Annotated in this window: 63 protein-coding genes (2 of these 63 cut by a window edge); 27 read left to right on the forward strand and 36 right to left on the reverse strand. The window is 36.6% G+C overall.

Translation table 11 applies throughout. The features are described from left to right. From LGQ90_RS02485 to LGQ90_RS02505, 5 genes are all read right to left on the reverse strand, one after another. On the reverse strand, positions 1–900 hold the 5' end (the start) of the coding sequence (locus tag LGQ90_RS02485) for a T9SS type A sorting domain-containing protein (protein ID WP_229337781.1). It extends 1,905 nt beyond the left edge of the window; the window shows 900 of its 2,805 coding nt (coding positions 1–900); it begins with the start codon at positions 898–900; the stop codon falls past the left edge of the window. Between the two features lies 1 nt (position 901). Then, a complete protein-coding gene (locus LGQ90_RS02490; protein WP_229337783.1) occupies positions 902–1,723 on the reverse strand; it encodes a fimbrial biogenesis chaperone in 822 nt (273 codons plus the stop codon). A gap of 81 nt (positions 1,724–1,804) precedes the next feature. Continuing rightward, positions 1,805–2,299 carry a DUF4402 domain-containing protein gene (locus LGQ90_RS02495; RefSeq protein ID WP_229337785.1) on the reverse strand — a complete coding sequence of 165 codons (495 nt, stop codon included), beginning with the start codon at positions 2,297–2,299 and terminating at the stop codon, positions 1,805–1,807. An 85-nt stretch (positions 2,300–2,384) separates the two neighbouring features. Further along, on the reverse strand, positions 2,385–2,876 hold the full coding sequence (locus LGQ90_RS02500) for a DUF4402 domain-containing protein (RefSeq protein ID WP_229337787.1): 492 nt from the start codon (positions 2,874–2,876) through the stop codon (positions 2,385–2,387). A 214-nt stretch (positions 2,877–3,090) separates the two neighbouring features. Further along, positions 3,091–3,594, reverse strand: a complete 504-nt coding sequence (locus LGQ90_RS02505) for a DUF4402 domain-containing protein (RefSeq protein WP_229337790.1) — start codon at positions 3,592–3,594, stop codon at positions 3,091–3,093. 210 nt (positions 3,595–3,804) lie between these two features. On the opposite strand from LGQ90_RS02505, the gene LGQ90_RS02510 reads away from it, so the two are divergent. From LGQ90_RS02510 to LGQ90_RS02520, 3 genes are read left to right on the forward strand one after another with little or no spacing between them, the layout of a single operon-like run. Continuing rightward, positions 3,805–4,221: a DoxX family protein gene (locus LGQ90_RS02510; protein WP_229337792.1), complete on the forward strand. Its 417-nt coding sequence runs from the start codon at positions 3,805–3,807 to the stop codon at positions 4,219–4,221. A gap of 3 nt (positions 4,222–4,224) precedes the next feature. Beyond that, positions 4,225–6,117: a decarboxylating NADP(+)-dependent phosphogluconate dehydrogenase gene (gnd, locus tag LGQ90_RS02515; protein WP_229337794.1), complete on the forward strand. Its 1,893-nt coding sequence runs from the start codon at positions 4,225–4,227 to the stop codon at positions 6,115–6,117. Between the two features lie 2 nt (positions 6,118–6,119). Next, on the forward strand, positions 6,120–7,466 hold the full coding sequence (locus tag LGQ90_RS02520; RefSeq protein ID WP_229337796.1) for a GntP family permease: 1,347 nt from the start codon (positions 6,120–6,122) through the stop codon (positions 7,464–7,466). A 31-nt stretch (positions 7,467–7,497) separates the two neighbouring features. On the opposite strand, the gene LGQ90_RS02525 is transcribed toward LGQ90_RS02520, so the two are convergent. Both LGQ90_RS02525 and LGQ90_RS02530 read right to left on the reverse strand, forming a co-directional pair. Then, positions 7,498–7,824, reverse strand: coding sequence for a hypothetical protein (locus LGQ90_RS02525; protein ID WP_229337798.1), 327 nt, complete (start codon positions 7,822–7,824; stop codon positions 7,498–7,500). A gap of 143 nt (positions 7,825–7,967) precedes the next feature. Next, positions 7,968–8,813 carry an OmpA/MotB family protein gene (locus LGQ90_RS02530; RefSeq protein WP_229337801.1) on the reverse strand — a complete coding sequence of 282 codons (846 nt, stop codon included), beginning with the start codon at positions 8,811–8,813 and terminating at the stop codon, positions 7,968–7,970. 417 nt (positions 8,814–9,230) lie between these two features. On the opposite strand from LGQ90_RS02530, the gene LGQ90_RS02535 reads away from it, so the two are divergent. Beyond that, positions 9,231–14,264 (forward strand): translocation/assembly module TamB domain-containing protein, encoded by a 5,034-nt coding sequence (locus LGQ90_RS02535; RefSeq protein WP_229337803.1) that lies wholly within the window; start codon positions 9,231–9,233, stop codon positions 14,262–14,264. Continuing rightward, the gene (gene tamL / locus LGQ90_RS02540; protein WP_229337805.1) at positions 14,254–16,566 is read left to right on the forward strand and encodes a translocation and assembly module lipoprotein TamL; all 2,313 of its coding nucleotides are present in this window, start codon (positions 14,254–14,256) and stop codon (positions 16,564–16,566) included. Before LGQ90_RS02535 ends, tamL begins: the two co-directional genes overlap by 11 nt. On the opposite strand, the gene upp is transcribed toward tamL, so the two are convergent. Beyond that, positions 16,563–17,222: a uracil phosphoribosyltransferase gene (gene upp, locus LGQ90_RS02545; protein WP_229338532.1), complete on the reverse strand. Its 660-nt coding sequence runs from the start codon at positions 17,220–17,222 to the stop codon at positions 16,563–16,565. The two genes, tamL and upp, sit on opposite strands and share 4 nt — an antisense overlap. A 195-nt stretch (positions 17,223–17,417) precedes the next feature. Here upp and LGQ90_RS02550 point away from each other — a divergent pair, with 195 nt between their 5' ends. The 5 genes from LGQ90_RS02550 (at position 17,418) to LGQ90_RS02570 (ending at position 21,104) form a co-directional block, all read left to right on the forward strand. Continuing rightward, positions 17,418–17,798, forward strand: coding sequence for a VOC family protein (locus LGQ90_RS02550; RefSeq protein WP_229337807.1), 381 nt, complete (start codon positions 17,418–17,420; stop codon positions 17,796–17,798). 6 nt (positions 17,799–17,804) lie between these two features. After that, positions 17,805–18,170: a nuclear transport factor 2 family protein gene (locus LGQ90_RS02555; protein ID WP_229337809.1), complete on the forward strand. Its 366-nt coding sequence runs from the start codon at positions 17,805–17,807 to the stop codon at positions 18,168–18,170. Between the two features lie 57 nt (positions 18,171–18,227). Next, on the forward strand, positions 18,228–18,863 hold the full coding sequence (locus LGQ90_RS02560; protein WP_229337811.1) for a DinB family protein: 636 nt from the start codon (positions 18,228–18,230) through the stop codon (positions 18,861–18,863). 146 nt (positions 18,864–19,009) lie between these two features. Next, positions 19,010–20,413, forward strand: coding sequence for an MATE family efflux transporter (locus tag LGQ90_RS02565; protein WP_229337813.1), 1,404 nt, complete (start codon positions 19,010–19,012; stop codon positions 20,411–20,413). A gap of 70 nt (positions 20,414–20,483) precedes the next feature. Then, complete coding sequence (locus tag LGQ90_RS02570; protein ID WP_229337815.1) at positions 20,484–21,104, forward strand: hypothetical protein; 621 nt, start codon at positions 20,484–20,486, stop codon at positions 21,102–21,104. 58 nt (positions 21,105–21,162) lie between these two features. Here LGQ90_RS02570 and LGQ90_RS02575 read toward each other — a convergent pair whose 3' ends face one another. Continuing rightward, positions 21,163–21,645: a ferritin-like domain-containing protein gene (locus LGQ90_RS02575; protein ID WP_229337817.1), complete on the reverse strand. Its 483-nt coding sequence runs from the start codon at positions 21,643–21,645 to the stop codon at positions 21,163–21,165. Between the two features lie 251 nt (positions 21,646–21,896). On the opposite strand from LGQ90_RS02575, the gene LGQ90_RS02580 reads away from it, so the two are divergent. The 12 genes from LGQ90_RS02580 to LGQ90_RS02635 all read left to right on the forward strand — a co-directional run bounded on the left by LGQ90_RS02580 (position 21,897) and on the right by LGQ90_RS02635 (position 31,354). Next, positions 21,897–22,370, forward strand: coding sequence for a cupin domain-containing protein (locus tag LGQ90_RS02580; RefSeq protein ID WP_229337819.1), 474 nt, complete (start codon positions 21,897–21,899; stop codon positions 22,368–22,370). Between the two features lie 54 nt (positions 22,371–22,424). Next, positions 22,425–22,892: a universal stress protein gene (locus tag LGQ90_RS02585; protein WP_229337821.1), complete on the forward strand. Its 468-nt coding sequence runs from the start codon at positions 22,425–22,427 to the stop codon at positions 22,890–22,892. 106 nt (positions 22,893–22,998) lie between these two features. Further along, the gene (locus LGQ90_RS02590; RefSeq protein WP_229337823.1) at positions 22,999–23,202 is read left to right on the forward strand and encodes a dodecin family protein; all 204 of its coding nucleotides are present in this window, start codon (positions 22,999–23,001) and stop codon (positions 23,200–23,202) included. Positions 23,203–23,311: 109 nt separating this feature from the next. Continuing rightward, complete coding sequence (locus LGQ90_RS02595; protein WP_229337825.1) at positions 23,312–24,292, forward strand: chemotaxis protein CheB; 981 nt, start codon at positions 23,312–23,314, stop codon at positions 24,290–24,292. A 415-nt stretch (positions 24,293–24,707) separates the two neighbouring features. Beyond that, on the forward strand, positions 24,708–25,166 hold the full coding sequence (locus LGQ90_RS02600; RefSeq protein ID WP_229337828.1) for a cold-shock protein: 459 nt from the start codon (positions 24,708–24,710) through the stop codon (positions 25,164–25,166). A gap of 354 nt (positions 25,167–25,520) precedes the next feature. Beyond that, complete coding sequence (locus LGQ90_RS02605) at positions 25,521–26,483, forward strand: fatty acid desaturase family protein (protein WP_229337830.1); 963 nt, start codon at positions 25,521–25,523, stop codon at positions 26,481–26,483. A 73-nt stretch (positions 26,484–26,556) separates the two neighbouring features. After that, complete coding sequence (locus LGQ90_RS02610) at positions 26,557–26,751, forward strand: cold-shock protein (RefSeq protein WP_011709462.1); 195 nt, start codon at positions 26,557–26,559, stop codon at positions 26,749–26,751. Between the two features lie 98 nt (positions 26,752–26,849). Then, positions 26,850–27,044 (forward strand): cold-shock protein, encoded by a 195-nt coding sequence (locus LGQ90_RS02615; RefSeq protein WP_011709462.1) that lies wholly within the window; start codon positions 26,850–26,852, stop codon positions 27,042–27,044. A 100-nt stretch (positions 27,045–27,144) separates the two neighbouring features. After that, positions 27,145–27,339, forward strand: coding sequence for a cold-shock protein (locus tag LGQ90_RS02620; RefSeq protein ID WP_229337832.1), 195 nt, complete (start codon positions 27,145–27,147; stop codon positions 27,337–27,339). 358 nt (positions 27,340–27,697) lie between these two features. After that, positions 27,698–28,753: an AI-2E family transporter gene (locus LGQ90_RS02625; protein ID WP_229337834.1), complete on the forward strand. Its 1,056-nt coding sequence runs from the start codon at positions 27,698–27,700 to the stop codon at positions 28,751–28,753. 359 nt (positions 28,754–29,112) lie between these two features. Continuing rightward, positions 29,113–29,481, forward strand: a complete 369-nt coding sequence (locus LGQ90_RS02630; protein ID WP_229337836.1) for a hypothetical protein — start codon at positions 29,113–29,115, stop codon at positions 29,479–29,481. Between the two features lie 4 nt (positions 29,482–29,485). Beyond that, a complete protein-coding gene (locus LGQ90_RS02635) occupies positions 29,486–31,354 on the forward strand; it encodes an adenylate/guanylate cyclase domain-containing protein (protein WP_229337837.1) in 1,869 nt (622 codons plus the stop codon). A gap of 3 nt (positions 31,355–31,357) precedes the next feature. Here the strand turns inward: LGQ90_RS02635 and LGQ90_RS02640 are convergent, their stop codons facing one another. Further along, the gene (locus LGQ90_RS02640) at positions 31,358–31,816 is read right to left on the reverse strand and encodes a GNAT family N-acetyltransferase (protein ID WP_229337839.1); all 459 of its coding nucleotides are present in this window, start codon (positions 31,814–31,816) and stop codon (positions 31,358–31,360) included. A 136-nt stretch (positions 31,817–31,952) separates the two neighbouring features. Here LGQ90_RS02640 and LGQ90_RS02645 point away from each other — a divergent pair, with 136 nt between their 5' ends. From LGQ90_RS02645 to LGQ90_RS02655, 3 genes are read left to right on the forward strand one after another with little or no spacing between them, the layout of a single operon-like run. After that, on the forward strand, positions 31,953–32,399 hold the full coding sequence (locus LGQ90_RS02645) for a PepSY-like domain-containing protein (RefSeq protein ID WP_229337841.1): 447 nt from the start codon (positions 31,953–31,955) through the stop codon (positions 32,397–32,399). Between the two features lie 27 nt (positions 32,400–32,426). After that, positions 32,427–32,894, forward strand: a complete 468-nt coding sequence (locus LGQ90_RS02650; protein ID WP_341481951.1) for a peptide-methionine (S)-S-oxide reductase — start codon at positions 32,427–32,429, stop codon at positions 32,892–32,894. Positions 32,895–32,954: 60 nt separating this feature from the next. Next, positions 32,955–34,166 carry an acyl-CoA dehydrogenase family protein gene (locus LGQ90_RS02655; protein ID WP_262904323.1) on the forward strand — a complete coding sequence of 404 codons (1,212 nt, stop codon included), beginning with the start codon at positions 32,955–32,957 and terminating at the stop codon, positions 34,164–34,166. 148 nt (positions 34,167–34,314) lie between these two features. Here the strand turns inward: LGQ90_RS02655 and LGQ90_RS02660 are convergent, their stop codons facing one another. The 18 genes from LGQ90_RS02660 to LGQ90_RS02745 all read right to left on the reverse strand — a co-directional run bounded on the left by LGQ90_RS02660 (position 34,315) and on the right by LGQ90_RS02745 (position 49,460). Then, on the reverse strand, positions 34,315–35,070 hold the full coding sequence (locus LGQ90_RS02660; protein ID WP_229337845.1) for a sulfite exporter TauE/SafE family protein: 756 nt from the start codon (positions 35,068–35,070) through the stop codon (positions 34,315–34,317). A gap of 1 nt (position 35,071) precedes the next feature. Next, positions 35,072–36,238: a molybdopterin molybdotransferase MoeA gene (locus LGQ90_RS02665; RefSeq protein ID WP_229337847.1), complete on the reverse strand. Its 1,167-nt coding sequence runs from the start codon at positions 36,236–36,238 to the stop codon at positions 35,072–35,074. Next, positions 36,238–37,230 (reverse strand): GTP 3',8-cyclase MoaA, encoded by a 993-nt coding sequence (moaA, locus tag LGQ90_RS02670; protein WP_229337849.1) that lies wholly within the window; start codon positions 37,228–37,230, stop codon positions 36,238–36,240. Before moaA ends, LGQ90_RS02665 begins: the two co-directional genes overlap by 1 nt. Next, positions 37,223–38,119 (reverse strand): bifunctional molybdenum cofactor biosynthesis protein MoaC/MoaB, encoded by an 897-nt coding sequence (gene moaCB, locus LGQ90_RS02675; protein WP_229337851.1) that lies wholly within the window; start codon positions 38,117–38,119, stop codon positions 37,223–37,225. Before moaCB ends, moaA begins: the two co-directional genes overlap by 8 nt. Then, the gene (locus tag LGQ90_RS02680; RefSeq protein ID WP_229337853.1) at positions 38,120–38,563 is read right to left on the reverse strand and encodes a molybdenum cofactor biosynthesis protein MoaE; all 444 of its coding nucleotides are present in this window, start codon (positions 38,561–38,563) and stop codon (positions 38,120–38,122) included. It abuts the gene before it with no gap. A 226-nt stretch (positions 38,564–38,789) separates the two neighbouring features. After that, complete coding sequence (locus LGQ90_RS02685; protein WP_229337855.1) at positions 38,790–39,806, reverse strand: HesA/MoeB/ThiF family protein; 1,017 nt, start codon at positions 39,804–39,806, stop codon at positions 38,790–38,792. Further along, complete coding sequence (locus tag LGQ90_RS02690; protein WP_229337857.1) at positions 39,803–40,039, reverse strand: MoaD/ThiS family protein; 237 nt, start codon at positions 40,037–40,039, stop codon at positions 39,803–39,805. Before LGQ90_RS02690 ends, LGQ90_RS02685 begins: the two co-directional genes overlap by 4 nt. Then, the gene (locus LGQ90_RS02695) at positions 40,036–40,641 is read right to left on the reverse strand and encodes a nucleotidyltransferase family protein (protein ID WP_229337859.1); all 606 of its coding nucleotides are present in this window, start codon (positions 40,639–40,641) and stop codon (positions 40,036–40,038) included. The genes LGQ90_RS02690 and LGQ90_RS02695 overlap by 4 nt, the downstream gene beginning before the upstream one ends. Next, positions 40,638–41,792 (reverse strand): XdhC family protein, encoded by a 1,155-nt coding sequence (locus tag LGQ90_RS02700; RefSeq protein ID WP_229337861.1) that lies wholly within the window; start codon positions 41,790–41,792, stop codon positions 40,638–40,640. The genes LGQ90_RS02695 and LGQ90_RS02700 overlap by 4 nt, the downstream gene beginning before the upstream one ends. Then, positions 41,789–42,943, reverse strand: a complete 1,155-nt coding sequence (locus tag LGQ90_RS02705) for a cysteine desulfurase family protein (protein ID WP_229337863.1) — start codon at positions 42,941–42,943, stop codon at positions 41,789–41,791. The genes LGQ90_RS02700 and LGQ90_RS02705 overlap by 4 nt, the downstream gene beginning before the upstream one ends. 77 nt (positions 42,944–43,020) lie before the next feature. Continuing rightward, a complete protein-coding gene (locus tag LGQ90_RS02710; protein WP_229337865.1) occupies positions 43,021–43,356 on the reverse strand; it encodes a winged helix-turn-helix domain-containing protein in 336 nt (111 codons plus the stop codon). A gap of 8 nt (positions 43,357–43,364) precedes the next feature. Beyond that, entirely contained in the window at positions 43,365–45,641 is a 2,277-nt protein-coding gene (locus tag LGQ90_RS02715; RefSeq protein ID WP_229337867.1) for a xanthine dehydrogenase family protein molybdopterin-binding subunit, read from the reverse strand. 28 nt (positions 45,642–45,669) lie between these two features. Next, positions 45,670–46,134, reverse strand: a complete 465-nt coding sequence (locus LGQ90_RS02720) for a (2Fe-2S)-binding protein (RefSeq protein ID WP_229337869.1) — start codon at positions 46,132–46,134, stop codon at positions 45,670–45,672. 371 nt (positions 46,135–46,505) lie between these two features. Further along, positions 46,506–47,063: a DUF4251 domain-containing protein gene (locus LGQ90_RS02725; RefSeq protein WP_229337871.1), complete on the reverse strand. Its 558-nt coding sequence runs from the start codon at positions 47,061–47,063 to the stop codon at positions 46,506–46,508. Between the two features lie 67 nt (positions 47,064–47,130). Then, positions 47,131–47,661 carry a CIA30 family protein gene (locus tag LGQ90_RS02730; RefSeq protein ID WP_229337873.1) on the reverse strand — a complete coding sequence of 177 codons (531 nt, stop codon included), beginning with the start codon at positions 47,659–47,661 and terminating at the stop codon, positions 47,131–47,133. 94 nt (positions 47,662–47,755) lie between these two features. Next, positions 47,756–47,962 carry a hypothetical protein gene (locus LGQ90_RS02735; RefSeq protein WP_229337875.1) on the reverse strand — a complete coding sequence of 69 codons (207 nt, stop codon included), beginning with the start codon at positions 47,960–47,962 and terminating at the stop codon, positions 47,756–47,758. A gap of 85 nt (positions 47,963–48,047) precedes the next feature. Continuing rightward, positions 48,048–48,908 (reverse strand): formate/nitrite transporter family protein, encoded by an 861-nt coding sequence (locus LGQ90_RS02740; RefSeq protein ID WP_229337877.1) that lies wholly within the window; start codon positions 48,906–48,908, stop codon positions 48,048–48,050. Positions 48,909–48,983: 75 nt separating this feature from the next. Then, entirely contained in the window at positions 48,984–49,460 is a 477-nt protein-coding gene (locus LGQ90_RS02745; protein ID WP_229337879.1) for a nucleoside deaminase, read from the reverse strand. A gap of 186 nt (positions 49,461–49,646) precedes the next feature. On the opposite strand from LGQ90_RS02745, the gene LGQ90_RS02750 reads away from it, so the two are divergent. Then, positions 49,647–49,946: an HPF/RaiA family ribosome-associated protein gene (locus LGQ90_RS02750; protein ID WP_229337881.1), complete on the forward strand. Its 300-nt coding sequence runs from the start codon at positions 49,647–49,649 to the stop codon at positions 49,944–49,946. 76 nt (positions 49,947–50,022) lie between these two features. On the opposite strand, the gene LGQ90_RS02755 is transcribed toward LGQ90_RS02750, so the two are convergent. After that, positions 50,023–52,008, reverse strand: coding sequence for an aconitate hydratase (locus tag LGQ90_RS02755; protein ID WP_229337882.1), 1,986 nt, complete (start codon positions 52,006–52,008; stop codon positions 50,023–50,025). 156 nt (positions 52,009–52,164) lie between these two features. Here LGQ90_RS02755 and LGQ90_RS02760 point away from each other — a divergent pair, with 156 nt between their 5' ends. Then, on the forward strand, positions 52,165–52,740 hold the full coding sequence (locus LGQ90_RS02760; RefSeq protein WP_229337884.1) for a hypothetical protein: 576 nt from the start codon (positions 52,165–52,167) through the stop codon (positions 52,738–52,740). A gap of 114 nt (positions 52,741–52,854) precedes the next feature. On the opposite strand, the gene LGQ90_RS02765 is transcribed toward LGQ90_RS02760, so the two are convergent. The 7 genes from LGQ90_RS02765 to LGQ90_RS02795 all read right to left on the reverse strand — a co-directional run. Continuing rightward, positions 52,855–53,571 (reverse strand): hypothetical protein, encoded by a 717-nt coding sequence (locus LGQ90_RS02765; RefSeq protein WP_229337886.1) that lies wholly within the window; start codon positions 53,569–53,571, stop codon positions 52,855–52,857. Positions 53,572–53,653: 82 nt separating this feature from the next. After that, positions 53,654–54,214 carry a 4'-phosphopantetheinyl transferase superfamily protein gene (locus tag LGQ90_RS02770; protein ID WP_229337888.1) on the reverse strand — a complete coding sequence of 187 codons (561 nt, stop codon included), beginning with the start codon at positions 54,212–54,214 and terminating at the stop codon, positions 53,654–53,656. Beyond that, a complete protein-coding gene (locus LGQ90_RS02775) occupies positions 54,211–54,462 on the reverse strand; it encodes an acyl carrier protein (protein ID WP_229337890.1) in 252 nt (83 codons plus the stop codon). The genes LGQ90_RS02770 and LGQ90_RS02775 overlap by 4 nt, the downstream gene beginning before the upstream one ends. A 10-nt stretch (positions 54,463–54,472) precedes the next feature. Beyond that, entirely contained in the window at positions 54,473–55,747 is a 1,275-nt protein-coding gene (locus tag LGQ90_RS02780) for a beta-ketoacyl-[acyl-carrier-protein] synthase family protein (protein ID WP_229337892.1), read from the reverse strand. After that, on the reverse strand, positions 55,744–56,196 hold the full coding sequence (locus LGQ90_RS02785; protein WP_229337894.1) for a 3-hydroxyacyl-ACP dehydratase FabZ family protein: 453 nt from the start codon (positions 56,194–56,196) through the stop codon (positions 55,744–55,746). Before LGQ90_RS02785 ends, LGQ90_RS02780 begins: the two co-directional genes overlap by 4 nt. 12 nt (positions 56,197–56,208) lie before the next feature. Next, on the reverse strand, positions 56,209–57,003 hold the full coding sequence (locus tag LGQ90_RS02790) for an enoyl-ACP reductase FabI (RefSeq protein WP_229337896.1): 795 nt from the start codon (positions 57,001–57,003) through the stop codon (positions 56,209–56,211). Next, on the reverse strand, positions 56,997–57,063 hold the final stretch of the coding sequence (locus tag LGQ90_RS02795; RefSeq protein WP_229337898.1) for a type III polyketide synthase. Its footprint extends 986 nt past the window's final position; the window shows 67 of its 1,053 coding nt (coding positions 987–1,053); its start codon lies off the right edge, out of view — the gene reads right to left on this strand; the stop codon is at positions 56,997–56,999. The genes LGQ90_RS02790 and LGQ90_RS02795 overlap by 7 nt, the downstream gene beginning before the upstream one ends.

The following is a 57,063-nucleotide window of genomic DNA, read 5'->3' on the forward strand; positions in this document are numbered from 1 at the left end:
CAGGCTTACTTTACGAGAAATAGATATTTTACAATTGGTATTATCTGGATTAACTGGTTTTACAATAACCCGGTAAATATTTCCAGTATCACTTAATGTAGTATTATTTATAGTGAAAGTGTTTGAGTCAGTTCCAACCGGTGTCCAGTCATTATTTTGAAATTTCAGTTGCCATTGATAATTTACCCCATTAATCTCAGGAATACTGAAAGTAGCAGAGGCTCCTTCGCAAACAATCTGATTTGAAATATTACTTAGATCGTAGCAATTATTCAATTCTAATAATTCATCTGGGATATCAGGGTTATTTGCCAAATCATCTTCAGAACCATAGTCACAAGTACCGCTTTCCTCCGGGGTTCCAGAGTAACTTTCCTCCTCATCGCAATCTCCAAAATTAGGCCAACCATCTACATCACCATAAATGTAAATATTCCCATTCTCTACATCCAGACTACCCTGTCCTTCACTACCGCTTTTATTAAAACTTCCATGAATAATCAAATAACTGGAAATAGAAACATCAACTTTGTTGGAAGCAATAAAATCTCCGAAAATAATAACCCTCGCCGAATCTCCCATCCCGAAATATGAACCATTATTATCCATATTGATATTTCCATTTACCACTAAAGTACCAAGAACAATGATTTCACCGGTTTGACCAATGTTCAAATTGTTTATCTGAACAACGGAATCTCTCTCTATTGTTATGGAATGAGATAATTGAACATCATCGGTTGCTTCCGGTAACCCGGCTGGGTTCCATACTACTTCGTGCCAGTTACCATCTTCGGTTGAAACTATATCCTGAGCGAATGAAAATTGGAAAAAACACAACCCCACGACCAACAAGGCAAGTTTTAAAAATTTAAAAAACCGGGGGAAGTTTTTCTTCATATTATTTTAAGGAAATTTCCTTTGTAGCTAAAGTTTCTCCTTTCTCTTCTGAATAAGTCACTTTTATAATCCCTGTTTTCACATCAACGTCTCCTGCATTTCTAAGTTCAAAACTGAAACTTCTTTTCGAGTTAGGGGTATAGACTGAAATACCTTTGACCATACCTACTTCAGTTTCAGATCCATTGGGAGCGATGTGAGTGGCGGTTAAATTTCCATATGCTGACATATTTCCAGATCTATTTATCATTAGGGAAAGCTTTGGCGTTTCCTCCTGGGTGTTTAATGAAAGATCTGTTAATTCGATTTCTGTAGTTGATTTTCCCTGGCGAATAATAATTGGAATACTTATACCGAAAACGGTTTTGATATTGATGGAAATACCTTCGCTTGCTTCGGCTTCCTCAGCACCAAGAGCAGTTTGCTCTTCTACAGCTCTAAAATACATATGGGATCGGTATTCGCCCTGTTCAAGATCTCCGGTTCTGGTTAATTGTACGCGAATGGTTTGAGCTTCATTTGGAGCAAGACTAACCCGGCGAGGAAAATATCTTAAAAAATTTGTGGCAAAACGCTGAGCCTCTTCAGGTTCTTCTATCTGTTCAAAATTTCCATCCTGAGTCATTTTATAGTTCACAAAAGAAATTGCGTAGACTGCTGTATCACTTCCTGTATTTGCTAGATTTATTTCCTGTGAGCGTTCTGAACCGTCAAACACTAGGCGTTTAGGCATGATCATAAGATCTCCCTGTGCGAATACTGGAAGTCCTGAAAAAATTAAAATGAAAAATAGAAGTAGGGGGCTAAGTAGTTTTCTTACCATATAAGGGGGCTGGTTTTGTATAATATTTACTTAATTTCAAAGGTATAAATAAGAATTTACCTGTTAAGGAAAACTAAAAATTTAATTATAGGATACCGTTACATTAAAACCAGAGGAGTTGGTATAAAAGCCTGAAGTTTGATTAGCTTCAAGGTTTAATGTCGCACCAATTTTAATAATATCTATTAGATTACCTTCCTGAGGTTGTACCGTAAACCGATCAATTATTAAAATCTGATTTGGATTTTCCTGGTTATATAAAGTAAATTGCTCGGGAAGAGTTATCGAATAATTGTTATTTCCGTGGGTAACAATTGCCTCTGCAGGATTTACAGTCCCCGGAATGGAATTGGAAATCTGTACCCCATAAGCTACACGGGAACCATCTGGCGAAAGAATAACCTGTCCGGGGTTATAGGCGCTAATTATATTTCCAAAATCCAGGTCTACCGTTTTATCAATTTTAATAGGATCTATTACCGTGGCCCTGCTATTTACTGTCGCTGAAGCGGAAGCCTGGGCCGAACAGAACTGCTGGACAGATAGTGCAATAAAAAGAAAAAGTAGTTTTTTCATTTTTATTTTTTGGTTGATTAGTGGTTGATATAAAAAACGCCGCCACAGCGGGCGGCGTTTTTTATATTTTTATAAGGTATAATTATTATTCGTAAGCTACAGTTACAGTTACCACACCATCGTAAGTTCCCGCCACTTGACCTGAAGCAACTGTAAGAAGACCTCCAACTTTTAAAGTTTGCACCGCACCATTACCTGTTGCTGTACCATCAGTTTCTCCATCTACATCATGAGTAAAAGATACCGCCATATCATCACCAGCTCCAGTCAAAACAATAGAAGGAATAGATATACTATACGAATACAGATTAGCTGCAGTTACTTCAAAAGAAGCAGCCGTGATAGGATCGACTGAAGTCACTTCCATATTATTATTAGAAAATGATCGCGTACCTGCTGTATTCACTCTAACATTACCACCTTCTGCGGCAACAATGCTTCCAAAATTTAATGCAGTTCCATTTTCAACATTAATAGGAGTTACAATTTCAGCGAAAACGTCAGCTGTACCACTGTCATCTTGGGCAAAAACGCTTCCTGATATAAGCGCAAATAAAATAAAAGTAATCTTCTTCATAGTTTGTAGGTATATTAGTTTGATTTAGCGCTGTAAATATGGGTCCTTATATCAGGATTGACCAAAATTATTCGTTAAGCGGTAGATTATACTCGTTAAAAGGCTAAAAACAATGAATATTTATGATTTAATTTCGAAAAACGGGAAGCAAGGATAGAAATTACATTAACTATTTGTTAAGAAGAAAAGACTTACATAAAATACTTAGGGAAAATTAATTATAACTTACCGTTATTTCAATTGGATAGGGGGTGGTGTAAAGTCCTGGCTTTTGCGCTGCTGCAACTTCCAGAGTTGCGCCCAGACTTATAGTTTGAGAATCTGAAGTTAAAACTGAAATAGTACCAGTATTGAAATTTTTTAAAACCAATTCATCAGTTCCATTTAACATTCTAAAAGATTCTGTGGGTATATTAATGGTGTAAGCATATCCATTTTGTCCATTCACTTCAAAGGTTGCAGCGGAGACATTTGCTGTATTATCCAGCCGAACATCGCCAGTAGTACTTCTGGTATGATCTGGCTTTAGGATCACTGATCCACCATTGCCAGCATCTATATTCGCAAAATTCATATTAGAAGTGGTTCTTATAGAAACAGGTTCTATTATATTAGCAGAAGCCGTAAAGTTTGCAGATGCACTATATTGCCCAAATCCCTGACCCGAAATCATGCAGAGGATAGAAAAGATCAAAAGAATTTTCAGCTTTATAATCATATTTTAAATATATAAAAATAGATTTAAATATGTCGATGAAATACGTAAAAAATCGATAAAAAGTAATTCTTCTTTTTAATATGAGATTTTATCCCTTCCTACTATGTGAAAAATATTAATAAGAATATGTATCTAAAATTTAGATTTTCGAATTAATTCAAACAGGGATTGCTTTCTTTTCTATATTTTAGAAGTAAATCTCTTGATATTATGACAAACACTTACCGCACTAATTTAAATTTAAAGAATTTAGATCTGGGATTGTTGATCTTTAGGGTAGCTATTGCTGCTTTAATGTTAACTCATGGATTTCCTAAACTTCTTGATTTTTTTGGACCCGATGAAATTAAATTTGGAGACCCCATTGGTTTGGGGGAAAATTTGTCTTTTACTCTGGTGGTTTTTGCCGAGTTTATTTGTGCTGTCTTTATTTTATTAGGATTTCTCACCCGGTTTGCAGCAATTCCTATTATTATCACCATGGCGGTGGCTGCTTTAATTGTTCATATGCCCGATGGTTTTGGGAAGCAGGAACTACCTTTGTTATTTATGTTTGGGTTTATTCTACTCGCTTTTACGGGAGCAGGGAAATATTCAGTAGACTTTTTTCTTCAGAATAAAAAATAACCTTTGAACACTATCTATATCTTAATGGGCGTATCTGGAGTTGGTAAAACTACTTTAGGTAAAATGCTCGCGGAAGAATTGTGTTTAAGTTTTTATGATGCAGATGAATATCATTCAGATGCTAATAAGAAAAAGATGAATGCCGGTTTGCCTCTGAATGATTATGATAGGGAATCCTGGTTGCAATCACTTTCTGTTGCCATTCGAAATTGGTCGAATTCCAATGGAGCTGTTCTTGCCTGTTCAGCATTAAAAGAAAAATATAGAAGAAAATTAATCAGCAGTCCTTCAGTGAATGTTGAGTGGATCTATTTATATGAGAATTTTGAGACCATTGCCAAAAGAATAAAACTTCGAAAGTCTCATTTTTTTGATCCCACCTTATTAAAATCACAGTTTGAAACTCTGGAGGTACCTGGTTACGGGATACATATTAAAGTCGAGGATACTCCGGAAAATTCATTAAAAAAAATCATGAAGAAGATCAATAAACCCAGGATAGGATTGATAGGCCTGGGGGTTATGGGAAAAAGCCTTGCCTTGAATATAGCTGGAAAGGGATATCCAGTTTCAGTTTATAACCGGCAGGAAGGAGATAAAGAGAAAGATATTGCTAAATCATTCGCGAGTTCTCACGACAAAGATTTTCGCATTCCGGCATATGATGATCTTAAAAAATTCATTCTGGAACTGGAATCTCCCCGCAATATTCTGATCATGGTTAAGGCGGGTTCAGCAGTAGATGCAGTTATAAAGAACATACTTCCCTATCTTGAAGAAGGGGATGTTATTCTGGATGGTGGAAATTCACATTTTAAGGATACAGAAAGAAGGATAGCAGAATTACAAAAAAAAGGTCTGGAATATATAGGAATTGGTATTTCGGGTGGAGAGGAAGGTGCACTAAAAGGTCCTTCTATTATGCCAGGCGGCTCTGAGAAGGCGTATAAAAGAATTAAACCTGTATTAGAAGCTATCGCAGCGAAAGATAAAAATGGCAATGCCTGCTGTTCATATATTGGTACTGGAAGCTCCGGACATTATATTAAAATGGTTCATAATGGGATAGAATATGGGGAAATGCAACTTATTGCTGAATTCTATTATTTTATGAGGTTCTATCAGAAAAGATCTCCGGAAGAAATTTCTGATATATTTTCTGAATGGAATGTATCAGAAGAAAGCTATCTCCTGGAAATAACTTCTCATATTCTAAAAAGAAAAGAAAATGAAGAATATTTTATAGATAAAATTTTGGATGTGGCAGGCCAGAAAGGAACTGGGGGGTGGACCACTAATTCTGCTCTTGAATTAGGAGTAGCTCTGGATACGATCACAGCTTCAGTTATGGCCAGAAATATCTCCGGACTCAAGCTTCAGAAAGAAAAAGCAAGTGAACTGTATGGAGAATGGAATACAGGCCTAGTAGATATGTCTGAAAAAGACCTTTTTGCAGCCTATAAATCTGCTTCAATAATAAATCATTCGATCGGTTTTGAATTGTTACGAATGGCTTCTAAAGAGTATCAATGGAAATTGGAGCTTTCAGAAATTGCACGCATCTGGACTAATGGCTGTATTATAAGATCTTCTTTTATGGAAGAATTGGTTGAAATATTAGGATCTAAAAATGAAGGTCATTTGCTATTATCTTCAGATGTAATTGATCACCTTAATAAACGGAAAAAACAATTTACTACTACCATTTCAAAATCTCTGGAAGCAGGTTGTCCTATGCCGGTAAGTTCTGCCGCTTTAAATTATTTTCTGAATTTTATCAGAGGAAATTCATCGGCAAATATCATACAGGCGCAAAGAGATTATTTTGGCGCGCATACTTATGAAAGAACAGATAAACCAAGGGGAGAATTTTTTCATACAAACTGGGATAATTAAAGATGGACTTACAAATCTTATTTGCTGTTCTGGGCGGTATCGTCATACTTCTGTTCTTAATATTAAGATTGAAGATCCAGGCTTTTCTGGCATTACTTATTGTTTGCATTCTGGTAGGAATATTTGCGGGTTTACCCGCCACCGATATTATGTCTACAATGCAGCAGGGCATGGGCAGTACCCTTGGATTCGTGGCCACGGTTGTAGGACTGGGAGCATTATTTGGGGGAATCCTGGAACAATCTGGAGGCGCAAAAAATCTTGCAAAATACCTTCTTGCGAAAACCGGAGAAAAACGTTCACCCTGGGCAATGATGTTTACAGGTTTTATAGTGGCTATACCGGTATTCTTTGATGTGGCTTTTATCATACTGGTACCTATAACTTATGCTTTAAGTAAAAAGACCGGGAAATCTTTGCTGTTATACGCATTACCGTTGCTGGCAGGTTTAACTATAACACACGCATTTATCCCACCTACACCTGGGCCCATTGCTGTAGCCGATATTCTAGGAGCAGACCTGGGGTGGGTGATATTATTCGGAATTCTAACCGGTATCCCTGTAGCTATAATCAGCGGGCCAATTTTTGCAAAATATATTTCTAAAAGGATTTTTATTAAGCCTCTGGAAATAACTGATTCTGATGATTTTGATGAAAATAATTTACCATCGCCGGCCTTGATCTGTGCTATAATATTTGTTCCTATTTTTTTGATCGTAGCCAATACGGTTCTAAACAGTCCTTTTATTACTGAAAACTCAATTCACCCAAAATTACTATATGCGATTAATCTTTTAGGGCATCCCTTTACAGCCTTGATAATTGCAAACCTGCTTGCCTGGTATTTTATTGGGATTAGAAGAGGAATGGGAAAACAATTTTTAAATAAAACAGCCTTAAAATCTTTTGAAGCTGCGGGAATCATTATTTTATTGACGGGTGCTGGTGGTGCATTTAAACAGATCCTGATTAGGACCGGGGCAGGGGAGATGATAGCTCAACTGCTCAATGGAACATATTTTAGTCCATTGGTTTTTGGGTTTCTGGTTGCTTTGATTATAAGGCTTCTACAGGGTTCTGCCACGGTAGCCATGATCACTGCAGCTGGAATTACCGCTCCGGTACTAGCAAATTCCACATTGTCTCCCGCGGAAACTTCCCTGATTGTAATAGCAATTGCAGCCGGGGCTTCCGGTTTTTCACATGTAAATGACAGCGGATTCTGGCTCGTAGGTAAATATTTAGGATTAACCGAAAAAGAAACTTTCAGCACCTGGACGGTGATGACAGGAATGATAGCTATCCTTGGTTTGCTCGTAAGTTCAATTATTTATTATTTGATATAAAAAAACCGCTGGAAAACAGCGGTTCGTTATTTTATAATTTTTCATCCGATCCTGGATGATCTTTTGATTTTTCCTGATCAGGTCTTGCGCCCTTTTTATTGTATTGCCAGTTCTGCTCATCTGGTATTCTACCTTCCTTGTCAGGGAGATTTGCATTACTTGCGGGAACATCTAATTCATCTGCCGTAAAGTCGACATCACGCTTTCTATCCAACGCTTTATCCTGGCCTTTGTTCATACTACGTCCTTTCGCATTAAGAGCTTGTTTATCCTCTTTGGTTACTTCGGGATTATAAGGCATATCCGCAGGTTTAGACTTTTTTTCTTTTTCTTCGGGTCTATTTACTTTCTTCTCCATAACTCATCAATTTTAATTCTCTTTAATTTAAAAAATAAGACTTAGAATAGCTTGAGGGACGGGTTAAATTCAAGTTAAACCTATATATAAAAAAGGAAAGCCGATAGACTTTCCTTTTTAAGTTACTATAACGAAATAAAAATTTATTGCTTAGCTACGGCTGCATCACCTTCAAGCATTGCAAAGAATTTATCCAGATTTGGAATAATTACAATTCTTGTTCTACGGTTTTTAGCCATATTCTCTTTATTGGTGTTCTCAACAAGTGGTTGATAACTACTTCTACCAGCAGCGATCAATTTAGATGGTTCTACATCATATTTATCCTGCAGTAATCTTACAATTGAAGTAGCTCTTCTTACACTCAGGTCCCAGTTATCTTTTAAATAAGATTCTTTTACCATGGTTCTGTCATCTGTATGTCCTTCAATCATTACTTCCATAGCTGGCTCACTATTGATCACTTCAGCAAGTTTTTTTAGTAATGGCTGAGCTTCCTTAGTTACTCTATAACTACCACTTCCGAATAAAAGTTTATCTGAAACATTGATCATTACCACCGTTTCATCTACACTAATATCAATATCATCTTCATCTGCACCTTCAGAAATATTCTTCTTTAAATTATAAGATACTACCAGGTTGATTGAATCTTCCAGAGTTTCTGCTCCTGCAACTTTTTCCGGATCCATCTTGGCGATGGTGCTACGCATTTTGTCTTTTGTATTCTTAGACATCACCGTTAGGTCATTCATTTCCATCATTCCCTCGTTTTCAGTTCTAAGAGAATTTATTTTGGCATTATAATCAGCCACTCTTTCCTCAATACGGGCATATTTTTCTTCAATCTCTTCTTTTTCAACACGTGTTTTCTGTAAGGTACTTCTGGTATCATTAAGTTCGCCTTCCAGTGCTACATATTTCTTTTTAGAAACACATGAGGTAAGCATGGTAGCTGCTAATACGGTTACAGTTATTACTTTTTTCATAAAATCGGATTTTTAATTTTTTTTGTGATTATTTAGTTTGACTAATCCCTGTTAATTGGACTATAATAGTGCCATTCCCTTAAGAGTAACACCTGTTGGGTGCTGCTTTGTACCTATGAGAATCAATCAAAAGTCTTCCTGTACACTGTTTCCCAATAGTTTACTCATATTATTTATTGACGTTAAATTCTTTTAGACGAATTGAAGTTTAGATCTTCAGAAATCATTAAAAACTGTGGAATTAGACCGAAACTGTAGAAAATTTCTTCACTTATTTACGAAATTACACTAACATTCATCCCCTGTTTTAATGCCGCCTTACCAGCTTTTTAACACAAGTTTACCAGAAATTGGGATGTAATGGTTTCGCGGAATAAGAGCTAAACGATAACTTTGAAATTCTTTAAATTCTAATAATTGAACAAAGCCGGGAGAAAAACTTTAAAAATTCTAAAAATACTGGGGAAAATATTCCTTGGCTTACTTATTTTTCTTCTTTTAGTACTTCTATTTATCCGTAGTCCCTGGGGACAGAATATTATCAAGGATAAATTCATTTCTTCTATCGAGAAGAAAACTGGAGCTACGATAGAGCTTGACAGGATATTCATCCAATTTAACGGGGATATTCAGGCAGACGATCTATATATCGCCGATCCTCAAGGTGATACTATTATTTATTCAGAAAGTCTTTCTGCCAATATTTCTATTTGGCCATTGATCAAAGGAAATGGTTTCAGCTTGAATTCCCTGGAAGCAAATGATGTTCGCGCCAATATTATTAGAAAAGACTCCCTTAAAGGTTTTAATTATGAAGTTTTAATGGAAGCTTTTGCTTCTGATACCACTCAAACTTCAACACCAGCCGACACTTCTGCAGCCCCGATGAGTATTTCTCTTGGCGATTTCGACCTTAATAATTTTAATATTAAATACATAGACCAGGTTTCCGGCATCGATACCAGGGCAAAATTTGAAGAATTACAGCTATCCTTTGCAGAAACAGATCTCCAGAATATGGTTTTCCAGGTTCAGGAAGCCGTTCTTAATAATGCTGATATAAGCTATGATCAAACCAAGCCATTTCCATCATCGGAAGGAGAGGAGCCGCCTGCTCCCATATTTGGAATAAATGAATTGAAATTTAATAATGTAAAGGCTTCTTATACCTCTATTCCAGATTCTTTATCTTCAAAAATAGACCTGGATAATTTTGAACTGGCAGAAGCAAATTTTAATTTAAAAGACAGTATTATTTCGGGAAATCAAATCCTGCTGCATAATTCAGAGATTTCTTTAAGCATGAATCAAGCTTCTGCTGCGAGTGTGGAAACTTCAGAATCTTCCGAAGGTTTTGCATGGCCGGGCTGGAAGATCAATATAGAAACTATAGATCTTGAAAATAGCAGGCTTGCCTACACTTTAAATAATGCTGAAGTCACTAAAGGAGTTTTTAATCCTAATGCCATAATTTTAGACAGCCTCGACCTTCAGGCATCCAATATTCTCTATAAAAATAAGGAGGCCAGGCTTCTAATTTCAAAACTTCAATTTAAGGAAAGCTCCGGCATAAATGTGAATCAATTCAATATTCAGGCATTAGTAAATAACCAGCGTATGGAGTTTACGGAGCTAGATCTTAACGTGAATAAAAATTCGCTTAATGGTAAGGTGATCCTTACTTATGACGATCTTAATAATTTCATTGAAGATCCCGGAAACGCCAGGTTAGATGCCGATTTGAAAGATGTTTATCTGCGTATAAGTGATCTTTACAGGTTTCAGCCAGCTCTAAAAAATAACCAGTATGTAAAAGCTTTAGCTGGTTCACCAATAACAGGAAATGTTAGTGTGGAGGGAAAAATTGATAATTTAGATCTCAAATCCCTCAATCTAAGATGGAATAATACAAGTATATCTGGACGTGGTAGTATTGTAAACGCTCAGGATCCTGAAAACTTAAGTTTTAATCTTCCTAACGTTCAGTTGAATTCTACCAGAAGGGATCTTACCAAATTTGTGAGTGAAGCCGACCTGGGAATAAAACTACCTGAAAAACTGAATCTGAAAGGAAGTTTCTCCGGAAATACTATCAATATTAAAACAGATGCAAAACTGATAACTTCTGATGGTGACCTAAGCGTAGATGGGAATTTTGAAATGGGAGATCAGATCGTTTTTGATGCACAGGTGCAGGGTGATAGTATTTCTTTAGGGAATCTATTACAAAATGAAGCATTGGGAGATATTCAACTTGATATTGATTTATCAGGAAGTGGGAGTTCAGTTTCAGATCTTAATGCCAGCCTGGATACTAAGATTTCTTCATTTACCTATAATGGATACGAATTCAGAGATATCGATATCAAGGGAGAATTGGAAAATGGGAAAGGCCCTGTGAATTTGATCTATCGGGATAATAATCTGGATATGGAAGCTCAGATGATGGTAGCACTTGATACTGTGTCCCCAAGATTTGAATTTGAGGTATTTTTGGATGGCGCCAATCTTGAAGCTTTGGGAATCACCCAAAGAAGTATTAAAACAGGTTTTACGCTGGAAGGATGGTATGAAGGGAATTCTACAGCATATGAACTGGAAGCCGAAATTATAGACGGGGTCGCAGTATATAATAACAAGACTTATTTGTTAGGCAATTTTGAAGCTTCAGCTTTTGTAAGGGAAGACACCACTGCTGTAAACATAAATAACAGGATGATAGACCTAAATTTACAGTCTAACGCCAGCCCTGCTGCATTCAGTTCCTCTATTAACAGACATTTTAAACGATACATTACTGAAAATTACAAGGAAGATTCTATCACCGATCCCGTGAATTTAAAAGTTGATGCTAAAATAAGCCAGGCTCCCATTCTTAACGAGGTATTTCTTGTGAACCTTGAAGAGATGGATACGATAGATATAAACCTTGACTTTAGGGAATCTGAAAGGCGTTTAGATGCCGATATCACGGTGCCATTCATCAATTATTACAGCAGTGAAATTGATAGTCTGAATGTTCAAATGCGTTCAGACCCTACTGATCTTAATTTTGAATTTGCTTTTAATGAATTGAACACAGGACCATTAGCGATCAAGAAGACAATTATTTCAGGAGAGGTGATCAACCGAAAGTTAAATCTTGATTTTGAATCCATTTACGGGGAAGAGCGACTGGTTCATGTGGAATCTGAATTAAATTTCCAGGGAGATACTTTACAATTTCATGTGGAACCACAAGACCTTATTCTAAACCGAAATCCCTGGCAGATAGATGAAGGTAATATGGTGAGTTTTGATACCGGATATCTCAATTTTCAGGATTTCAGATTATTTAGAAATGATCAGGAAATGAAACTGAGCAATGACGAGCCCGGAATTGAAAAAGAACATTTAAGTCTCGACTTTAAAAACTTCAAATTAGCAGCATTCCTTAATTACCTGAATCCTGAGGAACAGTTAGCTCAGGGCCAAATTAACGGAAATATCGTTTATGAAGAGCCATTTGGAGAAACCGGATTACTTGCTGATATGCAAATAAATCAATTTAGGGTCATGGGTGTAAATTTAAATACCCTTAGCCTGGAGGGAAATTCTTCAGGATTCAGTCAGTATGATTTTGAAATGGCAATAAAAGGCGGGCAGGTAGATCTGGATCTTACCGGATCTTATATTGCTGATGAGACCTCGGCAAAGTTAGATATGGAGCTAGATCTCAATGAAATTCAAATGAGTGCCCTGGAAGGTTTTTCTCAGGGAGCGATAAAGGATGGAAGCGGAATCTTCTCAGGAAACTTAAGTTTAAATGGAACTTTAGCTGAACCAAAATATGAGGGGACACTTCAGTTCTCTAACGCGCAATTTAATATTGCTATGCTAAACGCCGATTTTGAATTTCCTAATGAAACCTTGAAATTAGATAATAACGGAGTTTATTTTGATAATTTCAATATTCAGGATGCCAGTGATAATGCCATAGTTGTAAATGGAAAAGTAATTACTGAAGATCTTTTAAATCCTGGCTTTGATTTGGATATTCAGGCTAATGATTTTAAACTTCTTAATTCTACTGAAGAAGATAATGATCTTTTTTATGGGACCGCTGTTATAGATGCTGATGCTCAAATTACCGGGAATCTAACCCTTCCTGTTGTGGACATGGATGTAGATATAAAAGAAAGCACAGATTTTACTTATGTAGTTCCATCAACCGAATTGCAGATGAAGGAAAGGGATGGGATCGTGATCTTTGTAAATAAAGAGAATCCTGATGATATCCTTTCTCAGAATGAAGAAGAATCTTATGTGGTCTCAGGTTATGATATTTTTACCAGGTTATCAGTAAATGAAGGTGCCACCTTCAATATCATTATCAATGAGGAGACCGGGGATAAATTCCAGGTTCAGGGTGAAGGAGATCTGATCTTTAATATGTATCCAAATGGCCGTATGGCTCTTACTGGGATCTATAATATAAATGACGGATTTTATGAAATGAGTCTGTATAACCTGGTAAAAAGACGTTTTGATATTGCTGATGGTAGCCGTGTATCCTGGTCCGGAGATCCTTTTGAAGCTCAGCTGGATGTAAGAGCCATTTACCGTGTAGAAACTTCTGCTTCTTCACTTATGGCTTCTCAGACTTCAGCAACAGATCCTAATCTTAGCCAGAGATTCCGGCAGGAATTGCCATTTCTGGTTTATCTGAATGTGGATGGAGAATTGATGCAACCAAAAATATCTTTTGGATTGGATATGCCGGAAGAGGAGCAAGGTGCAATTGGTGGACAGATTTACGGTAGAATACAGTCTTTAAATAGCCAGGAACAGGAACTGAATAAACAGGTGTTTTCTTTATTGGTATTGAACCGTTTCTTCCCTGAAGGAAGTAATAGCGGTGCCGGTGGTGGAACAATGGCGGTAGCCAGGGATAACCTCAATAGTGCTCTTTCAGATCAGTTGAACATGCTTTCCAGCCGAATTACCGGGGAAAGTGGTCTTAAATTGAATTTTAATGTAGACAGTTTTACCGATTATCAGGGTGAAGGAGGCCCACAGGATAGAACTCAGCTTGATATAAGTGCTCAAAAGGCATTTTTGGATAACAGGCTGGTAGTAGAAGTGGGAAGCGCTGTAGATATTCAAGGTGGAAACCAGGCAGGGCAGGAGTCAACTCCGATGATCGGGAATGTAAGTATTTCCTATCTTTTAGATCAGGATGGTGTTTGGAGAATTAAAGGCTTCAGTAAAAGTCAATATGAGAACGTAATTGACGGTCAGCTTGTAGTAAGCGGAATTGCACTAATTTTCACGAAAGAGTTCAACAAATTCAAGAATATGTTTGAAAAGGCGGTGATGGAAAGTGTTCAGCAAGACGAAAAAGCAAAGCAGGATGCTGAAGAAAAGGAGAAGGAAACCGTAAAATCAGAAAAGACAACCGATGAAAATTAGAATTTCAGTTTTATTTGTAGCAATCGGTTTTTTTCAGGCATGTAGTGTGAAGAAATTCATTCCTGAAGATGAGCTCTTATATACAGGGGCCAGTATTACCATAGAATCTGATACTACAATTAAAAATCAACCTCAGTTAAAGAATGAACTGGTAAATGTACTTCGGCCAGAACCAAACACCAAGATCCTGGGAATGCGACCCGGTTTGTATTATCATTATAAGGCGCAACGAGAAAAACCAGGCTTCATCAATAAATTCCTCAATAAAAAAATTGGAGAAGAACCCGTATATGTTTCTGATGTAGACCTTACAAATACAGAGGACTTACTTTTGAACCGATTGGAAAACAGGGGATTTTTTTATTCCCGGGTAAGTTCAGATACTGAAAAAAACGAGGATACAAAAACAGCTTCTGTTTCTTATGATTTAATGGTTCCAGAACCTTACACCATGGCTACTTATCAATTGGACACAGATACTTTGCTGGTATACAAGGAAATTCAGAAGAATCTTGATAATACATTGCTGGAAGATGGGATGAGATTTGATCTTCCGGAACTAAAACTGGAACGGGAAAGAATAGATCTCAATTTAAAATCTCAGGGATATTATAATTTTAATCCCGGGTTCTTGATTTTTGAAGCTGATACTAACCAATACGATAAAAAGAAGTTCGATCTTTTTCTAAGACTCAAAAAAGACGTTCCTCCAAAATCTGTGATCCCATATCGTATTTCTAATGTGAACGTGTATGCTAATTACAACGTAGACGAAGATAGTATTACCAAAAATTATAAACGTTTTGAGGATAAGAACTATTTTCAGGATGAGTTATTCTTTAAGCCAAAATACCTCGATCCCTACATTCAAATTGAAACCGGTGAAAATTATAGTCCGGATGATTCCAGAAGCACGAGCAGGAGACTGGGAACTATTGGAGCCTATAAATTCGTGAATATAAGATATGATGAAATTGATACTTCAGCAACCGATAGTATAGGGCTTCTTGAAGCTAACATCTTTCTGTCTCCATTAAAAAAGCGTGCCATTAAAGCAGAATTACAGGCCGTTACAAAATCTAATAATTTTGCCGGACCGCATTTGGGAGTGACTTTCTCTAATCGAAACTTATTCAAAGGAGGGGAGCGACTGGATATTTCAGCCAATATGGGATATGAAGTACAACTAGGTTCCGGAGGAATTCCAGGTAGAAATTCAATTCAACTGGCGCTTAAAAATGATCTGATCATCCCACGGCTATTATTCCCCATTGAAATAAATAATAATTTTTTTAAATATGACATTCCGAAGACCAGGATAAGTCTGGGTGGAGATTATTTAAGACGGGCACAATTATTCACACTAACTTCTTTAAATGCTTCTTTCGGGTATTTCTGGAATGCTAATAGGTATGTTACCCATGAATTGACTCCTATAAACCTTAATTATATTCGATTGAGTAATACCAGCCAGGAGTTTGAAGATATCCTTACAGAAAGTCCTTTTTTGAGAAGTAGTTTCGATCAGGAATTCATCGCTGGTTTAATTTATTCCTTTACTTATAACGGAATGATAGATGCTCAAAAGAAGCATGTATTCTTTATGAATACCAATTTTGATATTGCAGGAAATAGCATGAGCCTTATTGGTTCTGAAAATGAGGAAGGTAAAGATGAAGTGTTGGGACTTAACTATGCACAATATGCAAAACTGGATATAGATTTTAGATATCACTTTAGGTTTGGAAAACAGAATGTAATTGCTACGAGGCTTTTCACCGGCTATGGCATTCCCTATGGTAATTCAGATGTAATGCCTTTTAGTAAGCAGTATTTTTCCGGCGGACCGTATAGTGTAAGAGCTTTTAGAACCAGATCCCTGGGACCGGGAACTTTCAATCCTAATGAACCCAATTTGTTAGAAGGAGATGTTGATGTGGAAAATTTGGGCTATCGCGATCAAACAGGGAATATTAGATTTGAAGCAAATGCGGAATATAGATTTCCCATCATCACTTACTTGAATGGAGCTTTCTTTGTAGATGCCGGGAATGTATGGACTTCTGATGCTCAAGACGAGACAACCAATGCAAATGGGAATGGTACCGGTAAGTTTGGATCAGACTTTATAAATGAGCTGGGAATTGGCACGGGAGCAGGTTTAAGAATAGATATACAGAGTTTTGTAATACGATTTGATCTTGCATTTCCACTTCATGACCCGAGTAAACCCCTGGGAGATCGATGGGTAAATGACTTTGGAAGCCCTGTATTTAACTTTGCCATAGGTTATCCGTTTTAATGCTGGAGTTTACCACCAAAGCATAGATCCCCGGCGTCACCAAGACCCGGAACTATATATCCATTCCCGTCTAACTTTTGATCTATAGTGGCTATCCAAAGTTTAGAGTTTTCAGGAAACTCAGATTTTAAATATTCTATACCTTCTGTAGACCCAATGACCGAAACCAAATGTATCTTCTCAGGTTTCCCCATGGGTTCCAGGGCTTTGAGCACATTGCTAAAAGATCTTCCCGTGGCAAGCATGGGATCGGCAAGAATAAGAGTTTTGCCTTCCAGAGATGGAGAGGCAAGATATTCTACCAGGATCTCGAATTTCTCATTATTCTCAGGATGATGCCTGTAAGCTGAAATAAATGAATTTTCAGCATCATCAAAATAGTTTAAGATGCCCTGGTGAAGAGGTAGCCCGGCCCGGAGAATTGAGCAGATAACCAGTTCATTTTTTGGTATTGAAATCTTTGATTTTCCCAATGGGGTGGATACTTCCTTAATTTTATATTCCAGTTCCTTACTCAGTTCATAAGACATGATCTCTCCAAGCCTTTCGATGTTTCTCCGGAAACGCATTCTATCTGTTTGTATATTAACATCCCTTAATTGAGTAATAAATCTATTAGCTATTGAATTGGTCTTGAGTATCTCCTGAACCTCCATCATATTATTTTATAGTTTTCAGATCAAATTTAAGCTTTTCCTTATAGAACTTAAATACATTTTCTGCTGCTTATTTTCTGGCTTTACATTCAAATACTTAAGCTTTACAGCAGTATTTGGAAGCTCAAATCATTATCCAAATTAATTGAAAAAAATAATGTAAATTTATTAGTTAAGAATCTAAAAATCAGTGGTATGCTTAAGAATTCAAAAGCATTTACAACTTTTTCAACTAAAGATATTAAAATCACAGAGAAATTTTATAAGGACACTCTTGGCCTTAACGTTAGTGAAAACAAGATGGGTCTTCTAGAACTAGAACTTACCAATTGTTCGGTTCTAATCTATCCAAAACAGGACCATAAACCGGCTAATTTCACCGTACTCAATTTTTATGTTCAGGACATTCAGAAAGAAGTGAGTTCGCTTACAAAAAAAGGAGTTCAATTTGAAAAATATGACGGCGAAATTAAAACTGATTCTTTTGGGATCCATAAAGGAGAATTGGGTCCCGCTATAGCATGGTTTAAAGATCCTTCGGGTAATATATTGTCTCTTATACAAGAAGAAAAATAATAACATATGGAGGGAAGAGAAAATCTTTTAAAAGAGTTAAATAATGCTTTTGCAAGCTGTGATATAAATTTTCTAGCTAATAGTGTAACCAATGATATTCAATGGATCATAGTTGGGGAAAAAACCATCTCGGGGAAGAAGGATTTTGAAAAGTCGCTTGTAAAGATGAGTCAGGGTGGTCCTCTGAATATTACTGTGCTTGAGATAATTACCCAAAAGGAGAAGTCTGTGGTTGAAGGCATAGTTGAATTTATGGTTGAACCCGGTAAAAAAAGAAAATATGCCTTTTGTGATGTCTATATTTTTTCTGACACAGATAAGAACAAAGTAAAAGAACTCAGAACATATGTCACACAGATTAAAAAAGCATAATCCTGAAAACATTTACTGATACATAAACTTTAAATAACAACCTTTAATTAATTAAATATGAAAACTTTAGTAGCATTTTTTAGTTTCCTTTTTTTCAGTGCACTTTATATTGGAAACAATCTTTGTACCGGTTCAGAAAGCACCTGTGAGGAAAAGATAGTTCTTCAGAATGAAATAGATATTTTTGAATATTTAGAAGAAACTCAAGAAGCGCTTGTAGAAAGCAGCCAGGATTTAACTGATGAACAAATGCAGTATAAACCTGATGAAAACAGCTGGTCTGTTGCACAGATCATTGAGCATATTATTATGGTGGAAGGATCATTAAAATCAATGCTTGAAAATAAAATAAAAGAAGGAACTTCTGAGATGAATTCCGAAGTAAAATTTACTGATGATCAGATTGTGGAGATGATCACTAACCGTTCTCAGAAGATGCCGACCCAGGATCAATTTCAACCATCTGGTAAATTTGAAAGTTCTGATGAAGCCCTGGAAGCTTTTAAGGATCAGCGAGAAGAGATGGTAGACTGGTTAAAAGATTCAGATGTAGATATGAGAAGTTTTGTAAACGAATTTCCATTTGGTACAATAGACGGATATCAATCAGTACTTTTTATGGCAGGTCATACTTCACGACATACCGCTCAGATAGAAGAAGTGAAAAATGATCCCGACTTTCCCGAGGATTAATCTTTGAAATTTTAATTAGTAGATCAGGAATCAATTATATAAAATTGGTTCCTGATTTTTTATAAATACTTTCTAAGGATCCGCCTTTTAAAAAGAAATTTCTAAGCTAGATTTTACAAAATTCAGATATAAAATTGACCAAAAATTTGAACTGGATAAATAAATTAAAGGAGTTTGCCAGGCTTCTGAAACTCGCTATATCAGGAAAGGAACAGGATTACACCAAGATCAATATTCGCCGTGCAATAGTGTTGCTTTCTGTTCCCATGATCCTGGAAATGATCATGGAATCTTTATTTGCCGTGGTCGATATCTTTTTTGTTGGCAAACTAGGGGAAGATGCAGTGGCTACTGTGGGATTGACCGAAGCCGTGGTTATTATAATTTATTCGATAGGAGTAGGGATTAGCATGGCTGCAACAGCTATGATCTCAAGGCGCTTTGGAGAGAAAGATTATAGAACTGCAGGAAGCACAGCTTTTCAGCTATTGATCTTTGGGAGTATTATCTCTATAATTTTAGGAATTATCGGTTGGATTTATGCCAAAGACATCTTGAGATTAATGGGGGCTTCGCCAACTGTTCTCAAGTCCGGTACTAACTATACCAGGATCATTTTTGCTGGTAATACCGCTATAATGTTGCTTTTTCTAATAAATGGAGCATTCAGGGGAGCAGGATTACCACATTTGGCAATGAGAACTTTGTGGTTAGCTAACGGGCTAAATATAATTCTCGATCCGCTTCTCATATTTGGTATTGGAAATTTTACCGGGCTCGGATTGGAAGGTGCTGCTATTGCCACAACAACAGGTAGGAGTATAGGAGTTATATATCAATTATATCATTTGTTTAATTCCAGGCATAGTCTGGTGATCCTTAGGGAGAATATGATCTTTCAAATAAAGACTATTAAAAAGATCATTTCAATTTCTGCCGGGGGAATGGGACAGTTCCTTATAGATTCTGTGGCCTGGATCTTTCTAACCAGAATAGTTGCCGAGTTTGGAAGTAGCGCTGTGGCAGGGTTTACAATTTCTTTTAGGATCTTAATGTTTAGTTTAATGCCCGCCTGGGGATTATCTGCTGCTGCGGCTACTTTGGTAGGGCAGAATATGGGAGCCTTTAAGATAAAACGAGCCAAAATATCGGTTTGGCTTACCGCAAAGTATAATGCCTGGTTCCTGGGCTTGGTAACTTTACTTTACCTTTTATTTGGAAATGTTTTTGCATCATGGTTCACCCCAAACGAACAAGTGCAGGAAATAGCTGCCTTGGGACTAAAGATAATTGCTCTGGGATATATCTTCTTCGGAATTGGAATGGTAATGATACAGGCCTTTAACGGGGCTGGAGATACTAAAACTCCAACTTATATTAACATTGGCGTGTTTTGGTTCCTGGAGATCCCGATGGCATATTTTCTTGCAGAATATTTTGACCTTGGAATGCTGGGTATATTTATATCTATAGCCTTTTGTCATTCCCTGCACGCGTTGGTCAGCCTTTGGTTCTTTAGAAAAGGAAAATGGATAGAAACAAAAGTTTAAAATTTAAGACAGCGCTCTTAAAATTTTGGCTGTATTTTTGATATATTATAAGTGATCTAAGATTTAACAAATGCGTTCAAAATTACTTTTTATTCTTTTCTTCAGTTTAGGTATGACAGGATTTGCACAAATTGAAATTCCTCGTACCACTAATACAGGCCCTATCTTTAAGGCTGAAGAATCTAAAACTACGGGTTTTCCTATTCTTAAAAAAGAAGAATCAGAAACTGAAAGTAGATTTTTAAGGGAGAAACCTAAAGCTATAGACCTTCGGGAGAATCCCAATAATCTGATGACGGAAGCCGATGCAATGAAAAAAAGATGGGCTGAAGACAATGAAGTTAAAGAAGAATATAGAAAGGATCAAAGCCTGGGAAGTGTTGTAACCCAGGGAAGATTTGTTGAAGTTTACTGCAGGGATCATCAATTTATAGATGGTGATAAAGTTCAGATATTCGTAAATGGAGAACTTGTAGCTGCAAGTGTAAGTTTAAATGCAGGATTCACGCCCATTTTGGTAACATTACAGGATGGATTTAATAGTATAGAGTTTGTAGCCCTTAATCAGGGCAGTTCTGGTCCTAATACTGCTGAACTTAGAGTTCTCAGTGAAAAAGGAGAACACTTAGCTAAAAAAGAGTGGAATTTATTAACCGGGGCAAAAGCAGAACTTATTGTAGTGAAGAACTAGAGACATTGGAAGATAAGAAAACAGCACAGCCGGAAAGTAGTTTCCGGCTGTGCTGTTTTTAATCCTCGAGATCTTCAAGCAGACTTATTTGCTTCAAGGTTTTTTCAATACTATCCCGGTGATTTTCGAGCATTGTTTTTATTTCAGGATTCAGGTTTTTCTCTTTAAGCTTTTCCTTGTATTCCTTTAAACTTGCTTTTTCACCTCTTAAGCATTCTTCTAAAATAGAATGGTCATCTTTCTTTCCCCATGAACTTTTAAAATCCATCCAGAACCGATGTATATTTCCTAAAGCACTTCCATTATTATTGTCTTTTGGATGTTCATTTAACTGGTGTAATTTCCTGTCGATTTCAGTAGCAAAATGATTTCTCTGAACTGCCTGGTTCTTTAAAAATTTTTTAAGGTCAGGATTATGGGTGTGCTCTATGGCTTTTTTGTATCCTTTTTCTGCATCATAATTCTTTTCTAAAAGATCTGAAAGAATATGAACCAGTCTTTTATGACTTGCCTCTCTGGCTGATTCTCTTGTAGTTTTCATAGGCTTGAAAATTTAATATGATTAACTGATTAAAGATAATCTAAAACACATTTATTATTAAATTTTCAAAAGTCTGATTATATGATAATTGTCATGAAATAGAACATTTTTAAGAACCTGTATTTATACGCATTATCACCTATTTCTGATCTGCTTCATATCCCTTAACTTTTAAGCTTGTTCAAGTTTATTTTTCAAAAAAAAAGTAAACGAATTAATAAATAATTTGAAATCATTTAATACCTAGACCAATGAAAACATATTTAAAGTACATCAGATCAAATGAATTAATAACATTACTATTATTATCATTTTCCCTAAGCTTTCAGGCACAGGAAAAAATAGAACATAAAAATTCTGTAGCAATAAATATAAATGATAGCAACCTGGAGTGGGGGAGCTGTCCCGACTTTATGCCTGAAGGATGTAATATTTCCGTTTTACATGGTGATCCTGCCAAGGGGAACGCCGATATTTTATTTAAAGTTCCTGCAAATTCAGATATCCCATTGCATTGGCACACTTCCGCCGAAAGAATGGTTTTGCTGTCTGGAGAGATGGAAGTAACTTATGAGGGCGAAGAAACTCAGACCTTAAAATCGGGCACATATGCATACGGGCCTGCCGGGAAACCTCATACTGCCAAATGCAAAGATTCTGGACCCTGTGTATTATTTATAGGATTTAATGAGCCTGTTGATGCATATTCAGGGAAGCCCGATTAATTTTTTATTCGAATTTTCCCTAATTTAGAAGAACTAACCATAATTTTTAAATTCATGAAAAAGGTTCTTATAGGGATCGATTATAATCCAAATTCAGAAGGTGTGGTGCGCAAGGGTTACGAATTAGCAAAAAAGCTTGGTGCTGAAGTTTGCTTGATTCATGTACTGGCCGATGTTAGCTATTACGGAGTAAATTACCCCAGTTTTATGGGGTATGAAGGTTATAATGAAATGGCGGTAGACTTGAATGTTATTTCAGAGCTCAGGGAAGTAGCTAGAGATTATGTAGAGACAGCTGCAAAACATTTAAATGATCCCGGAGTAACAACGCATATGGCTGAGGGGCCTACGTCTGCAGCAATACTTAATTATGCTGAAGAATGGAATGCAGATATGATCGTTTTGGGCACTCACAGTCACTCCGTCTTGGAAAAGGTATTAATGGGAACCACAGCCAGTCATATTCTGGAAAAGACCAAGATTCCGGTTTATTTAATTCCTATTAAAAAAGAGGATTTTTAAGTACTTCAGCCTTTCTGAATAATAATCTTGTGTTAATCATTTGAAGTTGAGCCTTCTAATAGGTAAATTGATTGAAAGTAAATATTCAACTAAAAAATTTAATATTATGGGAATTGTAAAGGTTATTGAAGTTATAGCAACTTCTGAAAAGAGTTTTGACGATGCTACAAGAAATGCGGTAAAAGAAGCAGCGAAGTCCATAAATAACATAAAGTCTGTATATATAAAAGAGATGAAAGCTAATGTTAAGGGGGATTCTATTACCACTTATGCAGTTAATGCAAATATTTCTTTTGAAAAGAATGCCTGATAAGATAAACTTTTAAAATATTGGTCGGGATCATATTCCGGCCATTTTTATTGTTTTAGAAATTAGTACATACTATAATAATTGTCTTAATCTAATTAGTAATACTGTTTTGGATAATCACAGAATAATATTAATAGGCGCATCTGCCGGGGGAAGATTAGCCGTTGAAAAGGTTCTACAAAATGTTTCAGCTGATATTAATGCAGCCTTTCTTGTTGTGGTTCATTCTTCATTTGACATGATCTCCAGTTTCTCTAAATACTTAAATCAAAAAATAGAGATGGAAGTTATGGAGGCACAGGAAAATATGGCAATTGAAAAAGGAAAGGTTTATTTGGGAATTCCCAATCAGCATATGGTGGTAGTTAATGGGAAAATATCAAATTCAAATGGTCCCCGGGAAAACCTTTTCAGACCTTCTATAGATGTTTTATTTAGGTCTGCTGCTGTAGCTTTCGGGAATCGTAGTATAGGAATTCTTCTTTCAGGCAGGTTGAATGACGGCACTGTAGGTCTTGAAGCTATTAAGAAATGTGGGGGTGTTGCCATGATTCAGGAACCTGAAACCGCAGAATATTCCGGAATGCCTCTCACTGCACAAAAATTTGTTGAAATAGATTATTCAGCCAATCTGGAAGAAATTGGAGACATTATAAAAGAATTGACTGACAAGCCATTACCGGAAAAAAAGGAAATACCATATACTTTAGTTCGGGAATCAGAAATTGCCACAAAAATACGCAGTCAGGTAAAAACTGAAGATCTACTTGGAGAAAAGGTTTCTTTAAGCTGCGCAAGTTGTGGAGGTCCATTATGGAAAATTAAGGATACAGAAATTGAACGGTATCGTTGTCATGTTGGTCATTCGTTTTCCCAGGAATCCTTGCTTTTAGCTCAAAATGAGAACCTGGAACAAACGCTTTGGGTTTGCCTTCGAACTTTGGAAGAAAAAAAAGTATTAATGCTTAAGATTGCTGAAAATTTTAAAAGCAAGGGATCAGAGCAATTAGCTCGTTCTTATTCAGACAGAATTCAGGAAGTTGATGAACATATAGACCGTCTCCGGCAGCTCATGGATATACGGGATTAATGAAAGTTTATAAAATTTAAATTGTTGATCATCTAATAGTTCCCGGAAGCCTGACTTTTATAAACCTTATAACTAGCCTCAAAAATATTTCTTCATTAGTTTTTATTTTTTTAACTAATATTTCCGAAATAAACTTTTGCAATTAAAATAAAATCAGCTGAAAAAGCCTGGTTTCACTATTAGTTACAAATAATCCCCTCATAAGCCATAATTTTAATAAGTCTCAGCGTTAAATCTTTTATTATCGAATTCCTATCACTATCTTTACCAAAATTTTGATGCAGGCTGAAATCAGCCATTGCTCTCTCTGAATTAAACCTTCAAAAGATAATCTTACACATTAAATTTTTCTGGTATTCGTTTAGTAGGTTCAAAGCATTGAAGTTTGAAACGAATATTAATTAAATTATAGTGAATGGCAAGATCCGGACAAACCCAAAACAAAAGAGAAAAAGAAAAGAAGAAGCTTAAAAAGCGTAAGGAGAAAGAAGCTAAAAAATTGGAAAGAAAAGAGAATTCCAATAAAGGAGCATCTTTTGAAGATATGATCGCTTATGTAGATGCAGATGGAAATCTAACCGATACTCCACCAGATCCAACTCAGAAAGTAGAAGTAGAAGCTGAAGATATAGAGATCGCTATTCCAAAGAAAGAGGATAGAGAGTATGACGAACCTGAGACAGATACAGAAGGAAAAGTTTCATTTTTTGATCATTCTAAAGGTTTCGGGTTTATTATAGGAAAAACTACCGGTGAAAAATATTTTGTTCACGTGAGTGGACTTATAGATGAAATCGACGAGAATGATAAGGTGAGTTTTGAGCTTGAGCAGGGAATGAAAGGGCTCAATGCAGTTAGAGTTAAGAAAATCTAATTCACTTCTTCACAGTATTTTACTGATCCTTATTTGCAAAACTTATCCTGAAAGGTAATTTATTGAAAATTAAAAGTTTATTGTAGTGTGTGCTAAATATTAAAGTGTACATTTGTAAAGTAAAAATAATTTAGTTTTCTTCACTTAAGTAAATCCGTTCAGGATATTCAAAGTTTTGTTCACTTCAGTATTTAGACAATAAAATTAAATAGTACCAGTATCAATAATCCAAAATTTGCTCAAAAAAGAGCCTCAGAATTCTCCAAGACCTTAAGAAGTCGGGTTAATTCCTATTTCAAAACCAATAATATTAGTAAACATGCTAATGCCAGCATGATTGTTAAAACGGTTTTGATGTTACTTGTATTTATCGCTCCGTTGGTTATTATCAACACAGGGATCGTTACAAGTGTGTGGCTATTATTTGCGTTATATGTTACCAGTGGTTTTGGAATGGCCGGGATTGGAATGGGCATCATGCATGATGCTATTCATAATTCTTATTCCAAGAATCAAAAGGTAAATCAATACCTGGGTTATACGTTAAATCTTATTGGTGCAAATGCGAGTATTTGGAGAATTCAGCATAATGTTCTTCACCATACGTTTACAAATATTGAAGAGGCAGATGATGATATAAATCCTCCGTTCTTTTTAAGGTTTACACCGCATTCAAAAAGACAGGCAATTCATAAATTCCAACATATATATTCATGGTTTTTCTACGGACTTTCAACAGTTTCGTGGGTGACGGCGAAAGATTTTGTTAGAATGGCTCGTTTTAAAAAAATGGGATTCTTTAAGGAAGGAAAAACTTTTAATAAAGAGTTGATGAAGGTAATAGGTTGGAAAGCTATTTCTTTCAGCTTTGTACTTGTACTTCCTATGATTATGTCTCCACAGGCATGGTGGATTATTTTGCTTGCTTTTATTAGCATGCATTTTGTAACCGGACTAATGATTACCACGGTATTTCAACTGGCTCATATTGTCCCAACAACAGAATATCCATTACCTAATGAAGAAGGCATAGTAGAAGGAGATTGGGCAAGTCACCAGCTTTTTACCACGAGTAATTTTTCACCTAAGAGTAGATTTTTCTCCTGGTTGATAGGAGGTTTAAACTACCAGATAGAACATCATTTATTACCAAATATTTGTCATGTTCATTATAGAAAAATATCACATATAGTTGCTCAAACCGCTAAAGAATACGGTTTGCCATATCATAATAAACATAATTTTGTCTCGGCAGTTGGTGAGCATTTTAAAATGCTGCGTCAATTAGGAAGGATGGATAATCTTAGAGCAGGATAAAAAAAACAGATTGGATGTCGTACGATCTTAAAACAAAGACGGCAATTTTATAACAATTAATAAGTATAGTATAATGCAAGAAGGTAAAGTAAAGTTTTTCAATAACACCAAAGGATTTGGTTTTATTAAAGCTGACGATTCAAACGAAGACATCTTTGTACACTCAAGTGGTCTAATTGACGAAATTCGTGAAGACGATAGAGTTCAGTTCGAAGTTGAACAAGGTAAAAAAGGCCTTAACGCCGTAAACGTTGAAGTTATTGACTAATTATTTTCAAACTTTTTAGAATTGAAAATAATATAGATTGGATGTCGTACGATCTTAAAACAAAAACGGCAATTTTATAACAATTAATAAGTATAGTAATGCAAGAAGGTAAAGTAAAGTTTTTCAATAATACCAAAGGATTTGGTTTTATTAAAGCTGACGATTCAAACGAAGATATCTTCGTTCACTCAAGTGGTCTTATCGATGAAATTCGTGAAGATGATAGAGTACAGTTCGAAGTTGAGCAAGGCAAAAAAGGCCTTAACGCTGTGAACGTAGAAGTAATCGACTAATTTTAAAGGCTATCTAATAGTTTTTTAAATCAGTAAAGATCGCCCGCCGTGTGATCATTAAATAAAAACGGTAATTTATAACAATATAATAAGTATAGTAATGCAAGAAGGTAAAGTAAAGTTTTTCAATACAACCAAAGGATTTGGTTTTATTCAAGCTGAAGGATCAAACGAAGACATATTTGTACACTCAAGTGGACTTATCGATGATATTCGTGAAGATGATAGAGTTCAGTTCGAAACTGAACAGGGAAAAAAAGGATTAAACGCTGTAAACGTTGAGCTAATTGACTAATTAGTTTTCCTTTTTTTTACAAAACTAGCCATCCTTTTAGGGTGGCTTTTTTTATACCTAATTTTAAAGCTAATTTGTATTCGATAATGGCGATATAATTATAGTAAGTATAAACCAACGAGTAGATTTCATCAAGCAGTGCAGAACTGCCGGTAAAAAAGGAGCAATGAATTTACCCACTGCTATTAAAAATTTGTGCAATTAGCGACATAGGTTGTAATACTGGATCCTTCTTTAGGCATTTGTTGATTTTATCGTCAAACTACTAATCTCTAAAAAATGGAAAGTAGGTTTTAGATTTCTTTAGCAGAAAATGGCGAAAACATTTACGATATTGAATAAAACTTTCTAAACAATTATGACTAAAAACAAGAAGCTTCTGCTTTATATAGCTGCGACTACTCTTTCAGTTTATTTTCTATTTCTAGGTTTAGCTAAGGCAAAAGGATTTTTCGCTCCATTAATTACGGCTGTCATACTAAGTCTGGTAGTCCTGCCACTTTCAAACAGGTTGGAAAATTTTATGAAAAGACCGTTGGCAGCTTTGATCAACAGTATCTTGTTATTTGCTGTTTCTATAGGACTCCTGGCACTTATATCAGCTCAAATTAGAAGTTTTAGCAACGACTGGCCTCAGATTAAAGATACAATGGCACCTAAAATTGAGCAACTTAAAAATTTTGCTTTGGAACATACTCCTCTCAGTCAGCAGGATTTAAAAGAGGCAAAGGGAGGGAGCTCATCTTTAAGTGGCGGGGTTCAGAAAAAGATAACTTCTTTTATAAGTGGATTGACCAGTTTTGTAGCAAATTACCTCCTGGTTTTTGTATATGTTTTCTTTCTATTGAATTACCGTAATATTTTTAAGGATTTCTTACTTAGGGTCTTTCCTAATGAAAAACGAGATGCTGTGAAAACTGTTATAAATAAATCGATTAAAGTGGCCCCGCAGTATTTGCTTGGTAAGTTAGTGCTAATGGGATTACTTGCTGTTATTTATTCTATAGGGCTTGGAATCTCCGGAGTTAATAATTTTATACTGGTGAGCGTTATTGCTGCGTTACTTACTTTAATTCCTTACGTAGGAAACATACTTGGTTTTACCATGGCGGTCGCATTTGGCTTTCTTACGAGTGGTGATACCACGGTGCTTATAGGAATTGCCTTAACTTTTACTCTTACTCAGTTTGTGGAAAGTTATGTACTTCAGCCTTATATCGTAGGAGAAAGAGTAGACGTGCATCCCTTTTTTGTTATTATATCAGTAATTGTTGGTAATATGGTTTGGGGTATCATAGGTATGATCCTGGCCATCCCTATTATGGGAATCATTACAGTAATTCTTTTAAATATTAAACAATTAAAAGCATTTGGTATTCTCTTTAGTAAAAAAGAGTTTTCAGAACAGAACTGAGCCCAAAAAATCCAGCTGAAATAATGTTTCAATATCCCTCTAATTGGGAGACCTGACTAGAATCAGCAATTAAAATTTCAAAAAACTACAAACACAAATGATCTTCTTTTTTAGAAGATCTTCTTGTTTAGTCTAACCTGTATGCAAAACTTCTATCTTCTAAAAGGTTTATGTTCTAATGCATAACATTCTGACATTTAATTATTTAACATCAAAATTATAAGTTTAATATAAATATTATAGTTAAATTTATAAGTGACTGATTTTCAGTTATTAATGGTTCAGTATTCCTTCCCCTCGAAATTTTACGATGCATAGTTGAGCTATGAAACATTTTTTAATCATTAAATAGAATTTAAATGGGTACAGTTAAAATTTATGTAGGTAAAAAAGAGAATTCCAATAAATTGAGATTAAGAGATAGCGAAAATAACAATCCAGGAAACGATAAGATAACAACCGGCGTAAATCCCGGTGATACTGTAGAATGGATCATAGATACTGAGCATCCTGGAATATCTTCAATACTAAAAGTTGAAAGGAAAAAAGAAAGTGATTCACACCATCTACTAACTGCTGAACCTGATAATCCTAATGGTGTTTGGCAGGGTACGGTAAAGAAACCCTCTGTGGGTAAAGATAAAATTGAGAAATACAGGATAAAATACACTGTTGAAGATAGTAGTGATTCACATTGGGATGATCCAAAATTAAAAATGAACACATAAATAAATGAGTATTAAGGGAAAGGCCTATGTGTTATTCATAGGTTTCTTTTGTTTTTATTTTCAATTTTCTTCAGCTCAAAATCAAAAGCTGGCAGATAGTCTTGTGTCAGTTTATCAGTCTGGGGAATATGAAGATGAACTACAGCTCTTAAGAAGTATTTCAGAATATAGTGGTGATCCAGATCAAGGCTTATATTATTCGAATCTTTTAATTTCAAAAGCATCCCAGGCTAATAATAATCAATTTCTCCATAGCGGTTACCTTCAAAAAGGAAATCATCTTCAATCTGTGGGAGATAATCCTAAAGCTTTAGAAGCTTATTTTAAAAGTAAGGATTTTGCAATATTGGCTGGTGATCAGGTAGGGGAGGGTGCAATTTTAATTTCAATTGCAGATACCTATTCTGAAATGGATAATCACAAGAATGCAAAATCTTACTATCAAAAGGGAATTAATATAATTAGGAACACCAATGATTCCATCGTTCTGGCAACAGCTCTTTTAAATGCTGGAGATGAATATTTTAATACCCGGGATTTTGATAGCGCACTTGTATATTTTGAAGAATCTGGACAAATATTTAATCAGCTAAATTATAAGATTGGGGTAGCCTATAATAATGGAAATTTAGGAATGGTCTATGCCCAGCAGGGTAAAGATGCATTAGCTGAAGAAAAGATGAATATGGCTATAGAAATACTCGAGGAACTCGAAGATTATTCTCCCATTTCTGTATATCTCACTTATATGGCTGATATATATCTTCGGAAAAATGATCTCAACGTAGCTTTCCAATATTCGAACAAGAGTCTGGCATTAGTAGAGAAATACGGCTTTAAAGATCAAATTAGTGAAGCTCATTTGAAGTTAGCAGAATTAAATAAAAAAGTCGGGAATTTTAAGGAGGCATATCTACATTATGAAAATCATATAGCTTATAGAGATAGTTTAAATAATATCGAAGCTGTACAGGAAATGGCTAGGATACGTACAGATAATGAGGTAGCTCAAAAGCAGGCCGAAGTAGACCTAATGGCACAAAAAGAAAAAACACAAAATGCAATAATCCTTGCTACTGTAATAGGCTTCGTTCTCATCGGAATTTTAGCGATCGGGCTTTTAAGAAGGAATAAATTTATTTCAAAAACCAAATCTATTATTGAAAAAGAACGTAACCGTTCAGATCAATTATTAAAAAATATTCTTCCGGCAGATACCGCCAGAGAATTAAGGGATACGGGTAAGGTAAAATCACAGAGATTTGATTCTGTAAGTGTATTATTTGCAGATTTTGTAGGTTTTACGGGCTATGCTGAACGGCTTACTCCAGAAGAAGTGGTAGATAGTGTTGATTTCTATTTTTCAAAATTTGATGAGATCGTGGAAACCTATGGTTTGGAAAAGATAAAAACTCTGGGTGATTGTTATATGTGCGCGGGCGGCCTTCCGTTTCCAGCTAAAGATCATGCTGAGAAAATCGTTTTTGCTGCGTTCGAAATGTTGGAATTCGTAAAAACATTCAAGGCGAAATCTGAAATGGAGAATGATAATATAGTTTTTGACATAAAAGTTGGGATCAACTCAGGTCCCGTAGTCGCCGGAGTAGTGGGTACCAAAAAATTTGCCTATGATATTTGGGGCGATACTGTAAATATTGCTTCCAGGATGGAGTCAAATTCAGAACCAGGTAAGATTAATATTTCTGAAAGCACCTGCGATTTAATTAGTCAAAATTTTGAATGTGTCTATAGAGGGGAATTAGAGGTTAAAAATAAGGGAGTTATGAAAATGTACTACGTAACAGAAAATAAAAAATCTGAAAGAATAGTACATAGTGATATTTCTATTAACGCAAATTCAGATAAATTCTGAGTATTATTGATTTTTCAGGATTTTCTCAAAACATATACTATTTTCCATATCCTGATAAGGCGGATATTTAGAGATTTCTTTATAGTTATTTCTATGATAAAGCCTAATGGCTTCGGTTTGTCTGGTACCGGTTTCAAGAATACATTTGTGATATTTTAACTCGAACGCCCATGCTTCCAGGTTTTTCAGGATCATACCTGCATAACCATTATTTCTGTTTTCCTCTTTCACATACATTCGTTTGATTTCAACTTTATTTAAATCATAATGCTTAATAGCACCGCAGGCTATTGCTTCCTCATTTTCATATAAAAGAATGACGTGATTAATCTTATCCAGTTTGTTGAATTGATCATAAAAATCATGCTCGTCTCCATCACTAACCGCAAGATATTTATCCAAATCTCTAACAAGCTTAATAAAATCTGGATTAGCAGAATTAGTTCTCAACAGTCGGATCATAAACAGTAATCATTTTGGTATTAAATTAAAGTTTTTACTTTATTATATAAAGCTTAACAGCAAGCGATTCTAAAATTTATGATTTCATTGGCGCCGAAACTATTTCATGCTTTATAGTTTTATAAAAACAAAAATCATGAGAAAAGTATCAATGTTACTGGCGGGATGCCTTACGGTTGGTTTATTAAGCTGCCAGGAAAAGAAGAAGGATAAAGAGGCTGATAAAACTGCTCCTGAAGCGGTTCAGATGGCTTTTCAAAAGAAATATCCCGGAGAAAATGATCCCGACTGGAAACAGGATGAGCATGGCTACTGGGAATCACATTTCAAGCAGGATGGTGAGAAATACCGGGCAGATTTTAATGCCGATGGATCCTGGGTAGAGACCGAAAATGATATTAAGGAAGAAGAGTTGCCTGAAGCCATTAAAAACGTGATAAAAGAAAAGTATTCAGATCACGAAATTACAGAAATTGAATTCGTGGATAATGCTGAAAAAGGCAAATTCTATGATGTAGAATTCAAACAAAAGGGTAAAAATAAGGATGTGATGTTCAGGGAAGATGGTTCGATCATCAAATAAAATTAGCTTATAAAAAATATTATTAAAATAGGTTTTGGCGGTGGATGTCACTGGTGTACCGAAGCGGTTTTCCAGGTTCTGAAAGGAGTGGAAAAAGTGGAGCAGGGGTATATTTCAACCGGGAATGACCCTGAAACATTTTATGAAGGCGTAATTGTACATTATGATTCTAAAAAGATAAACCTCGAAGTCCTTATCCGCATCCATTTGCGAACCCATAAAAGTAATTCAGAGCATAGCATGCGCTCGAAATATCTTTCCGCAATTTATTATTTCGATAACAAACTGCATTCTGAAGCCGAAAAAATCCTAACCCATCTTTCAGAACAGAAAATTGAATTTATTACCCGTTTAATTCCATTTGGTGAATTCAAGACTTCCCGGGAACAGATCAGGAATTATTACAAAACAGATCCAGAAAGGCCATTTTGCAGGAGGTATATAGATCCTAAATTGAAGATCATTCAGAATGATTTTGTAAATTACCTTAAATGAAGTGTTTATAATGTTTGTTAGCCCTTCAGCATTTGTTATTACTAAATATAAAGATCAGGCATGCTACAGAACGTTTTAATTGACCGTGAAATTTATTCATCCGAAGAACACAAAATGACCCGGAAAATGATCCAGGATTTCATCAAAGGTGAAATGATAGATCAGGTTGATGAATGGGAAAAGAACGGAATGGTTAGCCGGGAGATATGGGAACGCGCCGGTGAGTTAGGTTTACTATGCATTGATATGCCTGAGGAATATGGCGGTGGCGGGATGGATTTCAGCTTTAGCGCCTTATTTATTGAAGAACTTGCAAAAAAAGGAATCACCGGCCCCGGATTTTCCTTGCATTCAGATGTGATCGCGCCATATCTTTTAAAATATGGTACTGAAGCTCAAAAGCAAAAATATCTTCCCCAGATGGCTTCGGGGAAAATGATTACTTCTTTGGGAATGACCGAACCGGACTGTGGGAGCGACCTGCAGGCGATCAAAACAAAGGCCGAAGATAAAGGAGATCATTACCTGGTAAACGGACAGAAAACCTTTATTACCAACGGCTATATGAGCGATATGTCGCTGGTAGCTGTTAAGACAAATAACGGAACAGAAAAAGAAGGAGTGTCTTTATTACTGATAGAAAGTGAATCTGAAGGTTTCGAAAAAGGAGTTCCATTTAAAAAAATTGGAATGAAATCTCAGGATACCTGTGAATTGTTTTTTGACGATGTAATAGTTCCAAAAGAAAATTTACTGGGCGAAGAAAGCTCAGGTTTTAAAATAATGATGACAGAATTAGCCCGAGAGCGTTTGATAGTAGCCCTGAATGCTATTGGAGGTGCTGAAGGCGCTTTACAACAAACCATTGAATATACTTCTACAAGAACTGCCTTTAAGCAACCAATTGCCGGATTCCAGAATACCCAGTTCAAGCTTGCTGAATGTGCTACGCAGTTACAAATACATCAGGCTTTTCTGGATCGCTGCACGCAATTATTATCTAAACATAAATTAACTGCTGAAAGCGCGTCCATGGCGAAATATTCAGCGACAGATATGCATAATAAGGTTGTAGATGAATGTCTGCAGTTATTTGGTGGTTATGGATATATGTGGGATTATCCAATTGCACGTATGTATGCCGATAATCGTGTGGCAAGAATTTATGCCGGAACCAATGAGATCATGAAAATATTGATAGCACGCGGTTTGTTCAAAGAATTATTTCAGGAAATGAAGAAAGCAGCTAAAAAGAACAATGTCCGCAGTTAATTGCAAATAAAGTTAATACGACGTTATGAGATAATGAAGACCTTATATATCAATTATAACAAACACATAATTGCACTATAATTTATATTATGTAAAATAGAACATTTTGTAATAGCTGTTTATTTTACCTCTACTTTCATAAGATGACCTATATGCTTATAGAAAATCCGTAAAGCAGAATTAATCTAAGGCCTACATATAAAACAAGTATGGCCGTTAAAATACCCAGGAACTTCAGGTAAAATTTTTTACTGGACAGATAAGAACCAATACTTCCTCCAAGAACAACCGCAATGATAAGCTTTAATACCAGCTCAGAATTCAAATGAAAAGTTCCCGCTATATTTAAACCTATTAGTCCTGCAATGGAATTTACCAGGATAAATACTGAAGCTAATGAAGCAATTGTTCTAGGATCTTTCCATTTCAATAAGTTTAATACCGGTGATAAAAAGATTCCGCCACCAATTCCCGAAATTCCTGAAAGTAAACCTATACTCCCACCAAATAAAAATTTCTTTGAGTTCGATAATTCCCTGGATTCAAGCTTACTTTTTACAAATTTCAGCATCATAAAAATACCAGCTAATACTAAAGCCCCTCCTAAGATCAGAAAAAATAAATTTTGGGATAATTTCACCATGGCGCCAAAATAAGCCAGGGGTATACTAAGAACGAAAAACGGCCAGATGAGTTTCGGTTTTAAAACTCCGTTGCGAATAAACATTAAGGTCCCTATTGTTACTACACAAATATTGAGAATTAAAGCGGTAGAACGAATTTCGTAGAAATCACTTAGCACCAGGCTTAGAATTGCCAGGTAACTGCTTCCACCCCCGAAACCAACGGAGCTATAAAATAATGCGATTAAGAAGAAGATAACTGGGAGGTATTCTAGCGGCATTTCATGAAATTATATAGCAATCTATAGGCTCGCCTTTTTTTATTAAAGTCTCAGCATCAATAAATGCCAGGGCATTCCCTTGCGCCATAGACTGTATCATGGAAGAACCCTGCCCATTTAAAATCTCGACTTTACTATCTGTAACTTTTGCTTTTAGAAATGAAGGACGATCAGATCTATTTTCGTAATTCTGCGAAATTGGAAACGAATATTTCTCCAGTCCCAATCTTTTTGATCCGTTGATTTTATCCAAAAAAGGAAGTACATATATATAAAAGCAGCTTAATGAGGAAGCCGGGTTGCCAGGTAAGGCAAAAACAAACTTATTCTCCTTTCTTCCGAAATATAGTGGCTTACCAGGTTTCTGAAAGACTTTATAGAACTGTTCTTTTACGCCATTTTCCTCCAAAGCCTGTTTTACATAATCATAATCTCCAACAGATATTCCGCCGGAAAGAATCAGAACATCAGAAGTTTCCAGTAGCTTTTTAATTCCAGATTTAATGGCTTTAAAATCATCTTCTATCTGTAGTTTTTGAGTTACAGGAAATCCATATTTCCCAGCCGCCGCAGCTAATGCATAACTATTCGACTCGTAGATCTGACCTTCTTTTTTCGGTTTTCCAGGTTCGATCAATTCATTTCCGGTTGTAATTAAATTAATTTTAGGCTTTTTATAAACTTCAACTTTGTCTATTCCCAGAGCACCTATCAATCCAATTCCTGCTGCAGTTATTGTATAATTTTTTTTAAAAACTTCCTGCCCTGTTTTCAATTCACCACCCTGCTTTCTAATACTCTGCCCCGGTTTTGGTTCCTCTTCCAGAATAAGCTTATCTCCCTCCAGTTTAGTTTTTTCCTGCATCATTACCGCACTAGTATTTTCAGGAACTCTCGCTCCTGTAAAAATGCGTATTGCTTCTCCATTTTCTAGTTCAATATCACTACTATCCCCTGCCGCAACTTCGCCCACAATGATATATTGCTTAGAAATACCGCATAAGGCATAACCATCCATCGCCGAATTATCGAAAGAAGGCATATCGAATGAGGCTGTAATATTTTCAGCTAATGAAAATCCAAGGCAGTCATTTAAATTTCGTGACTCTGTTTTAAGTTCAACATTTTGATCATTTATGATCTTTAAAGCTTCTTGTATAGTAACCATTAACCTCCTATTGAAATCATGGAACGGTTCTTTTCATAATGCTTTGCATCCATTTTCACGTCCATCCCATCACGTGAAAATTTCTTTGTTTTGATCGCCTTAATGATAATGTCTTCCATCTTTTCACCATTTCTAAATGGCGTTAAAAGATCGGTTTCTGAATTTGCAAAAAGGCAATTTTTCATCTTACCATCGGCCGTTAACCTAATGCGGTTGCATTCACTGCAAAATGGATTGGTGATCGTGCTCACAATTCCAAAACTTCCTACATGTCCTTCCACCTGGAAGTTATTGGATGTACTATGTTCCGGATTTTCCAGTTCATTAATTTTCCCGAATTTATCAGCAACGATTTTCAAAATTTCCTGTTCTGAAACTCCTTTGCTCCAGTCCCACTTATTTCCTTTAAAGGGCATAAATTCAATGAACTTGACGGTAAGGTTTTTATGTTTTGTCAGCTGAATGAAGTCATTGATCTCATTATCGTTAACTCCTTTGATCAGGACAATATTCAGTTTTATGTGCATATCCAATTCCAGGGCCATTTCAAGATTTTTCATAATACGGTCGAAATAATCTCTTTTGGTTATAAAAACAGATTTAGCCTTATCCAGCGTATCCAGGCTGAGATTAATCCTTTTAAGCCCGATCTTCTGAAATAATTCCAGGTATTTATCCAGTACAATTCCGTTGGTAGTAATCTTTAGTGTTACCCCAAGTTTAGCAAGTTCTTCCACGAGGAAACCGAAATTTTTTCTAACCAATGGTTCTCCACCTGTGAGCCTGATCGTATCTACACCCAGATCCCGGAAGGTTCTGGCCAGTTCAATAATTTCCTCCAGACTCATGATATTCGATTTCTCCATTAACTGAATTCCATCTTCTGGCATGCAGTAGAAACATCGAAGATTGCACCTGTCTGTCAGGGAAATCCTGAGATACGTATGTGGTCTTCCAAAATTATCTACTATTTTCTTCTTTTCTTCAATCATGTCTCTTTCCTTCTATCACTTTAAAAACATGCAATATATGTGGGAATATTGCGTCCATACATTCGGCAGCGCCTTTGGTAGATCCAGGTAATGCCAGAATTACTTTTCCATTTCTTATACCTGCAACAGATCGTGACAACATCGCATAGGGCATTCGCTGCTGCCCATAATCTCTCATTTGTTCCTCTACTCCTTTTAGCTGAATATCCAGTAAGGCTTCTATCGTATCTGGAGTTACATCTCGCGGACCAACTCCTGTACCCCCTGTGAAAATGATCATATTAGCCTGACTTTCATTCAGAATATTGGTGATGATATCGGTTTCATCAGGAATGATCCTTTTTTCAACTTTTACGCCTAGTTCATTCAGTTTTTCCATAATAACTTTTCCTGCTTTATCCTCCCCTACTCCTTTGGAAATAGTATCAGAACAAACCACTACCTGGGCCGTTAATCCCTCTGCGTCTATTTTGAATGAAGATTTTCCGCCACGCTTATTTTCAAGTCTAATGCTGCCAATCTCCACATTTTTATCAATTGGTTTCAGCATATCATACATAGTTAAAGCTACTATACTGGCACCATGCATGGCTTCCACCTCTACCCCGGTCTTATATATCGTTTTGACGGTTACCGAAATCTTTACTTCCAATCCATTTATCTCGTAACTAATACCGGTATATTCAATAGGAAGTGGATGGCAATCAGGCAGAAGTTCAGGAGTTTTTTTTACTCCAAGTAAACCGGCCGCTTTAGCCATTTCAAACACATTCCCTTTTGGAACCGTATTTTCCTGGATCCTTTTGATCGTTTCCTCGCTACTGGTCTTCACTATAGCGATTGCAGTAGCTTCCCGAAGGCTCGTAATTTTATGAGTAATATCTACCATCTATTTATTCACTTTCCATTGGTGTGTTTCATCTTCGAAAATCTCTTTTCCGAAAATAGGCACTTTGGCCTTGATCTCTTCCACTAGGTAATTGCAGGCTTCGATTGCAATTTTCCTGTGGGCCGAAGAAGTAAAAACAAACAGGCATATCTCGCCAATTTTTACCTGCCCCAGGCTATGATAAATGTGACAGCAGGTCATATCGAATTTTGAAAATGCCGCTTCCCGAATTTCATGGAATACATTTTCAGCCATTTCCTCGTAGGCTGAATAATCTATGGCACTTACTTTTTTACCATCGATCTCATCTGCCCGAATTTGACCAAGGAAAATACTATGCGCACCTATATTTGTCTTGGACTGGTGATTCGCTATTGAAGTAGCAATTTTCTCCGGCGGAATAGCACCCTTTACAAATACTTTTTTCGGTTTCTTCTTATCCATTAATTAAGTTAATTTTCATTCTATCCTTCACCCTGAATTTATTTCAGGGTCTATACACTTTTATTCTTGCTTACTTTTTCTCCTAAGATGCTGAATCAAGTTCAGCATGACGTTATTTTTATTTCGTCACCCTGAGTTTGACTCAGGGTCTCTTATCAACTTTACCTTTTCATGCAATTTCCATGAGATGCTGAAACGAGTCAGCATGACGATAAGAAAAAGCTGGCTAATTATTATCAATTATCGTTTCTATTCCTCCTTCAACATTTTTAAGGTTGTTGAAGTCAAATTCTGCCTGTAATAAATCCACGACTTTTTTACTTCTTTTTCCAGACTGGCAGAAAACCAGAATCTCTTCCTGCTTCGGAATTTCATCTAAACGATCTTCAAGTTCGCTTAACGGAATTTGAATTACTTTATCTGAAGTGATCTTTGGTTGTTCGAATATCTCCCGAATATCCAGGTAATATCTGGTCTCATCAGAAATATTACATTCGATCCGTACCGGAATGATACCCTCTTTCCTGATCTTTTGGATCTCTTCAGGTCGCCTGGAAATATTTAATACCTGATCCTGTGCAGTTAAAATATTCAACAGCTTTAATTTTCCTGAAAGGACATTCCCGGTTTCCAATATTATTTTTAAAACTTCAGCGGCCTGCATCGTCCCCAAAATTCCCGGAGTTACTCCCAGCACGCCGGTAGCCTCACAACTGATATTCTGCCTGATGGTCTTCGGAAAAAGACATCGATAAGAAGGTCCTTCCTGATAATTGAATACCGCAAGCTGACCTTCATTTTTATAGATAGAGGCATACACCCATGGCTTTTCAGTAAGAATACAGGCGTCGTTTATCAAATATTTTGTTTCAAAATTATCGGTTCCGTCAAGGATGATGTCATATAGCTGAAAGAGATTTTCCGCATTTTCAATATTCAAAGGTTCTTCAAAAACATCTATTTCAACTTCTGAATTGATCATTTGTAGTCTCTGTTTCGCCGCCGAAGCTTTCGTACTACCTATATCCGCTTCGGTAAACAATAACTGCCGATGAAGATTTGAAAGAGAAACCCGGTCATGATCTATTAATCCAATTCTACCAATCCCGGCACCAACGAGATATTGCGCTGCCGGGCACCCAAGCCCGCCCACACCAACTATTAGTACGCTGGCATTTTTAAGCTTTTCCTGGCCTGAAACGCCCACTTCATCCAATTTTATTTGTCTGTCGTATCTCATCATCCTCCTGCAAATGGTGGTAAAAATGCGATCTCATCGCCTTCTTTTAATACTGTTGAAGTATTCAAATCCTGATTTACCACTAGCTGAACAGCTTCAGGATCCTGGATTTTATATTTCTTTATTTGCTGATCTTTGAGATCGTATAATTTGATTTGATCGGAAACATTCAGAATTTCTTCGGTTCTACCGGTAGCTTCTGCGATCATTCCAAAATATCTTAAAGTAAGTTTCATTCTTCCATCTTCTTTAATAATTCCACATCATTCATAGTATCCACATCAAAATTTGCTTCTTCTAACTTTAGAGTTTCGTATTTAAAACCTTCCCGATAGATCATTTTTTTAGCTCCATGATCTCCTTGCAATTTTTCCAGATCTGGAAATATACTGCTGGAGAAAATCGCCGGGACTCCAATATCTCCATCATATTCTGAAAAAGTAGCCCTGCTATTTTTATTTATCTGGAGGTCTATTAATTCCTCAATTTGTCGTTTTGTAACCAGGGGTTGATCTGAAAGCAGGATTAGTAAATGATCCAGTTCCTCTTCACTCTCCAGTGCTTTAGCTAAACCAAGCCTGATACTGGAAGCCATTCCTTCTTCCCAGTTGTTATTCTCAATTACTGTTATATTTCCCGGTTTAACCTGGGATTTAATTTTATCCACACCAGATCCAAGCACCAAAATCCTTGAATCAAAAGTTAATGATTTAACCAGGTCCACCATGCGCTGTAATAAAGCTTTTCCTTTATACTCCACCAATTGCTTCGGAAACCCTAGTCTACTCGATGAACCTGCAGCCAGGATCACTACTCCTATTTTGTTATTTGCTATCAAACCTGAATTTCTTTAAAGTGATTTTCTTTTTTATCGTGGATAGGAGTTTTCTTTTGCTTCAATGGCTTTGCGCTCTTGCCGGTCAAAACTGATTGAATTTCAGCTAAAATAGAAAGTCCAATCTCTGCAGGAGTTTCTGCTCCTATTTCCAATCCCACCGGAGCATGAATCTTATTCAGAATTTCATCATTCAATTGGAAACCGTCCTTCTTAAGATAGGTCAACATTCTATCAAACTTTTTCTTGGGCCCCAATATTCCGATATATGGAATTTCATTCTTACCGATCAATAATTTTAATACGGCCAGATCATAGTTGTAATTATGGCTCATCAAAACAAAATAAGTACGGGCATCGATCCTGATCTTCGATAATGTTTCTTCAGGTTTGGATACGATTACCTGGCAAGAACTGGCAAAACGTTCGTTATTTGCGTGAGTTGGACGACCATCTGTCACAATTACATCCCATCCAAGTAATTCGGTTTGCTGAGCCAGGATCTGTGCATCATTTCCAGCTCCAACAAGTACTAACTTCACCGGTGGCTTATAATTCTGAATAAAAAAATGGTAGGTTTTATTATTTATAGAGATTTCAGTAAAGTTTGGTTTACCATTCTGAAGGCTCAATTCACATTCTTTAATAATAAGTTCCAGGAGCTGCTTTTCAGGTTTTTTACCGTTCAATTGTAGATCTTCATTGATAAATAATCCTGTACCCGGCTGATCCAATGATTTATCTAAATTGAATTGTACCACGATTGCCAGTTTCTGATTACTGGAAACAACAATTTTAAGTAGTTCACAGGGGTTATACTTATTCTCAAAATCCACATATTCAAAAAGCACCTGGATGACCCCGTTACATCCTAATTGTGCCCCAATTACCGCATCATCTTCATCGCTGGTATCGTAATTGACCAGCTTATTTTTCTGTTGATGCATGGCGTGAAGTGCTTTTCTTAGTGCATCTCCCTCCAGGCAACCACCACTAATAGCTCCGGTAATATTGCCGAATTCATCAACCAGCATTCTTGCTCCCGCTCTTCGGTAAGAAGAACCTTCAACATGTACCACCGTTGCCAAAACACATTCGGTTCCGGCCATTTTCAGAGAACAATATTGAGCGTTTATCGCATCCAATTCTCTCATACGGTTGCGGTTTTAAGCTGTTCAACTGTTTTAGTAATTTGGGCAACTGCAAATTCTATATCTTCTGTGCTTGTATATTTCCCCAGGCTTATGCGCAAAGATGCTAGTGCCTGTTCTTTAGTAGCGTCCATCGCCAATAACACATGAGATGGCTGTATTGTATTTGCCGTACAGGCTGAACCTCTCGAGACAGCAAGCATATTCAGTCTTCGAAGTAACTGACTTCCATCAATATTTTTGAAGCCAATATTTGTGGTATTCGGTAATCGATTTGTTTCTTTTGAATTGATCTCCGCTCCTTCAATTTTTGATAAAAGTGCTTCCAATTTGTTTCGCAATTCAAGCAATCTCCTGGATTCTGAATCCATTTCAAAAAAAGCAATTTCAGCAGCTTTACCAAAGCCCACGATAGCCGGGACATTCAGAGTTCCGGGACGTAAGCCTCGCTCCTGACCGCCACCAAATTCATGCGGATCCAATTGTATCTTATTCTTCTTGGAAATATATAATGCGCCAACACCCTTAGGGCCATAAATTTTATGTGATGAAAAAATCGCCATATCAATGTTCAGATCATTTAGATCAATCGGAATTTTCCCCACAGCCTGTGTAATATCGCTCATGATATAAACATTCTTTGCATGGGCTATCTGAGCTATTTTTTTAATTGGATGAATAAGACCGGTTTCATTATTAGCCAGCATCAGGCAAACCAGAATTGTTTCAGCAGTAATAGAGTTTTCCAGTACCTTTAGATCGATATTTCCGTCAGCATCAACATCTAGATAAGTAATCTTAAAACCTCTATTTTCTAATGCTCCCAAAGTATCCAGGATCGCTTTATGTTCTGTTTTACAGCTTATAATATGATTACCCTTCTTTTTATTTTTTTGGCAAAACCCGAACAAGGCAAGATTTGCAGCTTCCGTAGTTCCTGAAGTATAAGTAAGCTCTGTTGGCTTACAATTAACCAATCTGGAAATCTGTTCCCTGGAATTCTCTATAGCTTCAGCTGCGTCCCATCCAAAAGCATGGTCACTGCCTGGGTTTCCAAATTTTTCGGTAAAATATGGGAACATCTCTTTAACCACTCCAGGATCCACAGGTGTGGTGGCATTGTAATCCAGGTATATCTTCTTTTTTGCAGTCATTCAAGAAAGCGTTATGTATTTGTATATATATCGCATGATAAATTTATTCAGGCAATAAATAAAGATCACCCTAAAGGCTATTTTAATAGTTTAAGTAAATCCTGTCGGTTTATTAGATCAGTAATTTCTTTTTCCAATTTGTCATATTCAGCTACTACCTCTAAGCCATGAGCAGTAACTTCTGCTCCACCTCCATGATAACCTCCTTTTTTCAAAATCACCAATGGTTCTTCAGAGTTCTGATTTAACCTTTGTATCATATCCCAGGCCTTTTTATAAGACATATTCATTACTGCAGCAGCCTTTGTCAACGAGCCTTCTTTATGAATTTTTTTGATTAATTCATTCGGCCCAGGTCCAAATAACTTTTCTCCGTCATCTTCTACCCAGCATTTTATGCGGATCTGTTTCATGAAAAAAACTAAGTTTTCAATTCAGTATCTATAGTCTGTAACTCATTGATAAATGGTTGCCTGTAAAACCTCTTTCCAGTTGCCTTATAAAGTGCGTTTGCCAATGCTCCCTGAACTGGTGGAAATGGAGGCTCTCCTAATCCCGTGGGATCAATTCCATTGTCCACAAAATGAACGTCTATCTTTTTAGGAGCCTGTTTATGTCTAATTAATTTATAAGTGTCAAAATTACTTTGTTGCGGCTTGCCATCTTTAAAAGTCATTTCACTATAAAGGGCATGGCCAATCCCATCAATCGTTCCTCCTTCAACCATATTTTTGGCGGCATCGGGATTCACTACAATTCCACAGTCAACCGCACAGGTGACTTTATCTATTAAGGGCTCATTTCCTTCTATAGACATATCCAGGATTTGGGCAACATAAGAATTGTGGCAGTAATAGGCTGAAACTCCACGACTCAATGAAGAATTTCCTTTATCCCATCCTGACTTATCCCGGGCAAGCTTTAAAACTCCGGCATATCTCGCAGCATCGTAATCATTTTCTTCCCCTACAGGATCTTTCTTTGCACGATCCAGCATATCGAGTCTAAATTGAATTGGATCCTGGCCCATTTCTTCAGCAAGTTCATCTAAAAATGACTGCTCTGCACCCGCAATAAAATTTGAACGTGGCGCTCTAAAGGCTCCTACAGATATATTGGAATTCAAGGTCCAGCTTTCTGCTAAATAATTATCTATTGCACCGGCTGGAAAACGATTGGCAAATAATGGACTCTCCGGAATACCTCCCGCATTTACATGGAAAGCGGTAAGTTTATTATTTGCATCAAGAGCAGCGCGATAGGTTACATGATAGGCGGGACGGTAAACGCCATTGGTCATATCATCTTCACGGGAATAGACCAGTTTAATAGGTTTACCCATCTTTTCAGAAATCACTGCTGCTTCTACTAAAAAGTGGCCATAAAGTCTACGACCAAATCCGCCCCCCATTCGGGTCATTTGAACATCAATATCTTCAAGTTCTAAACCCAATCGTTTATTAATGCTTTTTTCAGCATATTCCGGGGTCTGAATTGGTCCTAATAATTCTGCCTTTCCGCCACTAACATCTGCAAAGAAGTTCATGGGTTCCATACAATTATGTGCGAGAAACGGACAGGTATACGAACGCTCGATTACGCGAGCTGCATTTTTAAAAGCTTTTTCGGGATCACCATCCTTTCTTACTACCTCAGATTGTTTAGAACCTACATCGGCCATTAAAGTGGCATGAATATCGGTGCTTTCTAATCCGCTGGCATCATCCATTCCCGCAGACTTCTCGAGAATTTCAATTTCCTTGGTGAGTTCGGGATTTAAATCCCATTCTACATTTAAGGCTTTTTTTGCCTGCATTACCTGCCAGGTAGTTTCTCCAACTACAACTACCAATTTGGAAAAAGCGGCTACATCGCTCCATTCCTTCTCCATGTCTTCCGGGTAGGTATCTATAGTAAAAACATCTTTTATTCCTGGCATTTCCTTCACCTTCTCATCATCCATGGTTTTGAACTCCATCCCAAAGGCAGGTGGCTGCACGATCATGGCGATCAGCATTCCATCCTTATAGGTATCCAATCCATATAATGGCTGGCCTGTAACAATCTTTTTAGCATCCACATTTTTCCGAGAGGTTCCAATAATTTTAAAATTATCATTATCTTTTAATTCAACCTCTTCGGGCACCTCTACCTGGGCAGCAGCTTTAGCGATTTCGCCATACCCAATAGTTTTATCGCTGCCTTTATGCGTTATCACTCCATTTTCTACGGAAAGTTCTGAAACTGGCACTTCCCATTGTTTTGCCGCAGCAATTAATAGCATCTGCCTTGCGGTTGCTCCGGCAGTTCTCAATGATTCCCATCCCTGACGAATAGACTGACTTCCACCTGCCAATTGTCTGGTGAAAACTTCGGTATTCAGTGGGGCTTGTTCCACAACAACATTATTCCAGTCTACATCCAGTTCTTCGGCTACGATCATAGGCATAGAAGTTTTCACGTTCTGACCTATTTCCGGGTTTGGAGAATAAATAGTGACGATTCCATTATCGCCTATTTTCAAATATCCGTTAAGTTCGAACCATTCATCTGGCATTTGCATTGCCAATTCTTCGCTGCCTTCTTCCGCTGGTCCCTTACATGCCATCCAGTTGAAGCCAATGATCAATCCACCTCCAGCAACCGAAACACTTTTTATGAAAGATCTTCTTCCTATTCCTGTTTTTATTTTAGTCATTTCTATGTCTTTTTAATTCAACTGAAGCTTATGCAATTTCAGAATTTGAGGCTTTTTTGATAGCGGCTTTAATTCTGGTGTAGGTTCCGCAGCGGCAAATATTACCATCCATGGCATTTTCAATTTCTTTGTCACTAGGACTTGGATTACGTTTCAATAAGGCTGAGGCAGACATGATCTGCCCTGCCTGGCAATATCCGCATTGAGGAACATCTATTTCCAGCCAGGCCTGCTGTACCGGATGGTCTCCATTTTCAGATAAACCTTCGATGGTAGTGATCTCATTATTGGCCGCCGAAGAAATTGGTAGCTGACAGGATCTTACTGCAGAACCGTTAAAATGAACAGTACAGGCGCCACATTGTGAAATTCCGCAGCCATATTTAGTGCCCACCAGTTTTAAATGATCTCTTAAAATCCAAAGTAATGGAGTTGATGGATCTGCTTCTATAGTTTTTTCTTTTCCGTTGATTGTAATGTTGAATGTCGCCATGGTACACTGGATGTATTTTTATTCTTTGAATTTAAGAAATATTTTAGTTTAAACAGATAAAATGGCTTTAGAGAATAGTAATTTTCTGAATGCCAATTAAGTATATACTGAAAACTGTGAATTTAAGATCATGTTATTCACCATTAATCTATGTTTCTAAATGTTTTTCAATCGGGGCCTCGATCAGTTTTTCCGGAGTTATTGGAAGTGATCTCATTCTTTTCATGAAGCGCTAAAAATAGGATTGGCTAAAAAAGCAGGTATACTGGTAATTCCCAATTCTCCAATTCCTTTTAAGCCCATTTTATTAGTAATCTTATCATCTACTGGTAAAAGGATGACATCAATATCTACACTGAATAGCTAATTATTTAAGATTTTTTCAGAGTTTTATCTTGTTCCGACTTAATATCCCACTCTGTTATTTCCCCCCGATATGTGATGGCACTTCTCTGGGATCCATTTACATAAATAGTAGTTGTACCGTTTTCAAAAACCTGTACATTAAATTGAAAGTTTTCACCTTCCGTACTTTTAGCATTCAGTTTTATAAACTTAGAATTTTTCTTGATGTTGCTAATAGTTAAATCAGAAAATTTTTCTTTGACAGTGATCCCACCATCTCTATTATATCCACCACCCATTTGACGGACACCAAAATATGGAAGTTTCACAGATAAACTGTCTCCAATAATTTCAAAGTGATTAGGATTACCAATAAGATTAATGGCATTTGAGGAACTACCGTCAGGTAAATTCATAGAAAGCTGATTAAGAACCTGGTCACCCATTGGCGAAGCCCAGTTATTTTCAATTCGGAAAGAAAAACCTTCCCTTTCCATCTTTTTAAGATCTAATTTAGTTGCATTCTTAACAGGTCCACAAGCAGACAAAATCAAAAGAATTAAAATGCCTTTTAAGATTTTCATGGTTTCTTTAATTTTAAGATCTAAATCAGCCCCCTTAAAATATGTACACAACTGAATTTAACTTCAACTATTTAAGGCCTATTTCTTTGATGAAGAGTTGAAATGATTCATTTCTTTTATTGCCTATTAAAATTCTTACATGCCCTAAAGTTTTACCAGAATAATTTGGGATATCTAAAGTTTCACCTCTATAGGTTGGATTAAATTCTTCTAAAGAAATTTCTATTGTTTCCCAATCTCCTGAAGTTTTAAATTCTTTGGTGTAGGAATGCCTTTGATCTGCAGTTTCTTTAACTCTAAAATTGTAGGTTTTTCCATCACCTTTTAATTTGATGATAACTTTAGAATATTCAGCCACTTCTTTCGTAGCAAAGTCGGCTTGCATAGATGAGAATCCACCATTATTTTCCAGAGAAACTTCTCCTTCGAATATAGCATAACCTTCTTCAGAAAATGATAAATGCCCATTAGACCTACCTCCCATTACCGTATCATCTTCGATCATCCAATCGCTTAAAGCCGATTTATTTTCAAAATTATAAAGGCTCATTCCTATATTCATGCTGAAAAATGCTAATACTATAAAACAATATTTCATCTACTGTTGTTGAAGTTTAATTGCTGAAATCATTTAATTTCAATTATAATAGTTTCATCTCATCCTTTTTAATTTGGAAAAGAATTTTTACAAACTATTCTTCCTCGTCCTCCCCTACTTCTAGAGAATCTAAGGTATTCTGAATCATTTCATCTTCATCCTCAGAAACTCCACTATCTTTTTTTATTTTCAGGTTTCCTTTACCGTCCTTCTCAAGATCACTATCCTTTCGATTAAAATTTGAAGGTCTTGCAGCATTTTCCTGCCAGTTTGTATGGTCATTTTTTTTCTCTTCAGCCATAATTTTATTTTTAAGTACATCAATTTAGGAATTCAAATTGATGCTATTACCCGAATTAAATTTGTTTTAACAGATGTATTATCAGTTAAGGCATTTTTACATTAAAAACAAAAGCCCTGTATTTAAGTAAGGCTACAAATATGGTAGCTCCAAGAGCATTCCCGACCAAAGCTGTTATTAAGGTTTTTAGATATATAATGAAATCTATTTCCGGAGAAACCAGCATTCCGGCAAATATTTCAATTTGACCTATGATACTATGGTGTAGTCCGGTAAATCCCATTACTGCTGTAATTAAGTAAATAATCAATATTTCTGAAGTGGTTTCTTTAGAAGAAGTTACCAGCCAGCTGAGCAGTCCCATTAACCATCCCGCGAGAATGGCACTAACCAGAATGGTAGGGATATCATAACCTACAAAATGTTCGCCAATTTTGGCAATCACTTCCGCATCAAAAATTCCAAGTTTAGGCCCAACCCACGCTAAGGTAAGTGCTATTAAAATGCCTCCAATAACATTTCCCAGGATCACAATTCCCCAAATTTTAAAGAGGCTCCAAATACTTCTGTGGTTGTTTAGAACTGGCAGCGTCAATAAAGAAGTTTGTTCTGTAAATAAAATAGACTGCCCCAAAACCACTAAGATAAAACCCAGAGGATAGACTAAGGCAATAAGTTTAAAAAGTGTATCCTCTGCAACTTTCCCCTGAAAAAAGCTAAAAACGGAACAGATCATCAAAAAGCTAAACCCAATTTCTAAACCTGCCGTAAAAGAACTTAATAAAATACTTCTTTTGCTCCTATCGTAAGTCTCGCAGCCCTCCATGATTTGCTGCTTTAAGATCTCACCATGAGTTTTCGTTTTCGTATTATCGTTAGATTCTGAATTCTTTAATTCATCATTAACCTTTTCTGTCTGTTCTTTTTTGTTATTTTCTGACTGCATTTAAGTTTTATTTCTAAAAATAGAAAATCCGGAAAAGCCACGGCCTCCCGGATTATTAATTTATCTGTTAAATATTTACTCATGAAGTTCTTCAGGCTTCACTTCGTCCCATACGCCTACGGCTTCATTTCTACATAATTGTATCATTTTAAACTCTGTATGCCTGTCTTTGGAATTAGAATTATAATACATATCACTATATATAAATCCATAATTCCTGGCATCTTCTGCTGAAGCACCAAAATAAATATAATCTATATCTGCCCAATAGGCAGCACCAAGACACATCATACATGGTTCACAACTGGTAAATAATACACAGCCCTGAAGGCTTTTTGTTTTCAATTTCTCACATGCTTTTTGAATCGTTCTTAATTCTGCATGTTGAGTACAGTCTTGCTGGAACAATATCTCATTATGAGATTCAGCAATTATATCATCTCCTTTCGTAATAACAGCTCCAAAAGGACCACCATTATTCATATCTCTTCCCTCACTGGCTAATTGAATAGCTCTGCTCATCATCTTCTTTTGCAAATCCTTCGTTCCCATAGTTACAAAGCTACAGATTTATAGACGTTTAATAGCCTATTTCACACTATTTACTATGGGATTAGGTACAATTTAAGGTTACCGTGATCAAGTCTAAAAATAGTCCTAAAACTTTGCCAAATCTACCCTAAGGCTCTTGGTAAGCCTGTGGGAAATAAGTTTATTTAAATAATTAAAAAATACTATATGGAAACTATATTTGAATTTGTAAACATTAGCAAAAGTGAAACCCTTGAAGCTTTTACTCAAAAAAAACTGAATAAACTTGAGAATAAATATGACTGGATCGTGAGAGCGAATATCTATTTTAAAAGAGATGAAAATCAAAAACCAAATGGGTATATCTCAGAAATAAGATTAAGTGCCCCGGGACCTGAAATTTTCGCTCAGTCAAATGAAAATTCTTTTGAATCTTCCGTTGCCAATACCGTAAGCGATCTGGATAGACAATGCGAGAAGCGTAAAGCTAAGATGAGTACTCACTAATATTAGTGTTATTTATATAAATTAAAGCCCTTTCAATTGAAAGGGCTTTTTAATTAGACCAAGTAGCATCAATATTTTATGCTTTTAAATCTTTCTCTTCTAACTTATCTTTAAATTCATTTATGATCCCTCCTTTGAGAAGAACTTCTATCTGACGATCACTCATAGAATGTTTCGTTTCAAACTCTTTTTTCTTACCATTTTCGTTCTTCACGATCACTTTAATATTATTCCTGTTTTTAACATCTTCCCGGAGATTTCTAAAATAAACAAGGTCACCTTGCTCTATTTTATCAAAATCATCAATATTAATAAACTCCAGGGGTAATATTCCAAAATTTACCAGGTTCTGCCAGGCAATTCTTGCGTAAGAATTCGCGATAACGGCTACCTGTCCCAGATATTTGGGCGCGATAGCTGCATGTTCACGACTGGAACCCTGGGCATAATTATCTTTTGCCACTACTATATGTCCGCCATGTTCTGTTTTTGACTTCATGGCTCTATCATAAAAGCTCTCATCAATTACGGTATAGGAATACTTACTTATCTCAGGAAGGTTACTTCTAAAAGGAAGTACCTCTGCCCCTGCTTTCAGGATCTCATCTGTAGAAATATTATCACCCATTTTCAATAATACTGGAACACAATATTTTTCCTGCATTGGTTCTATATAAGGAAGGGATTTAATATTTGGTCCTTTTTTAAGTTCGATCTTGCTTCCATCTTCTGGTGGAGCAACCAGCATTTCAGTATTTATGATTTCAATTTCCGGATGCTGGAATTGAGGATATTTCATATTATAAAGTTTCTCCATATCCCGTGGATCGGTGATCTTTCCTGTTAATGCTGAAGCTGCCGCTGTTTCAGGACTACATAGATAAACCTGATCATCTTTGGTTCCCGATCTATCCGGGAAATTTCTCGGCATGGTTCTCAAACTAATAGTTTGCGAGGCAGGTGCCTGTCCCATTCCTATACATCCCATACAACCAGATTGGTGAAATCTTCCTCCTGCTTTAATAAGATTAGCAAAAGCACGATTATCAATCATATTCTGGATCATCTGCCTGGAGGTAGGATTAATATCGAAAGACACATCGTTATTAACGGATTTATCTTCTACGATCGCTCCGGCAATCCAGAAATCTCTAAGACCGGGATTGGCAGAAGATCCAATTACCACCTGGCTTATATCTTTTCCCTCAACTTCTCTAACCGGTACAACATTGCCGGGGCTTGTAGGTAGAGCAATCAAAGGAATAAGATCATCCAGGATGATCTCGTCTTCAAAATCATATTTACAGCCTTCATCAGCTTTTAATTCTACCCAGTCTTCTTCTCTACCTTGTGATTTCAGGAATCTTTTGGTTTCTTCATCACTAGGGAAAACAGTAGTTGTGGCACCTAATTCTGCACCCATATTAGCAATGACGTGACGATCCATCGCACTTAAATGTTTGAGTCCGTCACCATAATATTCTATTACTTTACCCACTCCTCCTTTAACATCATAACGCCTTAGCATTTCGAGAATAACATCCTTCGCACTCACCCAGTCGGGTAGCTTTCCGGTTAGTTTAACTCCCATCACCTTAGGCATTTTAACAAAATATGGTTCACCCGCAATTGCTGATGCAACATCAAGACCCCCTGTCCCTATCGCCAGCATTCCGAGTGATCCCGCGGCAGGTGTGTGACTATCAGATCCTACCATTGTTTTACCGGGTTTGCCAAATCGCTGCATATGTACCGGGTGGCTTACACCATTCCCAGGCCGGCTATACCACAAGCCAAATCGCTGTGCTGCGGAATGGAGAAATAGATGATCATCTGCATTTTTAAAATCTGTTTGAAGAAGATTGTGGTCCACATATTGAACTGCAACTTCTGTTTGAGCTTTCTTTAAACCCATAGCCTCCAGTTCCAGCTGTACTAAAGTTCCCGTAGCATCCTGAAGAAGGGCCTGATCTATTTTTATGCCTATTTCCTTTCCAGGTTCCATTTCTCCGATCAAGAGATGTTCTTTAATAAGCTTTTGTGTGACATTTAATTTTGACATAGTTGGAAAATTTTAATTATTAATTTACCAACTTTTGCAGGAAAGACAGGCTTCTTTAACAGAACCTTAGTTTTAAAATAGAATTCCAAGTTAAAAATTTGGAACTCTTTTCTACTTCAAATTATTTATATTTAGGTAAATAAAATATTTTTTTCAATGAATCAAATTGTAAAAAGAGCGATCGTAGGAGGCGTAGTTTCTACTGTTGTGATGGCTACAGGAACTTTTATACTGGGTCAGATTTCCGGTTATAAAGCAATGGAATTATTGAAGAATTCAATGTCTGGGATCAATATGCTTTGTAATACAGTTATTCTAGGCTCAACCACTATTCTGGCACTTATGTTAACGCTATTGGGACTCAGCCGGTCCTCAGAATCCCGGTTAACAGACAGGCATTACAAAGATGTTCTTACCATCGCCAAGTCTGATACAATACTAATTGTTGCAGCTGTAATTACTTTTTTAATGTTGAATTTACCTATTGGTGAATCGGAAGAAGTTGGAAAATCCTGGTATCAAACTATCTATTTTGTAAGTCTGGGAATGGCCTCATTGCTTGGGGGTGGGTTTATTGCAGTTGTGATGATGCTGTATGGTACAGTCACCAATGTGATCCTGATAGTTGGGCTTAATATGAAAGAGCATCCCCTAATTTCAGATGAAGAGGTTGAAGAAGTTGAAGAACAGGAAGCAAAACAGCAGGAACGAAAAGAAAAAAATACATTCTAAAAAAAAAAAGGGCATTTTGAAAGACCTGCATGCTGACGGATTTGCTGAATTCAAGGCAATCGTGGTCAGACATAATCTTTCGAAATAGCCCTTTCTATAAGAAATTATTTCAATTTAGCTTTTACCAAGCTTATTGAGGATATCAATTTGGTGTCCTTCTTCAAGATTGAAACCAGGTTTTCCTTTTCTTGGGAATAAGAAAGTAAATGGAGTATCAAATGCCGCCCAGCTTTCAGCAAGTCCGTAATCATTATTCTCATTTTTCTTTTCCGGTCTTATAAAGGTGTTTAATTCTGAATCGTAATCAGATCCCACGGCATCTTCTCCGGGGAATAACATTCCTTCATTAATTTCAGTATAAACAACAACGGAAGCTCCTTCGCTGCCCGGTAGATCAAAAATATTAATATCAAAACTATCTAATACCTTATCTTTTGCGGTAATGTCTTTGGTTTTAAAATTATCTTTGAAATTTTTTCGTGGATGTGCATAAATTGGCGCCCCATTGGCATCTTCTGAAATTGTTTTTAAATCTGCATAGGCAGAATTTAAAATTCCGTCACAGGTTATCAAAATACCTTTAATATTATATCCTTCTTCTACCAGCTTTTTTACGGCTGCTTTTGAAGATTTTTCCACTACATCTATCAGAATCATATCTCTACGATTTAAATGCCTAATCGCGTAACCCTGATTAAAAACTCCATTCTCTTTTTCACCCTTTATAATAAAAGTGTCCGGGATTAATTTTAAGAATTTCCCTGTTTCACCTTGTTCAATAAATTCTGCCGACTGGCTGTGAAGCACCTCCATTTTATCTACTGTCTTCATATATAAATGATTTTTAATTGATGATTGAAGATACAAAACAAGGACGGAGACATCAACCCAGTTTTTAAATGTTTAACTGCTTTTAGCACATAATTAACGGAATGCTCAAAGCTGTAAAATTGCCATGATGACTAAGAGAAAACGGAATGCTTTTATTATCATTTTCAAGAAATAATGAAGGTATCCCATTGAGGTCTTTGGATATGCTTGTATATGAATTATTTAAACCTAATTCTAATATTATATCCTGAATTAGATCTCTTCTGGAATATGATTTATTATCGTAGACCTTTTGAATATTCTTTCCTGAATCTACCCAGGTATGAATATATTCCGGGTTGATCACTGTTTTTAGAATATAAGTTTCTCTCTCAATTTCAACAGTTCCTGAAATGTCGCCTGAATGCAACGAACAATTATAAGAGATGGGGTTTAGCTTTCGGGCTAAATTGAATTTTCTTTGATGGGCCTTATATGCTGCTTCTTTCATAGACCAAAATTGCCAAAGCATAAGCTCAGGATTTTTAGAATTCCAGATCGTAAGAATTTCATCCTGGTTAAAGATCTTTCTTAAAAATCGATGATTTTCGGCTCTTTTATTGGCCAATGAAACTTTCAGGTCTATAATATCATTTCCGATCAACTGGCAAGTTTTTTTTGAATAATGCTTTTCGCATCGCCTACGGTTAACATACCTTCCATAGAATCATTATCTATTTCAATATCAAATTCATCTTCCACATCCAGCACCACATCTACCAGATTTGCTGAGTTTATTTGAAGATCATTCAGAAAATCTGTTTCCTCATGGAAATTCGCCATTCCCTCTATTCTTTGTACATAAGGTTCAACGATCTTTTTTAGTCTGGTAATAATTTCTTTTTCACTCATAATTTAAGATTTAGGCAATATATTTTTTAAAAAGAACCACAGCATTTACATCTCCAAACCCAAAACTGGCTTTAGCCAAAATATTAATTTTTTTGTTGATTTTTTCATTCGGAATTTTATTTGGATCTATAAGTTTTGAGATCTCTGGGTGAACATCATCACAATTTATATTTCCAAACATGAAACCTTTATAGATCTGCAGCACGGAAGCAACACTTTCTATGGAACCCGAGGCACTTAAGCAGTGACCGGTCATTCCTTTTAATGAGTTGATATCTGGGAAATCAGAGCCCTCTCTTTTCAATGCCTTGGTCCAGTTTAAGATTTCTACTGAATCTCGGGTAGTGGCTGTTAAATGCCCGTTTATCGTATCTATTTCATCAGCCTTAATATTGGAATTTTTCAACGCGGTTTTAATACAACGTTGTACAGCCTCATTATTAGCTGCCGTCATACTACCTTCCCCTCTCTGACCGCCGCTATTTACCTCTCCTCCTAAAACTTCAGCATATATTCTAGCTCCTCGTTTGTTTGCAGATTCCAGGTCTTCTAAAACAAGGGCTCCTGCCCCACTCCCGGGAACAAATCCAGCGGCAGATTCACTCATCGGCCTGGAAGCCTTTTCAGGATCATTATTAAATTTATTGGGAAGGATTCGCATTGCATCAAAACCACCCCAAATATAAGGCCCGTGATCTCCACAACTTCCAACGAGCATGCGTTTGGCCTTACCAGCCTTTATTCTATCATAACCCATAAGCAGGGCTTCGGTTCCTGTGGTACAGGCAGAAGAATTGGTAGTCACCTGATTTCCGCAACCCAAAATACCCCCCAGATAAGCACTAATTCCACTGGCCATGGTCTGTACCACACTGGTACTCCCAAGTCTTCTGGTTTTACCCGCATCAATTAAATGGATAGCTTCCCTGAATTTATCTACGCCCAGAATTCCCGTTCCAAAAATGATACCTGAGTCCCAATCAGGCGAACCGGTGTCTGTAATTGATAAACCGGCATCCTTCCAGGCATCGGTTCCTGAAATAACTCCGTAAACAATTCCGCTGCTATTTAATCCTCGAAGTTGAAGTGGTGTGAAATATTGCTGCAGTAATTCTTCAGTAATTTCCGGTTTCCCTCCAATCTGGCAGCTAAATTTTAATTCTTCCAGTTCAGGAAAAAAGCGAATGCCGCTTTGTGTTTGTTTTAAAGCATTTTGAAAATTATCGAGTCCTACCCCATTTGGTGCAGCCACTCCCATCCCGGTTATAACAACGCGTTTGCTCATTTTTTTGCTTCTTCTTGAAACATCATTCCGGCGATCACCCCCTGGCAAACCAGATTATCTTCAGTATCTTTCATCTTAACCCTACATTTAAGTTTATTAAATCTGAAATATTGTTTTTCTGAACTTACGATGACTTTCTCTCCGGGGTAAACAGGTTTTAAATATTCCACTTCAGAAGAAGTTAAAGAGACCTTCTGCTTTTCCCCGTTATTACCATTGTTGTTGAAAAGATAGATACCTAAACAAACTACCCCAATTTGAGCCATACATTCGGTTAAAATAACCCCGGGAGTAACCGGATTATTTTTAAAATGCCCTTTGTAAAAATCAAGATCTGGCGAAAATGTAAATTCTCCAACAATGGAATTTTCATTGACTTCTAAAATCTTATCTACAAATAGAAACGGAGACGAGTAAGGTAGTTGTGAAAGAATAAAATTATTGTCCAAATGCTTCAGAATTTACATTAAATGTTCCCCGCCATTCACAGGAATTATAGTTCCGGTGATCCAACTGGCTTCGTCCTTGCTTAAAAGGTAAACCACATTGGCTACATCATCTGGCACTGTTAATCTTCGAAACGGATTATGTTTCAAGGCATGAACTCTCAAAGTTTCATTCCCTGGGATCATTTGAAAAGAACGAGTAACGGTTATTCCTGCCTGAATACAATTTGCCCTGATTCCGTGGCCTGCAAATTCCAGGGCCATACTTCTGGTAAGCGCCTCTAATGTAACTTTCGCAGCAGAAACCGCTGCATAATTCTTCCAGGCTTTCTTATTTCCATCGCTGGTAAAAGAGATCACCCGGGCATCTTTAGAAAATAATTTATTGCGAAAAATCGCCTGTGTCCAGTCATACAAACTCAAAGCCATAGCATCTATGGTTAACTGAAAATCTAAATTTTCGAGCAGGTTATCATCCCCGGTCATTGGCTTTAGATTTCCTTTGGCGATACTATGAAGAAGTGTGCGTATTTTACCATTTTCACCCAGTACCTCCCTGATCTTCTCTACTAGTACTTCCCGACTTTCCTTTTTCACGGCATCGGCGTTAAAACTTTCAAATTTTACTCCAGAAGCTCTAATTTCATCAAAAGCTTCTTCTATATCTGGAATCTCACTTCGCCTGTCACGATGAATAATAATGATATTCATCCCGTGCTTAGCCAGTTTTTTAGCACTGGCGTACCCAAGGCCGCTACTTCCACCAAGAATAAGCGCCCAGTAATTCTGATCTTGAAAATCCTTTACCATTCTATTAAAATTCTTTGTGCCGAAAACCCGGGTCCAAAGCTTAGCATGACTCCCTGTTCC

The organism is Christiangramia sediminis (assembly GCF_020552705.1).
GTDB lineage: Bacteria > Bacteroidota > Bacteroidia > Flavobacteriales > Flavobacteriaceae > Christiangramia > Christiangramia sediminis.

Excerpts from the sequence above, each read along its gene's own strand:
- LGQ90_RS02605 (WP_229337830.1), top strand. The coding sequence starts at position 25,521 with ATGTTACTTGTATTTATCGCTCCGTTGGTTATTATCAACACAGGGATC.
- LGQ90_RS02520 (WP_229337796.1), top strand. The coding sequence starts at position 6,120 with ATGGACTTACAAATCTTATTTGCTGTTCTGGGCGGTATCGTCATACTT.
- LGQ90_RS02620 (WP_229337832.1), top strand. The coding sequence starts at position 27,145 with ATGCAAGAAGGTAAAGTAAAGTTTTTCAATACAACCAAAGGATTTGGT.
- LGQ90_RS02725 (WP_229337871.1), bottom strand. The coding sequence starts at position 47,063 with ATGAAAATCTTAAAAGGCATTTTAATTCTTTTGATTTTGTCTGCTTGT.
- LGQ90_RS02710 (WP_229337865.1), bottom strand. The coding sequence starts at position 43,356 with ATGAAACAGATCCGCATAAAATGCTGGGTAGAAGATGACGGAGAAAAG.
- LGQ90_RS02575 (WP_229337817.1), bottom strand. The coding sequence starts at position 21,645 with ATGAAAACTACAAGAGAATCAGCCAGAGAGGCAAGTCATAAAAGACTG.
- LGQ90_RS02630 (WP_229337836.1), top strand. The coding sequence starts at position 29,113 with ATGGGTACAGTTAAAATTTATGTAGGTAAAAAAGAGAATTCCAATAAA.
- LGQ90_RS02715 (WP_229337867.1), bottom strand. The coding sequence starts at position 45,641 with ATGACTAAAATAAAAACAGGAATAGGAAGAAGATCTTTCATAAAAAGT.
- LGQ90_RS02550 (WP_229337807.1), top strand. The coding sequence starts at position 17,418 with ATGCTTAAGAATTCAAAAGCATTTACAACTTTTTCAACTAAAGATATT.
- LGQ90_RS02720 (WP_229337869.1), bottom strand. The coding sequence starts at position 46,134 with ATGGCGACATTCAACATTACAATCAACGGAAAAGAAAAAACTATAGAA.
- LGQ90_RS02585 (WP_229337821.1), top strand. The coding sequence starts at position 22,425 with ATGAAAAAGGTTCTTATAGGGATCGATTATAATCCAAATTCAGAAGGT.
- LGQ90_RS02775 (WP_229337890.1), bottom strand. The coding sequence starts at position 54,462 with ATGAGTGAAAAAGAAATTATTACCAGACTAAAAAAGATCGTTGAACCT.
- LGQ90_RS02635 (WP_229337837.1), top strand. The coding sequence starts at position 29,486 with ATGAGTATTAAGGGAAAGGCCTATGTGTTATTCATAGGTTTCTTTTGT.
- LGQ90_RS02495 (WP_229337785.1), bottom strand. The coding sequence starts at position 2,299 with ATGAAAAAACTACTTTTTCTTTTTATTGCACTATCTGTCCAGCAGTTC.
- LGQ90_RS02510 (WP_229337792.1), top strand. The coding sequence starts at position 3,805 with ATGACAAACACTTACCGCACTAATTTAAATTTAAAGAATTTAGATCTG.
- LGQ90_RS02645 (WP_229337841.1), top strand. The coding sequence starts at position 31,953 with ATGAGAAAAGTATCAATGTTACTGGCGGGATGCCTTACGGTTGGTTTA.
- LGQ90_RS02685 (WP_229337855.1), bottom strand. The coding sequence starts at position 39,806 with ATGATGAGATACGACAGACAAATAAAATTGGATGAAGTGGGCGTTTCA.
- LGQ90_RS02660 (WP_229337845.1), bottom strand. The coding sequence starts at position 35,070 with ATGCCGCTAGAATACCTCCCAGTTATCTTCTTCTTAATCGCATTATTT.
- LGQ90_RS02735 (WP_229337875.1), bottom strand. The coding sequence starts at position 47,962 with ATGGCTGAAGAGAAAAAAAATGACCATACAAACTGGCAGGAAAATGCT.
- moaA (WP_229337849.1), bottom strand. The coding sequence starts at position 37,230 with ATGATTGAAGAAAAGAAGAAAATAGTAGATAATTTTGGAAGACCACAT.
- LGQ90_RS02625 (WP_229337834.1), top strand. The coding sequence starts at position 27,698 with ATGACTAAAAACAAGAAGCTTCTGCTTTATATAGCTGCGACTACTCTT.
- LGQ90_RS02525 (WP_229337798.1), bottom strand. The coding sequence starts at position 7,824 with ATGGAGAAGAAAGTAAATAGACCCGAAGAAAAAGAAAAAAAGTCTAAA.
- LGQ90_RS02790 (WP_229337896.1), bottom strand. The coding sequence starts at position 57,003 with ATGGTAAAGGATTTTCAAGATCAGAATTACTGGGCGCTTATTCTTGGT.
- LGQ90_RS02505 (WP_229337790.1), bottom strand. The coding sequence starts at position 3,594 with ATGATTATAAAGCTGAAAATTCTTTTGATCTTTTCTATCCTCTGCATG.
- LGQ90_RS02580 (WP_229337819.1), top strand. The coding sequence starts at position 21,897 with ATGAAAACATATTTAAAGTACATCAGATCAAATGAATTAATAACATTA.
- LGQ90_RS02690 (WP_229337857.1), bottom strand. The coding sequence starts at position 40,039 with ATGAAACTTACTTTAAGATATTTTGGAATGATCGCAGAAGCTACCGGT.
- LGQ90_RS02530 (WP_229337801.1), bottom strand. The coding sequence starts at position 8,813 with ATGAAAAAAGTAATAACTGTAACCGTATTAGCAGCTACCATGCTTACC.
- LGQ90_RS02705 (WP_229337863.1), bottom strand. The coding sequence starts at position 42,943 with ATGACTGCAAAAAAGAAGATATACCTGGATTACAATGCCACCACACCT.
- LGQ90_RS02500 (WP_229337787.1), bottom strand. The coding sequence starts at position 2,876 with ATGAAGAAGATTACTTTTATTTTATTTGCGCTTATATCAGGAAGCGTT.
- LGQ90_RS02490 (WP_229337783.1), bottom strand. The coding sequence starts at position 1,723 with ATGGTAAGAAAACTACTTAGCCCCCTACTTCTATTTTTCATTTTAATT.
- LGQ90_RS02740 (WP_229337877.1), bottom strand. The coding sequence starts at position 48,908 with ATGCAGTCAGAAAATAACAAAAAAGAACAGACAGAAAAGGTTAATGAT.
- LGQ90_RS02640 (WP_229337839.1), bottom strand. The coding sequence starts at position 31,816 with ATGATCCGACTGTTGAGAACTAATTCTGCTAATCCAGATTTTATTAAG.
- LGQ90_RS02610 (WP_011709462.1), top strand. The coding sequence starts at position 26,557 with ATGCAAGAAGGTAAAGTAAAGTTTTTCAATAACACCAAAGGATTTGGT.
- LGQ90_RS02615 (WP_011709462.1), top strand. The coding sequence starts at position 26,850 with ATGCAAGAAGGTAAAGTAAAGTTTTTCAATAATACCAAAGGATTTGGT.
- LGQ90_RS02680 (WP_229337853.1), bottom strand. The coding sequence starts at position 38,563 with ATGGATAAGAAGAAACCGAAAAAAGTATTTGTAAAGGGTGCTATTCCG.
- LGQ90_RS02750 (WP_229337881.1), top strand. The coding sequence starts at position 49,647 with ATGGAAACTATATTTGAATTTGTAAACATTAGCAAAAGTGAAACCCTT.
- LGQ90_RS02745 (WP_229337879.1), bottom strand. The coding sequence starts at position 49,460 with ATGGGAACGAAGGATTTGCAAAAGAAGATGATGAGCAGAGCTATTCAA.
- upp (WP_229338532.1), bottom strand. The coding sequence starts at position 17,222 with ATGGAGGTTCAGGAGATACTCAAGACCAATTCAATAGCTAATAGATTT.
- LGQ90_RS02555 (WP_229337809.1), top strand. The coding sequence starts at position 17,805 with ATGGAGGGAAGAGAAAATCTTTTAAAAGAGTTAAATAATGCTTTTGCA.
- tamL (WP_229337805.1), top strand. The coding sequence starts at position 14,254 with ATGAAAATTAGAATTTCAGTTTTATTTGTAGCAATCGGTTTTTTTCAG.
- LGQ90_RS02700 (WP_229337861.1), bottom strand. The coding sequence starts at position 41,792 with ATGAGAGAATTGGATGCGATAAACGCTCAATATTGTTCTCTGAAAATG.
- LGQ90_RS02730 (WP_229337873.1), bottom strand. The coding sequence starts at position 47,661 with ATGAAATATTGTTTTATAGTATTAGCATTTTTCAGCATGAATATAGGA.
- LGQ90_RS02600 (WP_229337828.1), top strand. The coding sequence starts at position 24,708 with ATGGCAAGATCCGGACAAACCCAAAACAAAAGAGAAAAAGAAAAGAAG.
- LGQ90_RS02665 (WP_229337847.1), bottom strand. The coding sequence starts at position 36,238 with ATGGTTACTATACAAGAAGCTTTAAAGATCATAAATGATCAAAATGTT.
- LGQ90_RS02655 (WP_262904323.1), top strand. The coding sequence starts at position 32,955 with ATGCTACAGAACGTTTTAATTGACCGTGAAATTTATTCATCCGAAGAA.
- LGQ90_RS02760 (WP_229337884.1), top strand. The coding sequence starts at position 52,165 with ATGAATCAAATTGTAAAAAGAGCGATCGTAGGAGGCGTAGTTTCTACT.
- LGQ90_RS02570 (WP_229337815.1), top strand. The coding sequence starts at position 20,484 with ATGCGTTCAAAATTACTTTTTATTCTTTTCTTCAGTTTAGGTATGACA.
- LGQ90_RS02780 (WP_229337892.1), bottom strand. The coding sequence starts at position 55,747 with ATGAGCAAACGCGTTGTTATAACCGGGATGGGAGTGGCTGCACCAAAT.
- LGQ90_RS02755 (WP_229337882.1), bottom strand. The coding sequence starts at position 52,008 with ATGTCAAAATTAAATGTCACACAAAAGCTTATTAAAGAACATCTCTTG.
- LGQ90_RS02590 (WP_229337823.1), top strand. The coding sequence starts at position 22,999 with ATGGGAATTGTAAAGGTTATTGAAGTTATAGCAACTTCTGAAAAGAGT.
- LGQ90_RS02765 (WP_229337886.1), bottom strand. The coding sequence starts at position 53,571 with ATGAAGACAGTAGATAAAATGGAGGTGCTTCACAGCCAGTCGGCAGAA.
- LGQ90_RS02560 (WP_229337811.1), top strand. The coding sequence starts at position 18,228 with ATGAAAACTTTAGTAGCATTTTTTAGTTTCCTTTTTTTCAGTGCACTT.
- moaCB (WP_229337851.1), bottom strand. The coding sequence starts at position 38,119 with ATGGTAGATATTACTCATAAAATTACGAGCCTTCGGGAAGCTACTGCA.